The organism is Commensalibacter sp. A3DC, assembly GCF_047307945.1.
Lineage (GTDB): Bacteria > Pseudomonadota > Alphaproteobacteria > Acetobacterales > Acetobacteraceae > Commensalibacter > Commensalibacter melissae.
This window is the reverse complement of record NZ_JAXOQA010000005.1, coordinates 1-52,741: the sequence shown is the minus strand read 5'-3', so window position 1 is coordinate 52,741 and position 52,741 is coordinate 1. Positions and strand designations below refer to the sequence as shown.

Annotated in this window: 43 protein-coding genes, 4 tRNA genes and 1 pseudogene; 43 read left to right on the top strand and 5 right to left on the bottom strand. The window is 38.1% G+C overall.

Annotated elements, in window-relative coordinates; genetic code table 11:
- A pseudogene (locus tag U0839_RS01335) lies at positions 1-334 on the bottom strand (hypothetical protein); the annotation flags it as partial.
- 191 nt (positions 335-525) lie between these two features.
- Between U0839_RS01335 and U0839_RS01330 the strand changes: the two are divergent.
- The 30 genes from U0839_RS01330 (at position 526) to panB (ending at position 33,441) form a co-directional block, all read left to right on the top strand.
- Entirely contained in the window at positions 526-1,959 is a 1,434-nt protein-coding gene (locus U0839_RS01330; RefSeq protein WP_413549904.1) for an NAD(P)H-hydrate dehydratase, read from the top strand.
- Between the two features lie 86 nt (positions 1,960-2,045).
- Positions 2,046-2,130, top strand: a tRNA-Leu gene (locus U0839_RS01325).
- Between the two features lie 131 nt (positions 2,131-2,261).
- Positions 2,262-3,593 (top strand): trigger factor, encoded by a 1,332-nt coding sequence (tig, locus tag U0839_RS01320; RefSeq protein WP_155568023.1) that lies wholly within the window; start codon positions 2,262-2,264, stop codon positions 3,591-3,593.
- A 157-nt stretch (positions 3,594-3,750) separates the two neighbouring features.
- Positions 3,751-4,395 (top strand): ATP-dependent Clp protease proteolytic subunit, encoded by a 645-nt coding sequence (locus U0839_RS01315; RefSeq protein ID WP_110438935.1) that lies wholly within the window; start codon positions 3,751-3,753, stop codon positions 4,393-4,395.
- Positions 4,396-4,512: 117 nt separating this feature from the next.
- Positions 4,513-5,775, top strand: a complete 1,263-nt coding sequence (gene clpX / locus U0839_RS01310; RefSeq protein WP_155565356.1) for an ATP-dependent Clp protease ATP-binding subunit ClpX — start codon at positions 4,513-4,515, stop codon at positions 5,773-5,775.
- Positions 5,776-6,157: 382 nt separating this feature from the next.
- Entirely contained in the window at positions 6,158-8,533 is a 2,376-nt protein-coding gene (gene lon / locus U0839_RS01305) for an endopeptidase La (protein WP_413549907.1), read from the top strand.
- A gap of 166 nt (positions 8,534-8,699) precedes the next feature.
- The gene (locus tag U0839_RS01300; RefSeq protein WP_110438938.1) at positions 8,700-8,987 is read left to right on the top strand and encodes an HU family DNA-binding protein; all 288 of its coding nucleotides are present in this window, start codon (positions 8,700-8,702) and stop codon (positions 8,985-8,987) included.
- Between the two features lie 89 nt (positions 8,988-9,076).
- Positions 9,077-9,152, top strand: a tRNA-Val gene (locus U0839_RS01295).
- 72 nt (positions 9,153-9,224) lie between these two features.
- Positions 9,225-9,302, top strand: a tRNA-Asp gene (locus tag U0839_RS01290).
- A 207-nt stretch (positions 9,303-9,509) separates the two neighbouring features.
- On the top strand, positions 9,510-9,875 hold the full coding sequence (gene ndhC, locus U0839_RS01285) for an NADH-quinone oxidoreductase subunit A (RefSeq protein WP_122123496.1): 366 nt from the start codon (positions 9,510-9,512) through the stop codon (positions 9,873-9,875).
- A gap of 38 nt (positions 9,876-9,913) precedes the next feature.
- Complete coding sequence (locus tag U0839_RS01280; RefSeq protein WP_155565358.1) at positions 9,914-10,489, top strand: NuoB/complex I 20 kDa subunit family protein; 576 nt, start codon at positions 9,914-9,916, stop codon at positions 10,487-10,489.
- A complete protein-coding gene (locus U0839_RS01275; RefSeq protein ID WP_370533589.1) occupies positions 10,482-11,150 on the top strand; it encodes an NADH-quinone oxidoreductase subunit C in 669 nt (222 codons plus the stop codon). Before U0839_RS01280 ends, U0839_RS01275 begins: the two co-directional genes overlap by 8 nt.
- A 24-nt stretch (positions 11,151-11,174) precedes the next feature.
- On the top strand, positions 11,175-12,425 hold the full coding sequence (locus tag U0839_RS01270) for an NADH-quinone oxidoreductase subunit D (RefSeq protein ID WP_155565359.1): 1,251 nt from the start codon (positions 11,175-11,177) through the stop codon (positions 12,423-12,425).
- A gap of 6 nt (positions 12,426-12,431) precedes the next feature.
- A complete protein-coding gene (locus tag U0839_RS01265; protein WP_155565360.1) occupies positions 12,432-13,067 on the top strand; it encodes a complex I 24 kDa subunit family protein in 636 nt (211 codons plus the stop codon).
- Entirely contained in the window at positions 13,061-14,383 is a 1,323-nt protein-coding gene (nuoF, locus tag U0839_RS01260; RefSeq protein ID WP_155565361.1) for an NADH-quinone oxidoreductase subunit NuoF, read from the top strand. The genes U0839_RS01265 and nuoF overlap by 7 nt, the downstream gene beginning before the upstream one ends.
- Positions 14,384-14,392: 9 nt before the next feature.
- Positions 14,393-16,456, top strand: coding sequence for an NADH-quinone oxidoreductase subunit NuoG (nuoG, locus tag U0839_RS01255; RefSeq protein WP_413549902.1), 2,064 nt, complete (start codon positions 14,393-14,395; stop codon positions 16,454-16,456).
- A 4-nt stretch (positions 16,457-16,460) separates the two neighbouring features.
- Positions 16,461-17,486, top strand: coding sequence for an NADH-quinone oxidoreductase subunit NuoH (nuoH, locus tag U0839_RS01250; RefSeq protein ID WP_155565363.1), 1,026 nt, complete (start codon positions 16,461-16,463; stop codon positions 17,484-17,486).
- Positions 17,486-17,974 (top strand): NADH-quinone oxidoreductase subunit NuoI, encoded by a 489-nt coding sequence (gene nuoI, locus U0839_RS01245; RefSeq protein ID WP_110438946.1) that lies wholly within the window; start codon positions 17,486-17,488, stop codon positions 17,972-17,974. The genes nuoH and nuoI overlap by 1 nt, the downstream gene beginning before the upstream one ends.
- A gap of 76 nt (positions 17,975-18,050) precedes the next feature.
- Positions 18,051-18,785, top strand: coding sequence for an NADH-quinone oxidoreductase subunit J (locus U0839_RS01240; protein WP_155565365.1), 735 nt, complete (start codon positions 18,051-18,053; stop codon positions 18,783-18,785).
- Positions 18,782-19,102, top strand: a complete 321-nt coding sequence (nuoK, locus tag U0839_RS01235; protein WP_110438948.1) for an NADH-quinone oxidoreductase subunit NuoK — start codon at positions 18,782-18,784, stop codon at positions 19,100-19,102. The genes U0839_RS01240 and nuoK overlap by 4 nt, the downstream gene beginning before the upstream one ends.
- A 4-nt stretch (positions 19,103-19,106) precedes the next feature.
- Positions 19,107-21,044: an NADH-quinone oxidoreductase subunit L gene (gene nuoL, locus U0839_RS01230; RefSeq protein WP_155565366.1), complete on the top strand. Its 1,938-nt coding sequence runs from the start codon at positions 19,107-19,109 to the stop codon at positions 21,042-21,044.
- A 26-nt stretch (positions 21,045-21,070) separates the two neighbouring features.
- A complete protein-coding gene (nuoN, locus tag U0839_RS01225; RefSeq protein ID WP_155565367.1) occupies positions 21,071-22,495 on the top strand; it encodes an NADH-quinone oxidoreductase subunit NuoN in 1,425 nt (474 codons plus the stop codon).
- An 18-nt stretch (positions 22,496-22,513) separates the two neighbouring features.
- Positions 22,514-23,269 (top strand): biotin--[acetyl-CoA-carboxylase] ligase, encoded by a 756-nt coding sequence (locus tag U0839_RS01220; protein WP_413549899.1) that lies wholly within the window; start codon positions 22,514-22,516, stop codon positions 23,267-23,269.
- A 3-nt stretch (positions 23,270-23,272) separates the two neighbouring features.
- Positions 23,273-24,043, top strand: a complete 771-nt coding sequence (locus U0839_RS01215; protein ID WP_347400742.1) for a type III pantothenate kinase — start codon at positions 23,273-23,275, stop codon at positions 24,041-24,043.
- Between the two features lie 23 nt (positions 24,044-24,066).
- Positions 24,067-25,710 (top strand): ribonuclease J, encoded by a 1,644-nt coding sequence (locus tag U0839_RS01210; RefSeq protein ID WP_155565369.1) that lies wholly within the window; start codon positions 24,067-24,069, stop codon positions 25,708-25,710.
- Between the two features lie 71 nt (positions 25,711-25,781).
- A complete protein-coding gene (gene proS, locus U0839_RS01205) occupies positions 25,782-27,104 on the top strand; it encodes a proline--tRNA ligase (RefSeq protein WP_155565370.1) in 1,323 nt (440 codons plus the stop codon).
- A gap of 7 nt (positions 27,105-27,111) precedes the next feature.
- Positions 27,112-28,371 carry a lipoprotein-releasing ABC transporter permease subunit gene (locus U0839_RS01200; protein WP_413549897.1) on the top strand — a complete coding sequence of 420 codons (1,260 nt, stop codon included), beginning with the start codon at positions 27,112-27,114 and terminating at the stop codon, positions 28,369-28,371.
- On the top strand, positions 28,364-29,053 hold the full coding sequence (locus U0839_RS01195) for an ABC transporter ATP-binding protein (RefSeq protein ID WP_413549896.1): 690 nt from the start codon (positions 28,364-28,366) through the stop codon (positions 29,051-29,053). The genes U0839_RS01200 and U0839_RS01195 overlap by 8 nt, the downstream gene beginning before the upstream one ends.
- Positions 29,054-29,069: 16 nt before the next feature.
- Positions 29,070-32,501, top strand: coding sequence for a DNA polymerase III subunit alpha (dnaE, locus tag U0839_RS01190; protein WP_413549895.1), 3,432 nt, complete (start codon positions 29,070-29,072; stop codon positions 32,499-32,501).
- 127 nt (positions 32,502-32,628) lie between these two features.
- Complete coding sequence (gene panB / locus U0839_RS01185) at positions 32,629-33,441, top strand: 3-methyl-2-oxobutanoate hydroxymethyltransferase (protein WP_155565374.1); 813 nt, start codon at positions 32,629-32,631, stop codon at positions 33,439-33,441.
- A 76-nt stretch (positions 33,442-33,517) separates the two neighbouring features.
- Here panB and htpG read toward each other — a convergent pair whose 3' ends face one another.
- Positions 33,518-35,359: a molecular chaperone HtpG gene (gene htpG / locus U0839_RS01180; RefSeq protein ID WP_413549893.1), complete on the bottom strand. Its 1,842-nt coding sequence runs from the start codon at positions 35,357-35,359 to the stop codon at positions 33,518-33,520.
- A 113-nt stretch (positions 35,360-35,472) separates the two neighbouring features.
- Entirely contained in the window at positions 35,473-36,327 is an 855-nt protein-coding gene (locus U0839_RS01175) for an N-formylglutamate amidohydrolase (RefSeq protein ID WP_155565376.1), read from the bottom strand.
- Positions 36,328-36,448: 121 nt separating this feature from the next.
- On the opposite strand from U0839_RS01175, the gene U0839_RS01170 reads away from it, so the two are divergent.
- The 11 genes from U0839_RS01170 to parC all read left to right on the top strand — a co-directional run bounded on the left by U0839_RS01170 (position 36,449) and on the right by parC (position 47,523).
- A tRNA-Val gene (locus U0839_RS01170) sits at positions 36,449-36,523 on the top strand.
- A 132-nt stretch (positions 36,524-36,655) separates the two neighbouring features.
- Complete coding sequence (locus U0839_RS01165; protein WP_413549891.1) at positions 36,656-37,267, top strand: fumarylacetoacetate hydrolase family protein; 612 nt, start codon at positions 36,656-36,658, stop codon at positions 37,265-37,267.
- Between the two features lie 68 nt (positions 37,268-37,335).
- A complete protein-coding gene (locus tag U0839_RS01160) occupies positions 37,336-38,337 on the top strand; it encodes a lytic transglycosylase domain-containing protein (protein ID WP_155565377.1) in 1,002 nt (333 codons plus the stop codon).
- Between the two features lie 68 nt (positions 38,338-38,405).
- Entirely contained in the window at positions 38,406-39,278 is an 873-nt protein-coding gene (locus U0839_RS01155; protein WP_155565378.1) for an RlpA-like double-psi beta-barrel domain-containing protein, read from the top strand.
- A gap of 8 nt (positions 39,279-39,286) precedes the next feature.
- Positions 39,287-40,525: a D-alanyl-D-alanine carboxypeptidase family protein gene (locus U0839_RS01150; RefSeq protein ID WP_413549888.1), complete on the top strand. Its 1,239-nt coding sequence runs from the start codon at positions 39,287-39,289 to the stop codon at positions 40,523-40,525.
- A gap of 20 nt (positions 40,526-40,545) precedes the next feature.
- Entirely contained in the window at positions 40,546-41,211 is a 666-nt protein-coding gene (gene tmk / locus U0839_RS01145) for a dTMP kinase (RefSeq protein ID WP_155565379.1), read from the top strand.
- Positions 41,192-42,145, top strand: coding sequence for an AAA family ATPase (locus U0839_RS01140; RefSeq protein ID WP_155565380.1), 954 nt, complete (start codon positions 41,192-41,194; stop codon positions 42,143-42,145). The genes tmk and U0839_RS01140 overlap by 20 nt, the downstream gene beginning before the upstream one ends.
- Positions 42,142-43,683: a methionine--tRNA ligase gene (gene metG, locus U0839_RS01135; RefSeq protein WP_155565381.1), complete on the top strand. Its 1,542-nt coding sequence runs from the start codon at positions 42,142-42,144 to the stop codon at positions 43,681-43,683. Before U0839_RS01140 ends, metG begins: the two co-directional genes overlap by 4 nt.
- A complete protein-coding gene (locus U0839_RS01130; protein ID WP_155565382.1) occupies positions 43,683-44,480 on the top strand; it encodes a TatD family hydrolase in 798 nt (265 codons plus the stop codon). Before metG ends, U0839_RS01130 begins: the two co-directional genes overlap by 1 nt.
- Positions 44,481-44,488: 8 nt before the next feature.
- On the top strand, positions 44,489-45,280 hold the full coding sequence (locus tag U0839_RS01125) for an MBL fold metallo-hydrolase (protein ID WP_155565383.1): 792 nt from the start codon (positions 44,489-44,491) through the stop codon (positions 45,278-45,280).
- Positions 45,281-45,318: 38 nt separating this feature from the next.
- Entirely contained in the window at positions 45,319-47,523 is a 2,205-nt protein-coding gene (gene parC / locus U0839_RS01120; RefSeq protein WP_155565384.1) for a DNA topoisomerase IV subunit A, read from the top strand.
- A gap of 72 nt (positions 47,524-47,595) precedes the next feature.
- Here parC and hemB read toward each other — a convergent pair whose 3' ends face one another.
- Together hemB and U0839_RS01110 are read right to left on the bottom strand one after the other, a co-directional pair.
- Positions 47,596-48,588, bottom strand: coding sequence for a porphobilinogen synthase (hemB, locus tag U0839_RS01115; RefSeq protein ID WP_155565385.1), 993 nt, complete (start codon positions 48,586-48,588; stop codon positions 47,596-47,598).
- A gap of 30 nt (positions 48,589-48,618) precedes the next feature.
- A complete protein-coding gene (locus tag U0839_RS01110; protein WP_155565386.1) occupies positions 48,619-50,055 on the bottom strand; it encodes an APC family permease in 1,437 nt (478 codons plus the stop codon).
- A gap of 182 nt (positions 50,056-50,237) precedes the next feature.
- Here U0839_RS01110 and glyA point away from each other — a divergent pair, with 182 nt between their 5' ends.
- The gene (gene glyA, locus U0839_RS01105; RefSeq protein WP_155565387.1) at positions 50,238-51,530 is read left to right on the top strand and encodes a serine hydroxymethyltransferase; all 1,293 of its coding nucleotides are present in this window, start codon (positions 50,238-50,240) and stop codon (positions 51,528-51,530) included.
- Positions 51,531-51,544: 14 nt separating this feature from the next.
- Positions 51,545-52,690 (top strand): glycosyltransferase, encoded by a 1,146-nt coding sequence (locus U0839_RS01100; RefSeq protein ID WP_413549886.1) that lies wholly within the window; start codon positions 51,545-51,547, stop codon positions 52,688-52,690.
- Positions 52,691-52,741: the final 51 nt, after the last annotated feature.

Genomic DNA, 52,741 nt, shown 5'->3' with positions numbered 1-52,741 from the left:
TTTGATAGGCTGACGTAAAACTATATAGATGGAAAATTATCATTAGAATAATGGTAATTATGGCGGCATAACCAGACCAGTTTACAGTTTTGTCAAAATAGTGGTGAATAAAAAGAATCAATTGACAAATCAGGATGGCAAAAGCGTTAAAACCATTAAGTTGATAAATTCTTTTCAGGTTTTGCAATAATACGGAAGATTTGAGTGTTTTATCAAGTAATCCCACTGATGATTGAACACTCAGACAATAAAAAAATATACTTCCGATCCATATGGAAAGAGCAATAGAGTTAATCGAAGTGATAATTCCCCAGTAAAAATTCATATGAGCCATACTAATTTCCTAGATATTGTGGTTTCGATAGATTAAATCCGTCTTATCATTGACGTGATGATTGTTAAAATCATTCATGTCAAATAAAGGCAAAAAAAGCAATTTTTCTTTATAGTTTGCCATATTATAATCATTCGTAGTTATAATTATAAGTGATATACTTAATTCATCACATTGAAAGATATATCATTATGCAATTAAAAAATGAAAAAACTAATTTGCTTCTGATAAATCCAGAAGAAATGAATCAGGTTGACAAGATCGCAATGCAATATTTGCCTGTTTTAACTTTGATGGAAAATGCTGGATTAGCCGTTGCACGGGCAATTATGCAATTTTATAAACCTTGTAAAATACTTGTTTTATGCGGTCCTGGAAATAATGGAGGTGATGGATATGTCGTGGCACACATACTTGCCAATGAGGGATGGCCAGTTAAGGTTGCCTCTTTGAAACCTCCAGAAAAGGGAACTGATGCTTACAAGGCTTTTGTTCAATGGAATGGAGATAAAACTGATTTTAATATTCAATCTGTGAGGGATGCAGATTTAGTTGTGGATGCTGTTTTTGGTGCGGGATTATCTCGTGACATTGATGATCATATAAGTTCAGTGTTGAAAGCTGCAGATCATCTTGTTGCCATAGACATGCCCTCTGGTGTTGATGGCAAGACGGGTATAATTAGAGGTTATGCTCCCCACGCTGAATTGACCGTAACGTTTTGTAGAGCCAAAGCGGGACATTATCTTTTACCTGGACGAGAATATATAGGTAAACTTGTTATTGCAAATATAGGTATACCAGAAAATATATTGTCAGAGCTATCAATAAATACCTGGTTGAACGAACCGGGATTATGGGAACTTCCAATTGCAGACGTTGAAGATTATAAATATCATCGTGGCATTGTAAATGTTGTGGGAGGGGGAACGGTAACAGGAGCCGCTCGTTTATCAGCATTAGCAGCTTCTTCCTGCGGGGCCGGATTGGTGCATATCTTTGCCTTTGGTAGCCGTGATTTATATTTGTTAACTTCACCCTGTTTTATGGTTGATGAGGGTGACTTCACTGATACCTTACAGGATAAACGAAGAAAAGTCTGGGTATGCGGGCCTGGTCTGACAGAAGATGAGGTTAAAATATCCCTAACAAATTTAATCAAGACAAATAAAACGATTGTTGCCGATGCAAGCGCTTTGACAAAAGAAAATTTTGATTTGTTGAAACAATGTGCCGTTATTACACCTCACATAGGTGAATTTAAACGGATATTTGGTGATTTTAAAGATTGCCGGATTGAAGCGGTTAAAAAGGCAGCTAGTATTCTTAATACAGTGGTCATTCTCAAAGGTCCGGATACATTAATAGCTTCTCCCGATGGCAGGGTAGCGGTCAATTGTCATGCAAATGCACGATTGGCGACAGCAGGATCTGGGGATGTACTAACGGGAGTCATCGCGACTTTGCTTGCATGTGGTATGGAGGTATGGGAAGCGTCTTGTGCCGCGGTCTGGATTCATGGAGAGGCAGCTTTTTTACATAACAATTCTTGGCCTGATGCAATGGACTTAATTCACAATCTTGGCAAGGCGAGAGATAATGGTCGATATCACGTGGAAAAATGAAAATAAGAAAAATTGAGTTTTGTTAAAAAAATTGTTGCCCTGCGATAGATAGTGCGTTAAATAGAAAAACTTCAATGCACAGACGTGCGGATGTGGTGAAATTGGTAGACACGCTAGACTTAGAATCTAGTGGCGCAAGTCGTGGGGGTTCAAGTCCCTCCATCCGCACCAAAAACGTATGATGTTAATTCCATATGATTTTTGTGATCTGGCTGTTAAAGTGATATAAATTAATGTTAATTCTGAAACGCTCTATAATATTAGGGTAAAATTTAATTTAGACCGAGAGGATGGCCTGGCTGATGCAGGTTACTGAAACGCTTTCTGAAAGCTTAAAACGCGGCTTCAAAATCATTATTGAAGAAAAACAACTCGCTGAAACGAGAAATCAACGATTAACAAAACTTGGACACGAGATGAATATCCCTGGTTTCAGGCCGGGAAAAGTGCCATTAACGATTGTTGAGCAACGTTATGGAGAATCTGTTCAGAATGAGGTTGTCAATGAGGCGATTTCAAATGCAGTCAGAGATACATTGAGTGAAAGAGGTCTGCGACCTGCCCGTCAACCATCGGTCAATCTCAAAGAGGGTTATAAAAAGGGGGATGATCTGGAATTCACTTTTGAAGTTGAATTGATTCCAGACTTTGAAATTCCAGATCTTAAAGATATTCATTTGACTCGCTTAAAAGCCAAGCCAGATGAAAAATCGCTTAAATCTGCTTTTGACACAATTGCCCAACGGCAACGTGAATTTAAGGCTATTGATGAAAAGCGGCCTGCTAAATCCGGTGATGTTCTGTCTGTTGATTTTGTGGGTAAGGTTGAAGGCGTAGCTTTTGAGGGTGGCACTGCAGAGAATGTTGATGTTGAAATTGGTGGTAAGGGGTTTATTCCGGGATTTGCAGAACAGATTGAAGGAATGACACCAGGAGAGGAAAAAGTAATAACGGTTACTTTCCCTGAAAACTATCAGGCTGCCAATTTGGCTGGCAAGGAGGCAACATTCGATATCAAGGCAAAAACCTTAAAAGAGGCTATTGTTCCTGAAGTGAACGATGAATTTGCAACCAAACTCGGATTTGAAAATTTAGATAAACTAAAAGAAGCTGTTGAAAAGCAAATTGTTGCTGAATATGATCAGATGTCCCGTTTGAGATTGAAACGTGATATTTTGGATGTGTTGGCTGAGAAAGTTAATTTTGAATTGCCTGAAGGACTGGTTGATACAGAATTCAAGCAAATTTGGCAGCGTATTGAAAATGACCGTAAAAATGATCTTCTTGATGAAGAAGACAAGAATAAAGACGAGGAAACTTTAAAGGCAGATTATCGCAAAATTGCAGAAAGACGTGTTCGCCTTGGATTGCTGGTTGTTGAAATTGGAAGAGTCAATTCGATAACAATTAATGAAGATGAACTTGTTCAGGCGATGCGGGCCGAGGCGATGCGTTATCCGGGACAAGAAAAAGAAGTTATGGAATTTTTTCAGAAAAATCCGCAGGCTGTCGAATCTATTCGCGGTCCACTTTACGAGAATAAAGTTCTTGATTATATTACAGAGCTTGCCACGGTAGAGGATAAAGAGGTGAGTCCGGAAGAGCTCTCTAAGATGCCCACTGTTAAGATTTAGGAATTTCATAGATTTTGGTATTGGGAATGTCTGGAAATTTTTCCAGACATTCTTTTTTTTGGAAAATTGAATTCTATCTTATTTTTGTTGTATTTATTTTCTTAAATTGAATAAATATACTATTATTTAATCAAACATAAATTTGGGAAGAAAATTAATGAGAGATTTCAAGTCTCTGGAAATATATGATAATACACTTGTTCCAATGGTTGTTGAACAAACGTCCAGAGGGGAACGTGCTTTTGATATTTATTCTCGTCTGCTTAAGGAAAGAATCATTTTTCTCACGGGTCCTGTATATGATCAAGTTGCATCTTTGATTTCTGCTCAGTTATTATATTTAGAAAGTGTAAATCCAAAAAAAGAAATTTCTTTCTATATCAACAGTCCTGGTGGTGTAGTATCGGCTGGTTTGGCAATTTATGATACGATGCAATATATACGTTGTCCTGTTAGTACTGTCTGCATTGGTCAGGCAGCCTCAATGGGATCATTACTTTTATGTGGAGGTGAACCCAATAATCGATTTGCCTTGCCCAATGCGAGAATCATGGTTCATCAGCCTTCTGGTGGTGCGCAAGGTCAGGCAAGCGATATAGAAATTCAGGCCAAAGAAATATTGGAAATACGTAAAAAGCTTAACGAGATTTATAAATTGCATACCGGAAGAACACTAGAGGAAATTGAACAACGTCTTGAAAGAGACAGTTATATGTCACCTGAAGAGGCTAGGGATTTTGGTATAATTGATAAGGTAGTTCAAAATCGTAATGCAGATTTGTTAAAAGAAAGTGACAAATAGTCATAATATTATTATAAGATTTCTTTAAAAATTATCTTATTTAACTAAATAATTTATATAATGATATTTACTGGTTGGTATTTCTGACCCTGACTTTAATTGGGGGTGAAGGTTAAAATGACTGATAATAAAAAAGATTCAAAAAATGCATTATATTGCTCTTTTTGCGGGAAGTCACAGCATGAGGTGCGTAAATTAATCGCAGGTCCAACCGTATTTATTTGCGATGAATGTGTCGAATTATGTATGGATATTGTGCGTGAAGAGAATAAAACGCAAATAGCAAAAAAACAAGGCAATCTACCCACTCCTAAAGAAATTTGTAAAATTTTGGATGATTATGTTATAGGACAGACAGACGCAAAAAAGGTTTTGTCCGTTGCTGTTCATAATCATTATAAACGGTTAAACCAGATCGATAAAGCTGGTGATGTGGAGATAGCTAAATCCAATATCCTGCTTATTGGACCAACCGGAACCGGTAAAACCTTGTTGGCCCAAACCCTTGCAAGAATTCTGGATGTTCCTTTTACAATGGCAGATGCAACAACCCTGACCGAGGCAGGATATGTTGGTGAAGATGTCGAAAACATATTATTGAAATTGTTACAGGCTGCAGATTATAACGTGGAACGGGTGCAGCGGGGTATCGTTTACATTGATGAAATTGATAAAATTTCACGTAAATCTGATAATCCTTCAATTACAAGGGATGTAAGTGGCGAAGGTGTTCAGCAAGCTCTTCTTAAGATTATGGAAGGTACTGTTGCATCTGTTCCTCCTCAAGGAGGACGGAAACATCCGCAACAGGAATTCCTGCAAGTGGATACTACGAATATTCTCTTTATTTGTGGTGGTGCATTTGCAGGTTTGGATAAAATCATTAGTGATAGGAGTGTAGGGTACACGATTGGATTTGGTGCAGATGTAAATTCACAAGATCATAAAGAAGTTGGGAAATTGTTTCGACAGATGGAACCCGAAGATTTGATGAAATTCGGGTTAATTCCTGAATTTATTGGAAGATTGCCCGTAATCGCTACACTTGATGATCTTGATCAAAAAGCCTTGATGAAGATACTGACTGAGCCAAAAAATGCTCTAGTAAAACAATATCAAAAACTGTTTGAAATGGAGAACGTGCAATTGCAATTTACAGAAGAAGCTATTCAGGAAATTGCTAATAAGGCCATTGAACGACAGACAGGTGCGCGTGGGTTGCGTTCAATTCTGGAAGATATTCTTTTGTCGACAATGTATGAATTGCCAGATCTTAAAGGGGTAAGCAAAGTTGTCATTAATAAAGAGGTGATTAACCATAAAGAGGAACCGGTTTACGTTTATGAGGAGATATCCCCTCATAAAGAACAAACAGCATAAACATTTATTGTTTTATGGAAAAGACTCTTTTAAAAGGGTCTTTTTTATTATTATCAAAAAAGGTTGAGAAATATCTTATTTTTGATGTAATTTTTTTTTATATTAATTTATTATCTGTAATAAATCTTAATATTTAGGATTATTTTTTACTCATAAAGGTTCAGGATAATTAATTCTGTTTATTACTTTAAAAAAAATTAATACACTGCATATATAATATTAAGATTGTAATCTTATAGAATGTGCCATCCTGGGCATTCTTACAGGATCGTCCATATAAGGAGGTCATAAATTTATGACAGAAAAGAAAATTGAATCCGAAATCTCTGAAGAAAAAGAGAAGGATGCCAATAAAGACCAAGAAATAAGACAGCCCAATATTATGGCTGTTCTACCGTTAAGGGATATTGTTGTATTTCCATATATGATTGTACCTTTATTTGTAGGGCGAGAAAAATCGGTCTGCGCTTTAGAGGAAGTTACGAAAAATCATTCAAAAATATTGCTTGTTTCCCAAAAAGATGCTTCAGTTGAAGATCCTACGGAAAAGGATGTTTATTCATTTGGAACAATTGCAACTATTTTACAGTTGTTAAAATTACCTGATGGAACAGTCAAGGTATTGGTAGAGGGTATTCAACGTGCCAAGGTCAAGAAATTTATTGATCATGAAGCTTTTTTTGAGGCAGAGGTTGAGCTTATTGAAGAAACGGAGAATGATGACAAGGAGATTAATGTCTTAAAAAGAACAATGACTAATCAGTTTGAGCAATATGTTAAACTGAACAAGTCAATCGCGCCTGAAGTTCTGGTAGCTGTCAATCAAATTGAAAATTCTTCCAAGGCTATAGATACAATTACAAGCCATCTCAATCTTAAAGTTTCTGAAAAACAGGAAATACTTGAAACGGTTGATTTGAAAAAACGCTTGGAAAAACTTCTTGAACATTTGGAAACAGAAGTTGGAGTATTGCAAGTTGAAAAGCGTATACGAAACCGTGTTAAAAAACAGATGGAGAAGACACAGCGCGAATATTATTTGAATGAGCAGTTAAAGGCTATTCAAAAAGAATTGGGCGAGGGTGAAGACGGTAAAGATGAGTTGACAGAACTAGAAGACAAGATAAAAAAACTTCGCTTAACCAAGGAAGCTCGTGACAAGGCATTATCTGATCTTAAAAAATTACGCGGGATGAGTCCGATGTCTGCAGAGGCAACCGTTGTGCGTAATTATTTAGACTGGATTGTAGGTCTGCCTTGGAAAAAACGTTCCAAAATTTCCAAGAATCTAAAAAAAGCGGAGGAAATTTTAAACCACGATCATTATGGACTGGAAAAGGTAAAGGAAAGAATTCTTGAATATCTTGCTGTTCAAATCCGCTCTTCCAAACTTAAAGGTCCAATTTTATGCCTTGTTGGACCGCCAGGTGTTGGTAAAACATCCCTTGCCCGTTCTATAGCCAAGGCAACGGGACGTGAATATGTTCGCATGTCCTTGGGGGGTGTACGTGATGAAGCCGAGATTCGTGGGCATCGTCGAACATATATTGGTGCAATGCCCGGTAAAATTATTCAGGGAATGAAAAAGGCTGGGACTTCTAATCCTTTATTCTTACTGGATGAAATTGATAAACTTGGAGCAGACTGGCGCGGAGATCCAGCTTCCGCTCTTTTGGAAGTTCTTGATCCTGAACAGAATTCCACGTTTGTAGATCATTATCTAGAAGTCGATTATGATCTTTCTGATGTAATGTTCATTACAACGGCAAATAGTTTCAATATGCCACAACCTTTATTGGATCGTATGGAAATTATCCGCATTGCCGGTTACACAGAAGATGAGAAGGTTCAGATCGCCCGTCAGCATTTGATCAAGAAGGAGGGGGAATCTCACAGTCTTAAACCTACAGAATGGTCGATTGATGATGAGGTATTGCGTGAACTTGTCCGCACATATACCCGTGAGGCAGGTGTACGTAATCTTGAACGAGAGATAGCGAAAATTGCTCGTAAAATTGTCAAGAAGATCGTTTCTGGAGAATGTGACCATGTAAAGATCATGTTGGATAATCTGGAGGATTATGTCGGGGTTAAACGGTATTTTTATGGTGAAAGTGAAGAACGCGATATTATAGGTGTCGTAACTGGACTTGCGTGGACAGAAGTAGGTGGTGACATTCTTCATATAGAAAGTGTCATGGTTCCAGGCAAGGGGCATATAAAGATAACCGGGAAGCTTGGCGAGGTAATGCAGGAAAGCGTATCTGCAGCCTTATCTTATGTAAAAAGTCGAGCTTTACAATTTGGAATACATCCTGACTTGTTTGAAAAGCATGATATACATGTTCATGTTCCTGAGGGTGCAACCCCAAAGGATGGACCATCTGCTGGTGTTGCGATGGCAACCAGTATTGTCAGCATTATGACAGGTATTCCTGTTCGTAAGGATATAGCCATGACAGGGGAAATCACTTTGCGGGGCAGGGTTTTACCTATAGGCGGTCTTAAGGAAAAATTGCTTGCTGCATTGCGTGCAGGAGTTAAGAAAGTTTTCATTCCTCAAGAAAATGAAAGGGATTTGGTGGAAATACCCGATAATGTCAAATCAAATCTGACAATTGTTCCGGTTAAAATGGTAGATGATGTTATTCATCAAGCATTGATTAAACCCTACGAATCTATTGAGCTAGAGGAAACCTCTACACCAGTAATTGCGAAAAAAAGTAATGTTTCATCAAAAAAACAGCTGGCACATTAAATAATGTGGTGATATTGCAACCAAAAATAGAATAAATGTATTAAAATAACTATTGAAGTCCTTGAACGGTTGACGTTCTTGAAAAGTGCTTCAATAGTTTAAGATATGGATGTAATATCCATTAGCAGTTAAATTTAGTCTGTGATTATTATAGAAAGAAAAAAGAATGGAAAAACCTCTAAATAAACAAGAACTTGTTGCCGCTGTTGCTGAAAAAACAGAATTGTCAAAAGCCAAATCAGGTGAGGTTATCGATGCAGTATTGAGTACTATTGAAGAAACACTTGCAAAAAAACAAGAGGTTCGCCTTGTAGGTTTTGGCAGTTTCGTCACTGCTCATCGTAAAGCAGCCAAAGGGCGTAACCCACGTACAGGTGAAGAAATCAAGATTCCAGCATCTACTTCAGTACGTTTTAAACCTGGTAAATTGTTAAAAGAAGCTGTTAGTAAATAATTTTAAAAAAAAGTTCATTTTTTTTGAAAAAATGACTGGACAACACAACGGCTTCAGTGTTAAGAAGTCGTTGTTCCGGTAAACGGAGCGGGCGATTAGCTCAGTTGGTAGAGCATCTCGTTTACACCGAGAGGGTCGGCAGTTCGAGCCTGTCATCGCCCACCATAAATTAATGTTTTATTAAATATTAATATTGACAAAATATTAAAGAGCTTTTAGAAAAGCTTCATATAATGCGCGGGTGTAGCTCAGTTTGGTTAGAGCGCCGGCCTGTCACGCCGGAGGTCGCGGGTTCGAGCCCCGTCACTCGCGCCATTTAGTTTATAGTATAATGGCCCAATAATAGAAAATCACTAAAATTTTCATCAAAATACTTTGTTCCATCAAATTTATTAAAATAATCAATAAAAATCAATATATTTAATATTAACAGTGTAATTCTTTTTTTTCTTTGATATAAAGAATTGAGTTCATTTTTGATAAATGATTTAATTTTCTATAAAAAATTAAAGAGTATTAGCCATGCAGGCAATTTTAAACAGTTATTTACCCGTGTTAATATTTGGGATTATTTCTTTAATAATTGCGGTTGCAATGTTGGGTGCGGCATTATTTTGTGCAAAACAAAAACCATATGCTGAAAAGATAACGCCTTATGAGTGCGGATTTCCGGCATTTGAAAATGCACGTCATATGTTCGACGTGCGCTATTATTTGGTGGGAATATTATTCACGATATTTGATCTGGAAATGGTGTTTCTGTTTCCATGGGCTTTGACCCTGTCTAAAACTGGCATGTTCGGTTTTTTCTCTATGGTTGTATTTCTTTTAGTCCTGACCATAGGTTTCGCGTATGAATGGTGCAAAGGTGCACTGGAATGGGATTAAGTAAAAATAAGTCCATTGTCGGTTAAAACGAGTAGATAATGAATATAAAAATAACAAATAAATCTGATCCTGATCAGATTTACTGGAATCAAGAAACGTTACCTCCTGGATCTGAACAGGATGCAGTTATTAAAGGAATAACGGGGGCAATTTCAAATAAAGGTTTTGTTGTTGCCAAGCTTGACCAATTAATCAATTGGGGAAGAACTGGCAGTCTTTGGCCAATGACTTTTGGATTGGCTTGTTGTGCTGTTGAAATGATTCATGCCTATATGCCACGTTATGACTTGGATCGTATGGGGGTTGTACCAATGGGATCGCCCAGACAGGCAGATGTCATGCTTGTGGCTGGTACGGTAACGAATAAAATGGCACCTGCTTTACGTCGATTATATGACCAGATGTCAGAACCAAGATGGGTTCTTTCAATGGGATCCTGCGCAAATGGTGGGGGATATTATCATTATTCCTATTCAGTCGTAAGGGGATGTGATCGTATTGTCCCTGTAGATGTTTATGTACCCGGGTGTCCGCCAACCGCTGAGGCATTGATTTATGGTATTATGTTGTTGAAAAAGAAAATCAAGCGTACAGGGACAATTCTTCGTGGTTAATTTTACAGAAAATTCAAAAAAAAGAATTTTAAATCAAAAAGCAAATTTGCAGGCGATTGGCATGATGCTCATGTTTTCGTCAAATGGCGTTGTCAAGGCTGAGTTTGATCACGATGAACTAATCATATTGGTTAAACTCAACTGTTTGCTTGATGTGTTAATTCTGCTTAAAAATCATCCCATTTGCAAATTCGAACAATTGATGGATTTGTGTGGTGTTGATTATCCCTACCGTCAAAAAAGATTTGATGTTGTCTATAATCTTTTATCTGTAACATTGAATCAGCGTATTCGTATCATTGTTCATACAGATGAAAAAGAACCGGTTCCCTCCGTTCATCATTTATGGAAAAATGCAACGTGGTGGGAACGTGAATGTTATGACATGTTTGGTGTATTATTTTCCGGACAGCCTGATTTGAGGCGCATTTTGACGGATTATGGATTTGATGGACATCCTTTGCGAAAGGATTTCCCTGTTACAGGATATGTAGAAGTTAGATATGATGCTGATCAAAATAAAGTAATTTATGAACCGGTCCATTTGACACAGGAGATGCGGGACTTTGATTTTGATTCACCCTGGGAAGGTATTGTAACACTTCCTGGTGACGAAAAGATTCATGAGAAGCGTCAAAATATTAAACCGTATTCTATATAGGATTAAACGGTAAAAGGATATTTGATGAGTGAAATTATACAAGAAGGGGTAACCGATAAAACATCACAGGTGAAATCTGAAATTTCTCAGAATATATCTCATGTTTTATCAGGTGATACGCACACGATTAATTTTGGACCACAACATCCTTCTGCTCATGGTGTGTTGCGTGTTGTGATGGAATTAGAGGGTGAGGTTGTTAAAAGGGCAACTCCTCATATTGGTTTATTACATCGTGGAACAGAAAAATTACTGGAGCACAAGGCTTATCATAAGGGACTGCCTTATTTTGATCGTTTGGATTATGCCTCTCCAATGAGCGAGGAACATGCCTATGTTCTTGCTACAGAAAAATTGTTGGGGATTGATGTTCCCGATCGTGCAAAATGGATAAGAGTTCTGTTTGCTGAAATAACCCGTATATTAAATCATTTACTGAACGTGACTGCCATGGGTCTCGATTGTGGGGCGATGACACCTGCATTGTGGGCTTATGAAGAGCGCGAAAAATTAATGGAATTTTATGAAGGTGTATCTGGCGCCCGCTTTCATGCGAATTATTTTAGGCATGGGGGTGTGGCTAAGGATATGCCCGCAGGTATGGAAGAGAAAATTGGAAAATGGGTTAGAGATTTTCCAAAATTAATTGATGATATTGAAGGATTGTTAACAGAAAACCGTATCTGGAAACAGCGAACTGTTGGAATTGGAATCTGTACAACTGAAGATGCATTGTCATGGGGATTTTCTGGTCCATGTTTGCGAGCATCGGGAGTTGCATGGGATTTGCGGCGATCCCAACCCTATGATAATTATGATAAAGTTGATTTTAAAATTCCTGTTGCTCGGCAAGGGGATTGTTATGATCGGTATTTGATTCGTGTTGTTGAAATGCGCGAGAGCGCCAAAATAATTGAGCAATGCCTAAGCAAGATAAAACCTGGTCCAATTAAGACTGAAGATAATAAAATCTCACCTCCAAAACGTAAAGATATGAAACATTCAATGGAGGCATTGATTCATCATTTCAAACTTTATAGTGAAGGATTTCATGTTCCTGCAGGCACAACCTATACTGCTGTTGAAAGTCCAAAAGGTGAATTTGGGGTATATCTTGTGGCGGATGGCGGAAGCAAACCTTATCGTTGTAAAATACGTCCGACAGGTTTTTCGCATCTTCAAGCATTGGATGAATTATCCCATCGATATATGTTGGCTGACATGGTTGCAATTATTGGTTCGTTGGATTTGGTTTTTGGTGAAGTGGATAGATAGGGTGTAATGTCAGAAAGTAAAATGAATATTGAGCCATCTGACTTCACTTTTGATAAAGAAAGTGAAATGCAGATAGAGAAGGTGCTTGCAAAATATCCGGCAGGGAGAAAAGCAAGTGCTGTTATACCTTTATTATATATCGTTCAAGATCAGATGAAACGTTTGACCAAAAGTGCTTGGGTGCCAAAGGCGGCTATGGCTGCTGTTGCAAAACGTCTGGAAATTGCGCCTGTGAGGGTATTTGAAATTGCCACATTTTATACAATGTTTAACCTCGAACCCATAGGGCAATATCATTTGCAAGTTTGTGGAACAACACCATGCTGGTTGAGGGGATCGGATGAAGTGGTTGAAGCCTGTAAAAAAGCGACAGGAATCAGGGAATTTGGTCAAACCAGTGAAGATGGATTGTTCACGCTTTCCGAGGTTGAATGTTTGGGTGCCTGTGCAAATGCGCCTATTCTACAGGTTGATCATGATTATTATGAAGACATGAATGGTCCAAAAACCATTGAGTTAATTAATGCATTGAGAAGAGGGGAAAAACCGCCTCCAGGATCTGCATTAAATCGTTTTAATTCGGCTCCTTTGCGTCAAGATCATTCCTTATCAGATAATTCAAAGGCCAAAAAACGATGCTAGAATCTAAAGACCGTATTTATGTCAATTTGCATGGTCAGGATGACTGGAAATTGGCAGGTGCTCGTAAACGGGGTGATTGGGATAATACCAAGGCTATTTTAGCTTTGGGACGTGAAAAAATCGTCAAAGAGGTAATTGATTCAGGATTAAGGGGACGTGGTGGCGCAGGTTTCTCTACAGGTCTAAAATGGTCGTTTATGCCCAAAGGGGATGGTCCCTTACCTCATTATCTGGTAATTAATGGGGATGAATCAGAGCCTGGCACTTGCAAGGACAGGGAAGTTTTACGTCATGAGCCTCATAAAATTGTTGAAGGTGCATTGCTTGCCTCTTTTGCGATAGGCGCGCATGTTGCCTACATATATATTCGTGGTGAATATTACAATGAAGCCAACAGACTGCAAGTTGCCATTGACGAGGCATATGAAGCGGGATTGATCGGTAAAAATGCCTGTGGTAGTGGTTGGGATTTTGATTTTTATATTCATCGCGGTGCAGGCGCATATATTTGCGGTGAGGAAACAGCCCAGCTTGAAAGTCTTGAAGGCAAAAAGGGGCAGCCGCGTCTGAAGCCACCTTTCCCAGCGGGTAAGGGATTATATGGTTGTCCGACCACGATCAATAATGTTGAAAGCATTTCGGTAACCCCTACAATAATGCGTAGAGGAGCCGTTTGGTTTTCAAGTATAGGGCGTAAAAACAATACTGGTCCAAAATTAATGGCGATTTCGGGTCATATTCAAACCCCCTGTGTATTTGAAGAGGCATTGGGATTGCCCTTGAAGGAAATTATTGAACGTCATGGCGGGGGTGTACGTGGTGGATGGGATAACCTTTTAGCTGTTATTCCGGGTGGCACGTCAATGCCTATGCTGAACAAGGAAGTGTGTGATACCGTTATAATGGATTTTGACGGTATGCGTGAAGTTGGGTCCGGGTTGGGAACGGCTGGCATAGTTGTGATGGATAAGTCAACGGATCTTATTAGGGCGATTACACGTATTTCTCAGTTTTATAAACATGAAAGCTGTGGTCAGTGCACGCCATGTCGGGAAGGATCCAATTGGGTGCTGAAGGTCATGAAGAGAATGACAGAGGGACGTGCAGAAATAGAAGAAATTGATATGTTGATGGATGTAACTAAACAGATTGAAAACACAACAATCTGTGCAATGGGTATGTCTGTTGCCTGGCCCGTGCAAGCATTAATTCGTAATTTTCGTCCAATGATGGAACAAAGAATTATGGATTATAAGAAAACCCATAGTGGTGCTGTTCAGGTCCAGGTGCCTGTTGGAACGCCGGTATTGGGATAGGAAGGAATTATGGTAAAAGTTATCGTTGATGGTATTCCTGTGGATGTTCCCAATGGTTCTTCAGTATTACAGGCCTGTGAGGCAGCAGGAAAGGAAATCCCTCGTTTTTGTTATCATGAAAAACTTTCTGTGGCTGGAAACTGCAGAATGTGTATGGTTGAGATAACCGGTTCTCGTAAACCTCTGGTTTCATCATGCTCACAGCCAGTAATGAATGGAATGCAGGTTTTGACCGACACAGAAATGGTCAGGGCAGCGCGTCGCAGTACGATGGAACTGTTATTAATCAATCATCCCCTGGATTGTCCTATTTGCGACCAGGGTGGTGAATGTGATTTACAGGACCAGGCAGTAGGTTATGGACGTGAATGTTCACGATTCAGGGACGAAAAAAGGGCAGTTACTGATAAGTATCTCGGACCGTTGGTTCGCACTGTCATGACACGCTGCATTCAATGTACACGTTGTATTCGTTTTATGAATGAAATCGCTGGTACGGCAGAACTTGGCGGAATCAACCGGGGTACCAATCTTGAAATCACCCCTTTTCTTGAAGAGGGTATCAATACAGAACTTTCAGGAAATCTTATTGATGTTTGCCCTGTTGGAGCTTTAACGGCCAAACCAACCGCGTTCCGTTACCGTTCGTGGGAACTGAAAAATACTGATTCAATTGATGTGATGGATTCTGTGGGAACGAATATAACTTTACAAGTGCGAGGAAGTGAGGTTTTGAGAATTCTCCCCCGTCAAAATGATGATGTTAATGAAAGTTGGCTTGCTGATAAGGGTCGTTTCTCTCTGGATGGTTTGAAACGGCGACGTCTGGATCGACCATGGATAAAAAAAGAAGGCAAACTTGTCGAAACTTCATGGGATGAGGTAATCCAGGTTGTTTCCCAAAAATTAAAATCTACCAAAAAAGAGCGTATAGGCGTCATTGCAGGCGATTTATGTGATGCAGAAAGCATGTTTGCATTAAAAAATTTGATGAACGATCTTGGGGTCAGCAATTTAGATTGTCGTCAAGATGGGGCATATTACGATACCTCTTATCGTGGACATTATGTTTTCAATAGTACGATTGCAGGAATTGAGCAGGCCGATGCTTTATTGATGATAGGTGCTTTTCCACGTCAAGAGGCACCTGTTTTGAATGCCCGTATTCGTAAAAGATGGTTGTCTCTTACCGAACAATTCCCAATTGCATTTATAGGTGAACTTATTGATGATCCTACGTATAAAATTGAGAATTTAGGAGAGGATCCAACTTTAATTGATTCATTGTTACGAAATGAGCTTGCCTTTAACGAAATTTTGAATAATGCGAAACGCCCAATGATTATTATTGGACACGGGGCATTGGTTCGTGAAGATGCAAAATTAATATTTGAAAAAACCTTGGCTTTAACTCATAAAATTGGCGCCGTAACTGAAAATTGGAATGGATTCAATGTCCTTCATCATGCAGCCGCTCGTGTTGCGGGTCTGGATATGGAATTTTATCCTAAATCGGATTCACAAGATGCACGCTCGATGGTTACGGGTGGCACGGATCTTTTGTGGTTGCTTGATGCAGATGAAATTGATCTTTCAAAATTGGCTGCCGATTGCTTTGTGATTTATCAGGGACATCATGGAGATCAGTCTGCCAAACGTGCTGATATTATTTTACCTGGAGCCGCTTATACAGAAAAATCAGGTACTTATGTTAATACGGAAGGCAGAATTCAGCAGGGTAACAGGGCGATTTTACCTCCTGGAAATGCCAGGGAAGATTGGAAAATTATTTCAGAAATTGCCCAATCAATGAATATTGATCTTCCTTATTCCAATTTATATGAGTTAAGAACTTGCCTGGCACAGTCCTATCCTGTATTTAAGGAAAAGGGAGTAGTTAGAAACCAGATGTGTTCTTCCATAAATATTTCAGAAAAAAACATTGAAAAACAATCTTTTAGGGCGATTATTTCAGATTATTTCTTAACGAATTCAATCAGTAGAGCCAGCCTCACAATGCATGAATGTTCAAAAACACGTGGTGCCAATTCATCGGCAAAAGCTGCGGAGTGATATCATGGAACATTTCTTTATTCATACATTACTCGGATCAGTTATCCTGATTATATTAAAAACACTGGCACTATTGGTTCCAGTGCTTGTCGGTGTCGCTTATCTGACTTGGTTGGAACGTAAAGTTTTGGCTGCAATTATGCTTCGTAAAGGTCCGAATGTTGTTGGTCCTTTCGGTTTGCTGCAACCCTTTGCCGATGCGGTTAAAATGATTTTTAAGGAAACGATCATTCCTGCCAAGGCAAATAGGGTCTTGTTTTTTGTCGCGCCAATTCTAGTCTTTACATTGTCCCTATTCGCATGGGCGGTAATTCCCGTGAATGATGGTTGGGCTGTTGCAAATCTTAATATTGGTATCCTTTACCTATTGGCGATTTCCTCCTTGGGTGTTTACGGAACTTTGTTGGCCGGCTGGGCTTCGAATTCGAAATACTCTTTATTGGGGGCCATGCGTGCCACGGCACAGATGATATCATATGAAGTCTCAATTGGACTTGTTATCGTTTCCGTACTGTTGCTTGTTGGTAGTGCAAATATGAACGATATTGTCCTGGCACAAAAACATGTCTGGTTTTTCCTGCCAATGTTTCCCATGTTCATTATTTTCTTTATTTCATGTTTAGCTGAAACCAATCGTCCACCTTTTGATTTTTCAGTTGGTGAAAGTGAACTGGTGGCAGGTTTTTTTGTGGAATATTCCTCAATGGCCTTCGGATTATTTTTTCTGGCTGAATATGGCAACATGATTTTGATGTCTGCAATTACCAGCATCATATTTTTAGGTGGATGGTTGCCACCCTTTGATTGTGTGCCGTTTACCTGGATACCTGCACCTTTCTGGATGATAATTAAAGTTTTATTTTGTCTATTCTGTTTTATATGGGTAAGAAGCGCGTTTCCAAGATACCGTTATGATCAGTTAATGCGATTAGGCTGGAAAATATTCTTACCCTTTTCATTAATATGGGTTGTGCTTACCGCTGCGTTTGTAATGGTAACCGGCGTAGGGATATATGGAGGAGCTGGTTAATGGGTTTTATTGATAGAACCGCACGGTCTTTTTTATTATCAGAATTGTTGACTGGACTGGGAATAACACTACGTTATTTCTTCAAACCGAAGGCAACAATCAATTATCCTTATGAAAAAAGTCCTCTCTCACCACGGTTTAGAGGGGAGCATGCCTTGCGTCGTTATGCCAATGGAGAAGAGCGTTGCATTGCGTGCAAATTGTGTGAGGCAACGTGTCCGGCTGAAGCAATTACCATTGAGGCTGAAGAGCGGAATGATGGTTCGAGAAGAACTACCCGGTATGATATAGATATGACAAAATGCATCTATTGCGGGTTATGTCAGGAAGCATGTCCTGTTGACGCGATTGTTCAAGGACCCAATTACGAATTCGCCACTGAAACTCGGGAAGAGTTGATGTACGACAAAAGCAAATTATTGTCTAATGGGGATCAATGGGAAAGTGCCTTGGCATTAAGACTGGAGCAGGATGCTCCATATCGGTGAGGCAGGAAACATTTAAAATGAATAAATTAATTTATATATCGGGTCTTATAAAGATCTTTGATCAGGAATTAGGATAATGACACCGATTATTCTTTTCTATATTTTCGCAATAATTTTGCTACTATCAGCATCGATGGTTGTTTTTGTTCGAAATTCAGTTCATGCAGCCCTATTTCTAATTCTTGCATTCTGTAATGCCGCTGGATTGTTTATGCTGGCCGGTGCCGAATTTTTGGCTATACTTTTGATAGCCATATATGCTGGTGCAGTCATGGTTCTGTTTATGTTTATTGTAATGACAATGCAAATAGAGCTGGTCCAGTTAAAGGAAGGAATGCAACGTTACATGCCTGTGGGTTGTATCATTGCTTTTATTCTTGTCGTTGAATTTATTATGATTGCCATCCATTGGCATGTTGATCCTGAATTGATAAGCAGGGGTCAAAATTCTGCGTTGCATGATATTTCGAATACCAAAGCATTGGGGGATATTTTATATACGCATTATGTTTTGTTATTCCAGATTTGTGGATTAATCCTGCTTGTTGCAATGATCGGTGCAATTGTCTTGACCCTGCATAAAAATCCTAAAAACCGTAGACAGAACATTATGCGCCAACATATGCGCGAACCAAGCCAAACTCTGGAAATTCGTGATGTGCCCTTGAATAAAAGCATTCAGGATATTGGCGGTTTCCTTCGTCCCAAAGAGACTTATTATGGTGTTGCACAAGAGGATTCCTTCGGTCCAAAACCTGGTGATAAAACCGATATTACTGAAAAAAGACAACAAAGGGAGCAAATGAAATGAATATTTTAAATTCTGTGGGGCTTGCTCCCTATATGATTGTCAGTGGTATTTTATTTTCAATTGGTCTGTTTGGTATTTTTGCTAATCGGAAGAATTTAATTGTTATATTGATGTCTATTGAATTGATGCTTTTATCTGCAAATCTTAATTTAATTGCATTCTCTTCTTTATATAGCAATTTAACAGGGCAGATTATGGTTATGTTTAGCCTTACAGTCGCCGCTGCAGAATCTGCCATCGGACTTGCCATTATTATGGTATTTTATCGTAATCGTCGGTCGGTGGAAGTGCAAGATACGATGATGATGAAGGGGTAAAGAAATGACATCATCATTATTTATTACAGCTGTTATCTCACCCTTGGCTGGTTTTTTATGCGCAGGGTTAATGGGGCGGATAATCGGTGATTCATTTGCGAAGTTTATTTCTATTCTTGGAATGTCCATATCGGTTACATGTGCATGGCTTGTAACTTGGCAATTTTTTGCCAATCATATGGATAGTCAAGTTGTTCATTTCATGGAGTGGATCAATGCCGGTAATTTTCATATTAACTGGTATTTGAAACTGGACAGTTTGTCTGTTGCCATGTTGACGATGGTATCAAGCATATCCTTGTTAATCCATATCTATAGTATGGGATATATGTCGCATGACACGATGCCAACTTATCGTTTTTTTGCATATTTATCTTTATTTACATTCAGTATGATTGCCTTGATTACCTCTAATAATCTGGTTCAATTGTTTTTTGGCTGGGAAGGGGTAGGTTTATGCAGTTATTTACTTATTGGATACTGGTATATGCGTCCAGCAGCTATATCAGCCGCAATCAAGGCTTTTGTTGTAAATCGTATTGCGGATCTATTTTTTCTCGTAGGCATTAGTTTGCTTTTTATCACGACCGGTTCGGTTTTTTATAATGAAATATTTCAAAAATTACCTGATTTAGTTCAACTGCATTATCATTTATTGGGTTTTGATTTCCAGATATATGAATTTATTGCATTCCTGCTATTTGTCGGGGCCATGGGAAAATCTGCCCAATTGTTTTTTCATGTATGGTTACCGGATGCAATGGAAGGACCAACGCCAGTTTCCGCACTTATTCATGCCGCAACTATGGTGACAGCAGGTGTATTCTTGATGGCAAGAATGTCACCCCTGGTTGAATTGGCTCCACATGTTAAGATATTCATTATTGTTATAGGATCATTAACAGCATTATTTGCCGGTTCTGTTGCTTTGGTACAATCAGATATTAAGAAATCCATTGCTTATTCAACTTGTTCTCAGCTTGGATATATGTTTGTCGCAGTTGGTGTGGGAACCTATCAAATTGCAGTATTCCATTTAACGACACACGCTTTTTTCAAGGCATTGTTGTTTCTTGGTGCGGGATCAGTGATTATCGCGCTTCATGATGAACAGGATATGTTCAAGATGGGTGGATTGTATAAAAAATTACCTTTGACTTGCATATTGATGTGGATAGGCTGTCTAGCATTGGGTGGAATATATCCATTTGCAGGTTACTGGTCAAAAGATGCCATTCTGGAAGCTGTTTGGGCAACCCAATCTTCCTTGGGATATGCGGCTTGGGTTGTATTGTTATTAACTGCGTTTCTTACAAGCCTATATAGCTGGCGGATGTTGTTTCTTGTGTTCCATGGAAAACCAAAACATAAGGAAAATTATGATCATGCAAAAGAATCTCCTTTCTCTATGACTTTACCCATGATTATACTTGGTGTTTCATCAATTATTGGAGGCATTATCCTATATCCTTATTATATAGGTTCTCAACAAATTATATTTTGGGGAGGTTCAATTGTTAATGTTTCAGATAATTTGCATATGATTATTGAGCAACATACACCTGCAATTATTGCATTAATGCCACTTATACTTGGTATACTGGGTATTTTAATCGCTTATTTATGTTATATAGTTAATCCGAATATCCCTATATCATTAGCTCAGTCAATGAAGGGGTTTTACCGTTTTCTATTAAATGCATGGTATTTTGATAAACTTTACGATGTAATAATTATCCGTCCTTATGCAGCTTTGTCTAAGGCATTATGGAAAATTGGTGAAAAAGATATTATCCAGGAATTTCCTGTCATATTGGCGCAATTTACAAATCGTTCTGCCAAAGGGATATCCTGGATTCAAAATGGTTCTTTTGCTTTATATGCTTTTACCATGGCAATTGGGTTGGTGGTTATCGTCGCCACTTTCCTGATCTATCAATGATATTAAGTTAAGTCAGGATAAATCCGATGAATTGGACGCTTGCTATTCCAGAAATTGTATTAACAATTGGTGGTCTTATTATATTGTTATTCGGGGCGCTGCAAAAAAAGGAAAATTCCTTTTTTCCCTCTGCCATTTTTTCCACGGCAATATTTATTGCCGCGGGATTTTTAACGTTAACCAATGCAAATGGGTTGGCATATTACGGGTTATTTGTAAATGATGAATTTTCCCGTTACATGAAATTGCTGGTTCTTATTGCAGGTTTATTAACAATTATTTTGTCCTTGGATTTTAATAAAAAAAATAAAACAACATATTTTGAATTTATAGCGTTGATCATTTTTTCCACGGTCGGTGCAATGGTTATGGTCTCCTCCAATAATCTTATGAGCCTGTATCTTGGACTGGAGTTATCTTCGTTATCTTTATATATTTTATGTGCAATTGATCGTAACAATCCGTTATCAGCTGAATCTGGGATAAAATATTTCATTTTGGGATCAGTCGCGTCTGCAATTTTACTTTATGGTATTTCAATGCTTTATGGCGCAGCTGGAAATATGGAATATAACAATGTTCATAAAGTCATCGTAGCGGCAAATTATAATAATATGGGATTTGTCGTTGGACTGGTTTTTGTTTTAATCGGAATATGCTTTAAAATTTCTGCAGTACCTTTTCATATGTGGACACCGGATGTTTACCAAGGTGCTCCAACGCCTGTTGCAACCTTTCTTTCGACGTCGCCAAAATTTGCAGCTTTTGCATTATTTTTACGGTTAATGACGGGACCTTTTGGAACCCTATCCTATCAATGGCAGTTTTTGATTGAAGTTATATCATTGTTATCCATAATTATTGGAAGTATTGGTGCTATATCTCAATTAAATATTAAAAGAATGATGGCTTATTCTTCAGTTGCACATATGGGATATGCAATGGTTGGATTAGCCGCAGGAAATTCAAATGGCGTTTTGGGAACGATCATTTACTTGACAACTTATCTTTTCATGAATGTCGGAACTTTTGCTGTGATTACATCTATGACTCGAAAAGGTAAGGTTGTAGAAAACATTAATGATTTGGCCGGACTTGGTAAAAGTGATCCGGGCATAGCGGTTGCTATGGCAATTTTCATGTTTAGTATGGCAGGTGTTCCGCCACTTGCAGGATTCTTTGGTAAATTTATGGTTTTTTGGGCAGCTATTCAGGTACATTTATATGTACTTGCAACAGTTGGAATTGTTGCCAGCGTTTTAAGTGCTTTTTTCTATCTTAGGATTGTTAAGATCATTTTCATGGACAGATCTCATGGACAACTTGATCATCGTTCATTATCAATTTCTTTTATGTCCTTTGGTATGAGCGCGTTAACGGTAATTTTTATCATATTTATGGGTCCAATGATGCATGTTGGACGCATTGCAGCTAAATCTTTGTTTAATTAATCATTCAAGTGTCTAGACGTGGAAAAAAGAAGGTTCTGGAAATTTGAACATTATTCCACGTTATCGTCTACCAATGATCACTGCATTGAGATTGCCAGATTAGGAAATAAAACCGATCTGGCTGTTTTGGCTGACTCTCAGTCGTCACCACGGGGAAGCCGTGGGCGCAAATGGATCGAGCCTCAGGGTAATTTAGCTTTTTCTTTATTATATTGGCCAAGATCATCGAATATAAAATTGAATTGGATTCCGTTTGTTGCAGCATTATCTCTTTATGATGCTGTAAGATTTTACAGCAAAGTCGATCATGAATTATTTATTAAATGGCCTAATGATCTATTGTATAAAAACAGGAAAATTGGTGGAATTCTAATTGAAAGCAATATTTCCAAGACCAGTCAATTAGAATGGTTGGTTATGGGTTTTGGTGTCAATATCAATAGTTATCCTGATTTGAATAGAAAATTGGGTTGTTTAAAAGATTTTGTAACTAAACCACCCTTAGCAAAAGAGTTATCAAAGAAAATTATATATTATTTTGATTACTGGATAAATTTTTTAACAAATGATCAAGAAAAAATTATACGTGAGGCATGGATAAAGAAATCAATACCTTTAAATTCAAAATTAACTGTAAATTTACAGCAAAATAGTTGGGAAGGAATTTATTGTGGTATTGATGAACATGGGTTACTATTATTACAAACTGTAAAGGAAATGCGAAGTTTCTCTACGGGTGAAGTTTTTTGGTTAGATAATTCTCAGGATTGTTAAAGCGTGTTAATGGTCATTGATGCGGGCAACACCAATGTTGTATTTGCTATACATAATGGTGAAAAATGGGTGGGTTCATGGCGAATGAGTACAATTCCCAACCATACATCAGATGAATACGCCGCGACATTACTTATTTTACTGCAAGCATGTGGGATAAAAACTGATCAGATTGACAACATTATCATTGGTACTGTTGTTCCCCCGATTTTATATCAATTGAGATTATTGTGTCGACAATGGTTTGGCGTCGAACCTCTTATCGCTTCATCTGATCTGGATTGGGGATTCAAAATTTTAATTGATAACCCTCATGAAGTGGGTGTTGATCGTTTGCTAAATGGCCTAGCAGCTCATACTCTATTTGGGGGTCCTTTAATTGTTGTGGATCTAGGGACAGCCACAACATTTGATGTTATTGATGAAAAAGGAAATTATTGCGGAGGAATTATTTCACCCGGTCTCACTTTATCTTTGGAATCTCTACATAAAGCCGCAGCTCGATTACCAAAGATCGGTATAACGAAACCCATTTCCGTAATAGGTAAAGAAACAGTTAACGCAATGCGATCAGGTATATATTGGGGATATATAGGTCTTATTGAGGGTATCATAAAAAGGATTGGAGCCGAAGCTAATTGTTCCTATCGCGTTATAGGAACAGGCGGATTGGCATCCTTATTGGCAGAAGGTACCGATATTTTTGAAAAAATTAGTCTGGAATTAACGTTAGAAGGATTAAGATTGCTTGCAAATCGTAATAAAACATCATAGTAAAAATAATAAAAAGGATAAACATGAATGAAACTGCAAACGATTTTGCCTTTCTTCCCTTAGGAGGAACAGGTGAAATTGGTATGAATTTTAATTTATATCGTCTTAATGGGTCATGGCTTGCATTTGATTGTGGCATTGGTTTTAGTGGTAACGACATGCCGGAAGCCGATATTCTGGTGCCTGATCCTGAGTTCATTATTCGATATAAAGATAGTTTGTTAGGATTGGTTATCACTCACGCACATGAAGATCATATCGGTGCGATAACATATCTTTGGGAAGCATTGGAGTGTCCAATCTATGCAACGTCGTTTGCCGCTTCAATTATTAGAAGAAAATTGAGAGAGGCTAACTTACTAAATGATGTCACAATTCATCTGATTGATATTGGAGCCCGTATCAGAATTGGGGAATTTGATCTGGAATTTATACCTGTAACGCATTCTATACCTGAAGCGCAAAGTGTTGTAATTCGCACTCCTTATGGAACAGTATTACATACAGGTGACTGGAAATTCGATCCTGATCCTGTAATAGGTCATCCAACAAATCTTTCAAAATTTGCCGAGATAGGTGATGAAGGTGTTTTGGCAATGATTTGTGATAGTACGAATGCGATTGTCAGACGTGCGCCTGAATCAGAGGGTGCCGTCAGAAAAAGCATGGTTGATCTTATTGCCAATATCAGGGGAAGAGTTGCAGTAACTTGTTTCGCAAGTAATGTCTCAAGGATCGAGACGATTGCTTATGCAGCAAAACAGGCAAATCGCCCTGTGGTAATTATTGGCCGCTCTTTGCAGAATATTGAAATTGCAGCACGTGAAAATGGATATTTTCGTGATATTCCTCCGTTTTATACGGAACAGAATATGAATGAAATTGATCAGGAAAATGTTGTATTCATTATTACGGGAAGTCAAGGTGAGGAAAGATCAGCCTTAACCCGTATTTCCTATGATACACATCAACATATATCTTTTGGTGTTGGAGATACTGTTATTTACAGCAGTCGTACAATTCCCGGTAATGAATTGGCAATCATGCGTGTACAGGATAATCTGGTGCGTCGTGGGGTCAGGGTAATAACATCCGTAGATCATTTGGTTCATGTTTCAGGACATGCCAGTCATGATGAAGTTACAGAATTATATAAACTGGTAAAACCAAAATACGGCATTCCTGTTCATGGTGAGTGGGTTCATTTGAATGCACAGGCGGAAATTGCAAAATCTTGTAACTCTGAACCTATCCTGCTGGAGGATGGAGATATCATTCAATTGGCACCAGGACCAACCAAAATTGTAAATAGTGTACCTTATGGCCGCTTGACAGTTGATGGAAACAGGCTTTTATCCATAGATGGGAACGTATTGGCGGCACGTCGACGCATGCTTTATAACGGTGTTATTGTTGCAAGTTTTGCAGTGGATGATGAGGGTATGTTGTTGAGTGATCCAAATATAAGCGCGCCCGGTTTACTGGATCAGTATGATGATTGTGATCTGATTATTGATAATTTTGCCGATGCAATTGAACAATTGCCAAGAATAGTTCGGTTGAATGACGAAGAATTAATTGACAAATCGAAATCAATACTAAGACGTATTCTGGGGCGTAAGCTTGGTAAAAAACCGCTTATCGAGGTTCACGTCATACGGTTGTGATATTCTGTTGATATTGAGTAATATTGATCGATTGTAATGTTTCATAAAAATATGGTTTTAATAGGATAAATATGCGTCTATCGTCCAGTTTTCTTCCAACTTTAAAAGAAGATCCAGCTGAAGCTCAAATTATCTCTCATCGTCTCATGTTAAGAACAGGGATGGTTCGGCAAATGTCTTCTGGCATTTATGCATGGCTGCCCTTGGGCTTGAGAGTTCTTGACAATATATCGAGAATTGTGAGGGAAGAACAAAATGCTATCAATGCACAGGAAGTTTTGATGCCAACTTTGCAATCGGCGGATTTATGGAAACGTTCTGGGCGTTATGATGCTTATGGACCGGAAATGCTTCGTATTGTTGATCGTCACAAACGTGATCTTTTATATGGTCCCACGAATGAAGAAATGATAACCGATATATTTGGACAATTTATAAAGTCCTATAAAGAGCTTCCACAGCTTTTATACCAGATTCAGTGGAAATTCAGGGATGAAATTCGTCCACGTTTCGGCGTGATGCGCGGGCGGGAATTCTATATGAAAGATGGATACAGTTTTGATCTTAATTATGAAGATGCTGTTGTAACCTATCATAAAATGATGCTTTCTTATCTCAGGACATTTCAAAGAATTGGTGTAAAAGCAATTCCAATGTTGGCTGATACAGGTCCGATAGGCGGGGACTTAAGCCATGAATTTATTATTCTGGCACCTACGGGTGAAAGCGGGATCTATTTTGATTCTGATTTCACGGAACAGAACTGGCTTGAAATGCCGGTTGATATAAATGATAAGGAATCCTTGGCCGCTTTCTTCCAACGTATGACACGATTTTATGCCGCCACTGATGAAAAACATGATCAGAATGAATGGCAAAAAGTTCCAGAATCCAGACGCTGTGAAGGGCGTGGAATTGAGGTAGGTCAAATCTTCTATTTTGGTACAAAATATACAGAAGCAATGAATGTTTCTGTGATAGGACCTGATAGTTACAAAATAAATCCTCATATGGGTTCTTACGGTATTGGGGTTTCCCGTCTTGTCGGGGCAATAATTGAATCATCACATGATGATCAGGGGATAATATGGCCAGATGCTATTGCTCCTTTCAAAGCCGTGATTATTAATTTGGGATTGAAGAATCAAGCTTGTAAGGATGCTTGTGAAGCATTGTATAAAATGGATCAAGAACAGTTTTTATATGATGATCGTGATGAACGGGCTGGAGTGAAATTTGCAGATGCTGATTTGATGGGGCACCCTTGGCAAATTATTATCGGTCCAAGAGGGATAGGTAATAATGTTGTCGAAATTAAACGTCGTGAAACCGGCGAAAGAACGGAAGTATCTATAGAACAGGTGATGAATTATATTTCCTCTTATCAAAGGTAATGTATTTATGTTTGGCTCTTTTGAAAGAATGGTTGCAAAACGATATCTTCGTGCTAGAAAAGGCGAGCGTTTTGTTTCAATAATAGCTATTTTTTCATTAATAGGAATAGCCTTGGGTGTTGGAACATTAATAGTCGTCATGGCTGTCATGAATGGTTTCAAGGCTGATTTATTAGGACGTATACTAGGCTTGAATGGAGATTTGAGTGTATACAGTCAATCTTATGATGGGCCAACCTCTTTAAGGGGATATAATAATTTATCCAACAGAATTGAACAAATGCCCCATATTACATCTGCCATTCCCTTTATTGAAGGACAAGTGTTGATAAGTGCTGGAAATTTCAACTCTGGTGGAATGGTTAGGGGAATGGCAGCTTCTGGTTTGAAAAAACTTAAAGTCATTAGCAAAACTCTCGATCCAACAGTTTTGAAACAATTTCAAGGCGATGATGTCATCATTATTGGTGAAACTCTTGCTGAGCAAGCAAATCTGGGAGTTGGTTCAAGGTTAACTTTAATTTCACCTAAAGGGTCCGCAACAGTAATGGGTAATATTCCCAGAATCAAATCCTATAGAATTATTGGTATTTTTGATTCTGGTATGCATGAATATAATTCCAGTTATGTTTTTTTACCGATGCGGGCAGCACAGAAATATTTTCAGCTTGATGATGAGGTAACAGGAATCCAGATATTCTCGAATGATTCAACCCATATTCAAGCTGTTACGCATCAACTTGAGAATTCGTTTAGAAATGATAATCTGAAATTTGTTGATTGGACTCAGAGCAACAATGCTTTTTTTGGAGCAGTGCAAGTTGAACAGAATGTGATGTTTCTTATTCTGGCGTTAATTATCTTGGTTGCTGCTTTTAATGTCATATCCTCTTTGATTATGATGGTCAAGGATAAAACACGTGATATTGCCATACTTAGAACCATGGGGGCATCACGTGGTGCGATAATGCGGATATTCCTGATGTGCGGGGCATCTGTTGGGGTAACAGGAACACTGATAGGAACTGTATTGGGAATTTTATTTTGTAAAAATATAGAACATATACGTCAGGGTTTGCAAAAAATCACGGGAACAAATCTATTTAATCCTGAGGTTTATTATCTTGAACATTTGCCGGCTAAGTTAGATTGGTCAGATGTGATACAGGTTATGTCAATGGCTCTGTTCCTTTCTTTACTGGCGACATTATACCCATCTTGGAAAGCAGCAAAAACGGATCCAGTTGAGGCATTGAGAAATGAATAATCAAGTTGTCCTCCAGTTAGATAAAATTTCACATGCCTATAAAAGTGGTGATGAGAACCTTCAAATTTTGCACAATGCTGATTTTACGCTCAATCATGGTGAAATTGTTGCCCTGATTGCTCCTTCTGGTACGGGTAAATCAACCTTGTTGCATATTGCTGGATTGCTTGAAAAACCCCAAAAGGGCGAAATTATTATTCAAGGTCGAAAATCTTCCAGATTGAATGATCGGGAAAGAACGCAATTAAGATTAAATTCAATAGGATTTGTTTATCAGTTTCATCATTTGCTTGCTGAATTTACTGCCTTGGAAAATGTTTTGATACCACAATTGATAGCAAGGGGATCTAAAACGAAAGCGGTAAATATAGGTAGGGACTGGTTAAAGAAATTTGGTCTTGGTCATCGTGTCGATCATTACCCAGGAAAGTTGTCTGGTGGAGAGAAACAGCGGGTTGCAATTGCACGGGCTTTGGTAAATTCACCAAAAATTCTATTGGCGGATGAACCAACGGGAAATTTAGATGGAAAGAATTCCGAGCATGTTTTTAATTTGCTGTTACAGGTTGTACGTAGTGAAGGTTTGACAGCTTTGATCGTTACTCATAATCATTGCCTAGCCACCAAAATGGATCGGGTTGTTACCTTGCATGAGGGCAAAATAATTCCTTGTCATTTATAATAAGGTATAATAATAGATGTCTCTTGCCTCTTTTATCCATCTTCGTAGCCATTCTGCATATTCACTAAGTCAGGGGGCTATTCGCATACCTCAAATGGTTAAGCTGGCCAAGACAATGAACATGCCAGCTATCGCAATTACGGATACAGGAAATTTGTTTGGGGCATTAGAATTTTCAAAAACCTGTGTTGAAGCAGGCATACAGCCGATTATTGGATCTCAGATCGGTATTCCCGTTTTAGGTGAGCAACCGCGTCATATTACAAATTGGCCAATTGTTTTGTTGGCTCAAAATGATATTGGATTGTTGAATTTACAATTTCTTTCATCAGAAGGTTTTCTAAATGGAGATCCATCGGATCCCTTTGTCAATGTAGATACAATATGTGAACATTCAGAGGGTTTGATTCTTTTGACTGGTGGAACACGGGGGCCTATATTTCAATTATTATCTGAGGGTCAGGAAAAGCATGCATCCATGTTGCTTGAACAGTTTGCAAAAGCTTTTCCAGGGCGTTTGGCTGTTGAATTGCAACGTCATAATCTGGCTGAGGAAAAATCGGTTGAGCCAGGTTTAATCGATCTGGCAGACCGGTATGGCTTACCCCTTGTAGCAACAAATGAATGTTTTTTTCCGACTCCTGAATTGTACGAGGCGCACGATGCGCTAATTTGCATTGCGCAGGGATGTACTGTTGATATACAGGATCGTTGGAGAGTTACACCTGAACACTGGTTCAAGCCTCCGGAAATGATGTGTAATCTGTTTTCAGATCTTCCTGAAGCATGCAGTAACACGATTGAAATCGCAAAACGGTGTGCAGTGAAAATAGAAACAAGAAAACCGATGCTGCCACATAGTAGAAAAATCAAGGCGGGGACAACGGCCGAGGATACGCTTGAACATATGGCAAAATCAGGTCTGGAAAAACGTTTGATATCCATTTGCGATCTTACACAAGATCATCGCCAGAAATATGTAGATCGTCTTGATTACGAAATAAATATTATCAAGAATATGGGCTTTTCAGGTTATTTTCTTATAGTTGCTGATTTTATTCAGTGGGCCAAGGAACATGATATTCCTGTCGGACCGGGAAGGGGATCTGGGGCAGGATCCTTGGTGGCCTGGGCATTGACGATTACTGATTTGGATCCTTTGCGCTTTAATTTGCTGTTTGAGCGCTTTTTGAATCCTGAACGTGTTTCAATGCCGGATTTTGATATCGATTTTTGTCAAGACCGGCGAGATGAAGTCATTGAATATGTAAGACAAGCCTATGGAACCAACCAGGTGGCACAGATTATAACTTTTGGAAAATTGGCTGCGCGTGCTGCTGTTCGTGATGTTGGTCGTGTTCTTGGATTTCCTTTCGGAATGGTCAATAAGGTTGCTGAACTCATACCAAACAATCCCGCCCATCCAGTTACCTTGAAACAGGCCATTGAAACTGAACCTAGATTACAGGAAATGCAGGCAACAGATGAAAATATACATCGTCTTTTACAAGTGGCTTTGCAGTTGGAGGGATTATACCGACATGCAGGTACGCATGCAGCGGGTGTGGTCATAGGGGACCGTCCGCTGGTTGAACTTGTGCCGCTTTATCGTGATCCGAAAAGTGATATGCTTGTTACGCAATATAATATGAAATTTGTCGAACAGGTTGGGTTGGTTAAATTTGACTTTTTAGGATTAACCACCCTGACGATTTTGCAGCGAGCCGTTAAAATGCTGGAAAAGTTGGGACAACATATTGATCTTTCGAAAATTCCACTTGATGATACCCTGACTTACGAAATGTTGAGTCGAGGTGAATCCGGAGGAGTTTTTCAATTTGAAGGCGCTGGGATGCGTGATGTTTTGCGTCAAATGCAGCCCAGTCGTATAGAGGATCTGATTGCCGCTGTCGCTTTGTACCGACCAGGCCCGATGGCCAATATTCCCGATTATTGTCGACGTAAGCATGGAGAGGAATGGCAATCACCGCATGAAAAAATAAGGGATATTCTTGAAGAGACTTATGGCATCATGGTCTATCAAGAACAGGTCATGCAAATTGCCCAGAGATTGGCTAATTACAGTCTTGGAGGGGCGGATCTCTTACGTCGAGCAATGGGTAAGAAAATTCGTTCCGAAATGGATAAGCAGCGTGAGATTTTTACTGAAGGTGCAACTAAAAATGGTATTGATCGGCAAAAAGCGATAGAGATATTTGATTTGATGGCGCGGTTTGCTGATTATGGGTTCAATAAATCCCACGCTGCTGCTTATGCTCTGGTTTCTTATCAGACAGCATGGATGAAAGCGAATTATCCAGTGGCTTTTTTTGCCGCGTGTATGTCACTGGCACGAGAAAAGACGGATAAGTTAGCCATCCTTCGACAAGAGGCCAAAAGAATTGGCATTTCTGTCTTGCCTCCTGATATCAACAAATCCGGTGCTGATTTTGAAATTGAGAAACAACCTGATGGCAGTTTGGCTATACGCTATGCATTAGCTGCAGTTAAAAGAGCGGGTTTTAGCGCCATGGAAGCCTTGGTTCACGATCGGGATGGTCGAGATTTCAAAAATCTTGCAGATTTTGCCGAACGCATTGATTATCAGAATTTAAATAAGGGCCAACTTGAAAATCTTGCCAAGGCGGGTGTTTTTGATTCAGTCGAAAATAACAGACATAAGGTTTTTGCATCAGCCGAAGTGATTTTACGGAGAGCCCATGCACGAAAAGAGGAAAAAGCAAGTGGCCAAATTGGATTATTTCAAAATGCCACGGCACAAATAGCAGAACCGTTAAAAATTAACAGTGTGGCTGAATGGCCCGAAATTGAACGGTTAACTTTGGAAGCTGAGGCAATAGGCTATCATATGACAGCCCATCCACTAGATTCGTTTAGGGCTTTACTGATCAAATTGAGAATACAACCGATAAATAATCTCGAAACAATTGCTCGTTCCGGAGAGGGAAGAATTAAACTTGCTGGCTGTATATTAAATTGTAAGGAACGTCCTACCCGTAAAGGGACCAAAATGGCTTGGGTTGGATTATCGGATAAAACTGGAGCCTGTGAGATAACTTTTTTTTCTGAAAGTTTGAACTGTTTCCGTGATTTGCTTGTAATTGGTAAAATGGTTATCGTAACGGTTGATTTAAGGTTGGATGCAGAAAATTTGCGTATAACAGCAAATCACGTGGAAGATCTTGAAACAGCGATATCCGGTTTGGTCAAGGAACTCAAAATATGGATTGATGACGTCCAAGCTGTAGAAACAATTTCAAAATTGTTGGAAAATACGCAGAAAGGCAATGGTAAAATCATTTTAATTCCCAATCTTGTTCAGCAACAAGAGGTGGAAATTTTATTACCAGGATACTATAATGTATCACCCGTTCTCGCACAGCATATCAAAGTGATCAATGGCGTTGAAAAAGTAGATCAATTATAAAAATAAAAAATTATAATAAAGTTTTTTGAAATAATTTGTTAACCGAGCTGGTTAAAACATCATAAATAATAAATAGTCATTATTATCTTACAATAGGTTTAATCAGTTATAAATCATAGAGATTTGAATGATAGAGAATAAGATCAAAAGAATTACTGTTCCCCAGATATTGGCGAAAAAAAATAAGGAACCAATTGTTTCCTTGACCGCCTATACTGCTTCAGTTGCACAAATTGTGGATCCTCATGTTGATTTGTTACTCGTGGGTGATTCACTCGGGATGGTCATTTACGGATTTGACACGACTTTGGCCGTGACGATTGAAATGATGATCGAACATGGCAAGGCTGTTATGCGTGGATCAAAAAAGGCGTGTGTGATGATTGATTTACCTTTCGCCTCCTATCAGGAAAATCCCCGTCAAGCCTTTAGGAACGCAGCACGCATATTGCAGGAAACGGGTGCAGCAGCAGTTAAACTGGAAGGTGGGGAGGAAATGGCCGAAACCGTTGAATTTCTTGTCAAAAGAGGTATACCTGTTTGTGGACATGTTGGATTGATGCCGCAGGCTGTTCAAACCATGGGTGGGTTTAAAATTGCAGGAAGAAACACCAAACAAATTGAAAAAGTCATGCGAGATAGTAATGCTATTGCCAAAGCGGGTGCTTTTGCAATTGTTTTGGAGGGAGTGGTTGAATCAGTGGCAAAAACAATTACTGAACAATTATCAATTCCTACAATTGGAATAGGTGCTTCTCCAGCCTGTGATGGTCAAGTCTTGGTATGTGATGATATTTTTGGTGTTTTTCAAGGATTTAAACCAAAATTTGTTAAACGGTATGCCCAAATTGGTCAAACAATGGAAGAGGCAGTCAAATCATATGCCATGGAAGTCAGATCCAGAACGTTTCCAAGCGCTGAATTCTGTTTTGAAAAATAGACCAAATATTTCTTGTTTAAGGTTTTGAAAAAGGCGAGCATTCATTGATGCATCGCCATTTTTGATATATCTAGGATTATGCTAATGCGGCTGCAATACGTTTTGCAAATAATGTTGGATCAGATGGCATTTCCCCATCCTGTATTTTTGCAAGATCAAGCAGTATAAATGCAGCTTCATCTATATTCTCGCCTGAATTTACCTTCTTGATTAAAGATTTGATTAAATTATGATTTGGATTAATTTCCAGAACAGGTGGGGCTGAAGGAATTGAGCGATCGTTACGACGCATTAAACGTTGCATCTGTAAATCGGGACCGTCTTCTTTTGCAGCCAAAATTACAGGACTGTCAACAAGGCGTGTCGTCATGCGAGCATCCGTAATTTTGTCTTTCAAACTTTCCATCAAAGTTTTTAAAAGTTTTTCTTCTTCCTCGCTGTTTGATCTTTCTTCTTTTCCCATAAGTTTATCGAGATCTTTCTTGGCACGGGTAATGCTGCGTAAAGGTTTTTCCTCAAATTTTCCAAACCGATCAGGCCAGAAAGCATCCACAGGATCAGTGAATAATAGGACCTCGATTCCTTGTGCCTTGAAACCTTCAAGATGAGGTGAGGTTTTTAAGACTTCAAGGGAATCTCCAGCCAAGAAATAGATGGCCTCCTGATTTTCTTTCATACGTTCCACATAGTCGGAAAGACTTGTCAAACCATCAACGGTAGATGAATAGAATCTTGAGATTTTGGCAATTGTATCATTGTTTTCATTGGGTTCCCAAAGTCCTTCTTTAAGAATTGCCCCGAAAAGTTCCCAAAACTTTGTATATTTTTCTTTATCTTCCGAAAGTTTTTTTAATTCACTTATCACACGGTTAACAAGGTTCTTACGAATACGTGCAAGAACGGGTGTGTTTTGTAGCATTTCCCTGGATACATTTAGGGGAAGATCTTCAGTATCCACAATCCCCTGAATGAAACGTAACCAAGGTGGAAGCATGTCCGCTTCATCAGTAATAAACATACGGCGTACATGCAATCGTACCTTGCTTTTTCTTTCTTGATCAACTGGTGCGAATGGAGAAACCATTCCGGGAATAAATAACAAAGAAGTGAATTCAATCACGCCTTCAGCATGCCATAAAAGCGTAGCCAGTGGTTTGTCAAATAAATGGGTTACATGACGATAGAATTCATCTAGTTGTTCATCGGAAATATCGCCACGTGGTTTTGTCCAGATTGCTTGACCTTCATTGGCGGATGTTTCTTTGTCATCCTGTTTAATCGTAATGGGCCAGGCAATATGATCTGCCCATTTACGGATAATATTCTCCAGTCGCATGCTTTCCAAATATTCTTCAGCATCTTTTTTAATATGAAGAATAACATCTGTACCAGGTGTATTTCTTGTTGAGGAAGCGATACTATACTTGCCTTTACCTTCAGAGTTCCATGCCCAGGCTTCATCCGATCCGGCACGTCGTGAAATCACCTCTACTTTATCCGCCACCATGAAGGCTGAATAAAATCCAACACCAAATTGACCGATGAGGTTAACACGATCTTCGGGTTTGGCATCCTTGAGCTGTTTTTCAAACGCTCTTGTTCCTGATTTTGCAATGGTTCCGAGATTTTGGATCATCTCATCCTTACTCATACCGAGACCATCATCACTGATCGTTAATAAATTTTCCTTTTTATCAACGGTTAAAATTATTTGGGGTTTATCGGGCAAGGCAACTGTTTGATTGGTAAGCGATTCAAAACGTCTTCTATCCAATGCATCTGCAGAGTTGGCAATTAATTCTCTTAAAAAAATTTCTCTCTCTGAATAAAGTGCATGAACAACCAGATCCATAAGGCGTTCAACTTCTGCACTAAAATTGTGTTGTTCTTCAGCATGCGTAGATGTTGCATCACTCATTTTCACTTGTAAGCCTTTATCATATTTATGGGTTAAAATTAAATTTGAATTAATTATATAACAAAATAAACTGGAAATTAACGAAGACAATTAATAATTTTTTTTGGTAACAATTAAATTTTTAAAAATTCTTTCCATTGACTGGTAATCATAATCAGAAATTCAGTCATAATTTTTTGAATTCTAAAAAAATTTTCATTGAGTTGGAAACATTCTTCATTCAAATACAATTTTTTATTTATTTCAATTTGTAAAACATGAATATTTTTAAAAGGATTTCCATAATGACTGGTAATATACCCTCCTGCATAAGGTATATTTTTTTTCACTGTTAAGCCTTTTGATTGAAAATATCTAGCAGTCTGGTTTATTAACAGCGGGCAACAGCTTTTTGAAAAATTGTCCCCTAATATTATATCTGCAAAGGCAGGGGTTTGGATGCGTGGGGATGGCATTGAATGTACATCGAGGATGATGCCTCCATTGAAACGGTTTTTAAAGTTATGAATAAAATTTTTAATTTGTTGATGATAGGAAAACCAATAATTTTGAACTAGTTTTTCAATATGGGTAAATGAAAGATAATATTTGAAAATAACTTTTCCTGAATTGCTGATTTTATGAACTGTTCCAATTCCGTTTTTTACCCGAGCGGATTCTGTATCACACCATGGGGGAAGTTGTTCTTTGAACATTTTTGGATCAAGTTCCCATGCCCATCGATTGAGATCACAGAAAATACGGGATAATTCTGCATTTAACAAACTTCCACCATAATTAGATACATGATGAAAAAGTTCATGGACAAAACTGTCTTCACTCTTGCGTAATTCATCCAAGGGTAATCTTGTTAGTTCAAGCAAATTCTTTGGATAGAATTGTCCAGAATGAGGTGAGCTGACTAAAAACGGTAAAACATTATTATCAGGTTTTTGTAAATGATATATTTTTGTTTTATGAATTGGCACTAAATAACCTTGCTAACGGAAAAAAAAGAATGATTATATTAAAATATTTTATTTTTTTGCATTTGACCACTTGCGCTTTTAAACTAAGATGTGTATCAAGCAGTTTATCAAACGTTAAGATGGGCGCATAGCTCAGCGGGAGAGCACTACCTTGACATGGTAGGGGTCACAGGTTCAATCCCTGTTGCGCCCACCATCTTATCTTAACCGTGAAAAAAAACTAATCATAATTCAAAAAATATTGTCTTTCGTTTGTACATATAATCATCATAATTTACCTGTATAATTAAAAAAATACCTAAAATTCCCTGTTTGTGTATTGGATGAAATGATGATTAATAATATTTATTGTGTTGGCAGAAATTTTGCTGAACATGCAAAAGAATTGGGAAATCAAATCGAATCTGTCCCCGTAATTTTTAGTAAACCCAACACCTCCTTGGTTGAGGGAGATACAATTATCCTACCTGATTTTTCACAGGATATTCATTATGAAACTGAAATTGTATTAAAGATTTCCCAGGATGGCTTTAAAATTTCGGAGAACAAAGCCGAGAATTATTATGATGAAATCGCTCTTGGCCTTGATTTGACGGCTAGAGACCTGCAAACAGCATTGAAAGAGAAAAAATTACCCTGGTTTTTGGCAAAGGGTTTTAAAGATTCCTGTTACCTTTCCTCTTTTGTAAAAAAGGAACTGTTATCTTTTCCTATTTGCTTTTCAATGAAATTAAATGGAGAAGAGCGTCAGAGAGGAAATAGCAATAACATGATATTTAATTTCAGCAAGATTATATCCTATATTAGCCAGTTTGTTCCATTAAAAAAATCAGATGTGATTTTCACTGGTACGCCAAAGGGTATAGGTAAACTGAAATCTGGGGATCAAATATCACTCTTTTTGCAGGAAAATGAAATTGCTATAGTGAAAGTGAAATAATTACATGATTTTAATTAAAATTATTTGGTAAGCCAATATATTTTAATCGACATAAAAGGGTAATAGCGATGAGGCGAAGACAATTTTTGGCAAATTCTATTGGCACAGCAGTTATGGCAGTTGGAAGTGGAAAATTTGTTTTTTCGAATATCCCCGCTTTTGCGAGATCATCATCCGAATATAAATCCTTTCTTTTCAATATATATCAACAGGCTGTTCAGCTAGGATTGAATGCCTCTATTATGAGGCATGCTTTGAATTATTCTTTACCGAATAAAAAAGTGATTGAACTTGATCATAAACAGCCAGAATTTGTCATGACATGGCAACAATATTATAAAAAAGTCATAACAGTAGAAAAAATAGAACAAGGTCGCAATAAATTTCAGGAACTTCAAACGTTTTTGACCGCTCTTTGGCAGAGTTATGAAGTTGATCCTTCTATACTTGTTGGAATATGGGGCATAGAATCCTTTTATGGCAAATTTCTCGGAAAATTTAATGTTATTGATGCTTTGGCAACTTTGGCTTATGAAGGTAGAAGAGCTAAATTTTTCAAAATTGAGCTCATGAATGCATTAAGAATTCTTAATCATAGAAATATCAATCCCGAAAATATGATGGGCAGTTATGCTGGTGCAATGGGCCAGCCCCAATTTATGCCAAGTGCATATTTACGGTATGCGGTTGATTTTTCAGGAAACGGTCATCCAAATATTTGGACAAATGAAAAAGATGTACTGGCTTCAATTGCCAATTATCTGAGGAAAAATGGTTGGCATGGATCTGAACCTTGGGGACAAAAAATTTTATTGCCAAATGATTTCAATGGTTCATATATCGGACATCATGTTTCAAAAACACTTGATGAGTGGAAATCAATAGGCGTTAAGCGATCAGATGGTTCGGATTTTTCCCGTCTGGATATTTATGGCAGTATTTTGAAACCGGATGAGAAAAATAATAATGGTTTTATGATTTATCATAATTTTAATGTAATACGCCGCTACAACCCTTCGGATTATTATGCACTGGCAGTCGGATTGCTGGGAGATGCGATGGTTGCATAAAATGATTGTTTTTTTGTAATATAAATATAAAATAACAAAATATTAATTTTGTGAATTTGAATTATATCGTGAAAAAATATTTATTTTCTCTATTGTTGATAAGTATAGCCTGTTGTACCAAGGAAGAAAAACCGTTGCAACCAGCTCAGATTCACTACGTGGTTGGTCAACCTTATCAGGTTGGGGAACAATGGTATTATCCAGAGGAAAATTTTGCCTATCATGCAACAGGTTTGGCAGTTATATCCAAAAATCAGAAAAATAAAGTGACTGCTGATGGGGAATATTATGATCCGCAACGTATGACGGGTGCACATCCCACATTGCAATTACCAAGTATTATAAAAGTTCGCAATGTTGACAATGGTAGGGAAATTTCAATTCGTTTGAATGATCGTCCATCATCTTATCCTTCAAGATTGTTGGAATTGACGCCAAAAGCTGGTGAATTATTGGGAATTTCAAACGGTCAAACAGCGAAAATCGAAATTGTTGAGGAAGAAAATCAAAGCCAAAATCTTGCTTTTGAAATGCCCAATGGTCCGCAAACGGAAATGAAAGTTAACACTGCGCCTTTGGATACAATCATGGTTGAAAATCTGAATGGCAAATCAAGCGAAAATAATGCGAAAAAAAAATCAGATCCCACTTTCCAAAAAGCATTAAATTCTTCATTAATATTAAAAGATTTGCCCGTCACTTTTACGCAGGGTCAAATTACAGGAGGGCAAATATGGATTGATTGTGGCTCTTTCACCTTGCGAATTTATGCTAATAAATTGGCGGCACGTATTGGTGGGAGAGTGACCTATAGTTTTGAAGGAGGGCGCAGAATATTGCATGTTCGTTCTGGTCCCTATCAATCAGTCGAAAGTGCAGATCAAAATCTTGATTATTTGTTAAAATCTGGCATTAAGGGTGCCAAAATTATAGTTGAATAGGAACAAGCGTGCATACTCGTAGATCAATATTGACTGGAATTAGTAGCGTAGCTGCATCTCTGGCTCTGATAGATTCAAATTCAGCAAGTGCCCGAAGAGCCATTCGTAAGGCGGCAAGCAGGAAATTCTCGTCAGCAACTCAAGAGGCGATTTCGAATGGTCCACCAGCCGTAACACCAATAGGTCCTTTTGACACGTTGGCACAATACGCCTTTATCATGGATTATAATACAGGTACCGTTTTGATGGATAAATTGGCAGACCAACCTATGCATCCGTCGTCTTTGACAAAAATCATGACCTGTTATATTGTTTTTGCCATGCTGCGAACCGGGCGTTTAAAGCTTGATCAGTTGCTTCCCGTAAGTGAGAAAGCCTGGAAAATGCAGGGATCAAAAATGTTTGTTCCCTTAAATGGACAAGTTTCTGTCCAGGATTTGATCCAGGGTGTTGTTATACAATCCGGGAATGATGCCTGTATTGTACTTGCCGAAGGAATTGCCGGATCTGAACAGCAGTTTGTATCCATGATGAATGAAATGGCGCCCAAGATGGGATTGCGGAATTCTCATTTTATGAACTGTACCGGATGGCCGGATAGCAATCATCTGATGTCTGCCCGTGATATTGCTCTGATAGCCTATCATCTTATTCATGATTATCCCGAATACTATCATTTTTTTTCCGAAAAAGAATTCACTTTCAATAAAATCACCCAGGGCAATCGAAATGTTTTGGTAGACAAAGGGCTTGCGGACGGTTTGAAAACAGGACATACAGATGCTGGCGGTTATGGATTATGTGCCAGTTCTGAACGGAATGGTCGTCGGGTCATAATGGTGGTCAACGGATTAACCTCGATGAATATGCGGGCCCATGAGAGTGAACGTTTGATAGAATGGTCTTTCAATCAATTTGAAAATGTTAAGTTATTCAATAAAGGGGATATTGTTGAACAGGCACCAGTTTGGATGGGAGCACAAGAAACAGTTCCACTGGTTGCAGGTGAAAATCTTGTTTTAACCTTGCCTGTCGGGATGCGTGATAAATTGAAGGTAACCCTTGATTATAATGCCCCTTTGTCCGCACCTGTTATGAAAGGACAAAATGTTGAGGCCTCTCTGTCCGTAAAAAATGGTGGAATTACTGTACAAGTTCCCATAATAGCTGGTGAGACTGTTGAAAAAGCTAATATTATTTCACGTATGATGAAAAATGTAAGCTATCGTTTAACGAATAAAAATTAATCAACATTATTTTATTATTTATGTCAGGATATTTTATTACTTTTGAGGGCGGTGAAGGTGCTGGAAAATCTACACAAGCTCAATTATTGAAAGAAAAGCTGCAAAAAGATAATATTGATGTTCTCTTAACCCGTGAGCCAGGTGGAACAACGGGTGCCGAGGCCATTAGGAAATTATTGTTATTTGGGAATTGCGATTTTTCGCTTAAAGCTGAAATCCTGGCTCATTTTACCGCAAGGTGCGATCATGTAGATCAGGTCATAAAGCCAGCGCTGCAACAGGGTAAAATAGTGCTGTGTGATCGTTTTATTGATTCAACACTGGCATATCAAGGTTATGGATTAGGTAAGGAAAATCCGGATATATTGGATTATATTCAAAAATTATCCAATTTGATAGATTTAATTCCCGATTTAACTTTGGTATTCGATGCCCCTTATGAAACGCTTATTGAACGTTGTCTAAAACGTCAAACAAAAATTGATGCTTATGAACAACTCGGGTATGATTTTCATTATCGTGTTCTGAATGGTTTTCAACTGATAGCTAAAAATAATAAAAATCGATGTAAAGTTATCAAAGCTCATAAATTATTGCATGAGGTAACTCGGGAAGTTTACAATCTCGTCACTCATAAACTATCTGAATCAAGATATATTAAAAACAATGACAGCAAAACTAGATGACTCTTTATGGGGACATGAAAAGGAGTATGATTGTTTCAAACAAGCCATTTTCCAGAATAAGCTTCATCATGCATGGTTGATATGTGGTGAGGTCGGGGTAGGCAAAAAAACTTTTGTCAATCATGTCATTCGTTTGATTCTTGGTAGCTCTGAAAAAGTGTTGGCTAAGATAAAGGCGGGTAGTCATCCTGATTTATTAACGGTTAGTCGAAGAATAGATGAAAAGAAAAACCGTCTTCGTTCGGAAATTTTGATGGATGATATAAAAGCGGTTGGAACGTTTTTACGATTGACTTCTGCCAATGACGGGTGGCGCATTGTCATTATCGAAGAGGCGGATTTGATGAATCAGAATGCGGCCAATAGCTTATTAAAAATTTTGGAAGAGCCTCCAGATGCTGCTTTAATTTTTTTGATCACTGCACATCCAAACCGTTTGTTGCCAACGATTTCAAGTCGTTGTCGTAAATTAATGCTTCATCCCTTATCAAATACTGTTTTATTAGAAGCCTTGATTAAATTAGCCCCCGAATATTCTGAGGCAGAATATCAAAAAATAATTACCCTGTCTCAGGGATCGATTGGTAAAGCATTATCATTATTGAATTCTGACGCCTCAAATTTGCAAAATATTGTTGATGCCTTTTTCGAGAAGCCTTTCAAAGGAAGTGAGCTGAATGAAAAAGTTAAGTATATTTTACAAAAAGAAGATGGATTTTCTGTTTTTTTTAGCTTATTGACAGATAAATTCAATATGCTGATCGGTGAGGCTATAAAATCAAGGCAGGAACGATTTGGCAATCCATCTCGAACAGTAATGGAATGGATTGATATTTGGCAAAAAATTTTAAAATGGCATAAAGATACAGAATCTTTTAATTTGGATAAAAGACAAACCCTAATTTCCGATTTCGAACTAGTAAGTGAATTATGAAAAACCATTATATGATAACCACCCCGATTTATTATGTAAACGGGTTACCCCATATTGGTCATGCCTATACCTCAATCGCTGCGGATGTTTTGGCCCGATTCAAACGATTGGATGGATATGATGTATTCTTTTTGACGGGTACTGACGAGCATGGACAAAAGGTAGAGCAGGCTGCCCACAATAATGAACAGACATCGGAAGTATTTGTAAATGAAATTTCTGCAAAATTCAGAAATATGGCTGATCAGTTAAACATATCATATAATGATTTTATACGAACGACCGAGGAACGTCATAAAAGAAGCTGCCAGACTTTATGGAAAAAAATCGCTGATGCTGGTCACATTTATCTTGGCGCTTATGAAGGGTGGTATTCACTCAGGGATGAGTGTTATTATAGTGAAGATGAACTAACTACTACAGCAGATGGACAAAAGATTGCGCCCACAGGGGCACAGGTCAAATGGTTAAAAGAACCATCCTATTTTTTTAGATTGTCTGCCTGGCAAGACAAGTTGTTGGAATTTTATGAATTGCATCCAGAATTTATCGGTCCAGAAAGTCGTAAGAATGAACTGTTAAGTTTTGTAAAATCTGGTTTACGTGATTTATCCATCAGTCGTACGAGTTTCAAGTGGGGTATTCCAGTTCCAGGCGATAAGGATCATGTCATGTATGTATGGTTCGATGCGTTGACAAATTATATTTCCGCATTGGGCTATCCTGATACGGAATTATCAGATCGGTGGCGTTTTTGGCCAGCAGATTTGCATTTGGTGGGGAAGGAAATTGCACGTTTCCATGCGTTGTATTGGCCAGCTTTTTTAATGGCGGCGGGTTTGGAAGTTCCCAGACGAATATTTTCGCATGGATGGTGGACAGTGGAAGGTGAAAAAATGAGTAAATCAGTAGGAAATGTTGTTGAGCCTATTGAATTGATCAATGAGTTCGGACTGGATCCTGTCCGATTTTTTCTTTTGCGTGAAGTTCCTTTCGGTGGAGACGGAGACTATAGCAGACAATCCCTGATCAATCGCATGAATAATGAATTGGCCAATGATCTGGGTAATCTTGCACAGAGAACTTTGACTCAGATTACCAGAAATTGTGACGGAATTTTACCAGATACTGGAAAAAGATTGGATGTGGATATACAGTTGATAGCAAAAGCTAAACTGTTGCCGATTTTATTAAGGGAACAAATGGACCGTCAGGCTTTTAATGAATCTTTAGAGGATATTTGGAAGGTTATACGCGCTTCAAATGCATATATCGATCATCAGGCGCCATGGAAATTGAAAAAAACTGATTTCGAGCGTATGAAGACTGTTTTAAGAACCATGGTTGATGTGTTGCGCGAAATTGCCACTTGTTTACAGCCATTCATGCCTAATAGTATGGATAAATTATTGACCCAGCTTGGGGTTGGTAAAAATGAACGTAATTTTTCAGATCTTGAAAAAGAAATTCATTCAGGAATAAAATTACCCTTACCTTCTCCTATTTTTCCTCGTTATACGGAAGCTGAACAAATCTGATGCATCTGGTTGATTCACACTGCCATCTTGATTTTTTTGATGATGATGAAAAAAAAGCCATTATTGATCGTGCAACACATGCAGGTTTGGGTGAAGTTGTAACAATAGGAACGCGTTTATCAGATGCGCGGCAGCAAATAGGAATAACCGATTATACAACTGATCATTTGAGTGTATGGTGCACGATTGGAACTCATCCTGAATATGTGATGGATGAACCTTTTTGTTCTGTTGACAGAATTGTTGAATTAACCAATCATCCCAAAGTTATAGGTATAGGTGAAACCGGACTTGATTATTTTTACGGTAAACAAGAGGCTTTTGAACGACAGAAAGAATCTTTTGAAAATCATATCCGTGCCTCGCAACAAACTGGATTGCCTGTATGTATTCATGCCCGGGATGCAGATGATGATATTGCCAAAATCTTAAAGAGAGAGACAGAAAAAGGGGGACGATTTCCATTTTTAATTCATTGTTTTACATCTAGTATGAAACTGGCCGAAACAGTTCTAGATTTGGGTGGATATATTAGTATTTCAGGTATAATCACTTTTAAAAAAGCCCAGGATTTACGCGATATCGTTCTCCATTTACCTCAAGATAGAATTCTTGTTGAAACTGATTCTCCTTATCTGGCTCCCGTACCATTTCGGGGCAAACGAAATGAACCCGCATATGTTTATCAAACAGCAGAATTTATGGCCAAATTGTTGGCGGTCGATTTTGAAACGTTTAAAAAACAAACAACAGATAATTTTCATCGTCTTTTTAAAAAGGCGTCTTTTAAAAGGTAAATTGTTTAATGAAAATTACTATTCTGGGATGCGGAGGTTCGGGTGGTGTCCCATTGGTAGGAGGTGATGATGGTCAGGGGAATTGGGGAATATGTGATCCCCTGGAACAAAAGAATCAACGAACTCGATCCTCTATCGTTATTGAGTTGAATAATGGCAAAAGAATTCTAATTGATTCAGGTCCTGATATACGAACTCAGTTATTGAGAGAAAAAATTGGCAGGGTTGACGCTGTCATTTATTCTCATGCACATGCAGATCATATTGCTGGTCTGGATGAATTGCGTTCAATCAACAGAGTTTTGGGTAAAGCCTTACCAATATATGCAACGAAAGATACATTATCTGAATTGAAATCAAGATTTGCCTACGCATTTAAGCCATGGAAAACCCAACCATATTTTTTTCGTCCAGTTTTGGATGTTCATCAGATTGATTATTATGATAATTTCATGATTGAAAATCAATCTATTCAAACATGTGAACAGGTACATGGTTTTTGTAAATCCATGGGCATACGATGTGGTGATGTGGCATATTGTACCGATGTGGTTCGGATTCCGGAACAAGGGTTGAAAATTTTATCCAATCTTGATCTGTTTATTGTGGGATGTTTTCAACGGAATGAACATCCTGCCCATGCATGGATTGGCAAGGTTCTGGAATGGAAAAAAATTATCAAGCCTAAAAGAACGATTTTAACGCATATGGGACCTGATATGGATTGGAATTGGCTAAAGGCAAATCTGCCGCCGGACATCGAAGTTGCCTATGATGGACTAATTCTCTATTCTGCATAATCATACAAATAAAAAATTAAAACATACAAGAGTATAATATGACTGCTGCATCTGACGGTTTAATCAAGGACGCTCCCTTTGCAAGGGCATTAAGTGAACGCTATCTGGCCTATGCCCTGTCAACAATAATGTCGCGTTCATTACCAGATGTAAGGGATGGATTGAAACCTGTTCATCGTCGTTTGATATATGCCATGCGTCAATTGAAACTTGATCCAAAATCAGGATTCAAGAAATGCGCCCGTATTGTTGGGGATGTTATTGGTAAATATCATCCCCATGGGGATGCCGCTGTCTATGAAGCGCTCGTTCGTCTCGCACAGGATTTCGCTGTACGGTATCCCTTGATTGAGGGACAGGGGAATTTTGGATCCATTGATGGTGATAATGCTGCGGCTATGCGTTATACAGAATCCCGTATGACAAGAATTGCCCAGTTTTTATTGCAAGGTATCGATGAAGATTGTGTTGATTTTCGTGATACCTATGATGGAGAGGAAAAAGAACCCGTTGTTTTACCAGGTGCATTCCCAAATCTTTTGGCAAACGGTGCAAGCGGAATTGCTGTTGGAATGGCAACAAACATTCCCCCACATAATGTGGGTGAAATTTATCAGGCCGCTATGACCCTTATTAAAAATCCTGAAGCCTCTACACAGGATTTGTTGCATTTTGTAAAAGGTCCAGATTTTCCAACAGGTGGGAAAATTGTTGAAAATCAAAATGTTATTCAACAAACTTACGAAACTGGTCGAGGCTCATTAAGGCTCAGGGCAAAATGGGAAATTGAACATGGTCGATTTGGAACTTGGGTTATCGTTGTTAAGGAAATACCCTATCAAGTGCAGAAATCCAAATTGATTGAACAGATAGCCACTTTGATGGAACAGAAGAGGCTTCCATTATTGGCAGATATAAGAGATGAAAGTACTGATGAAATACGGCTTATATTAGAGCCCAAAGTTAAAACGGTGCAGCCTGAAATTTTAATGGAATCCATGTTTAAACTGACTGTCTTGGAAAACCGGTTTGCTTACAACATGAATGTGCTTGATCGCAATGCCGTTCCTAAATTGATGGGATTGAAAGCCATTTTGAAATCATGGTTGGATCATCGTTATGAAGTTCTCAAACGTCGAAGTCAATATCGGTTAAATGTTATTGAACAGCGATTGGAAATTCTGGAGGGTTTATTAGCGGTATATCTAAATCTTGATGAAGTTATTCGTATAATTCGAGATGAAGATGAAGTAAAAACTGTTTTGATGCAAACTTTCAATCTGTCGGATGTTCAGGCTGAAGCCATTCTCAATATCCGTTTGAGAAGTTTGAGACGATTGGAAGAAAATGCAATAAAAAATGAATATGCACAACTCACAAATGAAAAATCTAATTTAAAAACGTTGCTGGCAAGTGAATCTCTTTGCTGGAAAGAAATCAACAAAGAATTGAAAGAGGGTTTGAAAACGTTTGGTCAGTCCGATGATGGTTTGAGAAAAACGGAAATTTCTGAAGCGCCTAAAACAATAGATGTTATGGATATTCTGGAAGAGGTGGAACGTGAACCTCTGACAATTATTTTATCCTCCAAAGGTTGGATACGTGCTTTGAAAGGACATAATCTTGACAGTGATAAGCTGAAATTCAAAGAAGGGGATCATTTATTTAAAATATTGGAATGTCATAGTAATGATCGAATTTGCATTATCGGTAGTGAAGGTAAATCATTTAATATAAAGGCATTAGATTTACCAAGAGGCCGAGGTGATGGTCAACCCATACGTCTTCTTGCTGACATAGCAAATGATGCTGAGGTTATTGAATTTTTTATTTTAGATGAAAAAAAGAAATATGTTCTTGTTTCAACCTCAGCAAAGGGATTTGTCATTTCTGGGGAAAATCTAGTTACTGAACGGAAAACGGGTAAACAAGTTCTAACTTTAAAGGATAATGAAAAAACATTCGCTTGTCTTGAAGGTAATGGAAATTATATTGCCATTGCGAATTCATCCAGTAAATTTCTGATATTTCCCCTAGAACAAATTCCTGAATTAAAAAAGGGTAGTGGTGTTCTATTACAGAAATTGGGTAAAGGAAAACTGAAACTGGTTATAGTTTTTGATTCTAAGATTGGTTTTACAATGCCTAGTCAAACAAAAGTCAGAAATTTTGAAATATTGGAAAATTATATAGGTAATCGTGCATCTGTTGGACATAAATCTCCTAATTGGTTGAGAATTTAGTCTTATTCTAGTCCAAAGGATATTTATGAAATAATTAATTAATTTTTTAAAATATCCCTTTATATATGAAAATTATAACTGTTTTAATAATTTTGCCGCTTCTGGAGCAAAATAAGTCATAATTGCATTTGCTCCAGCTCTCTTGAAACAGAGAAGTGTTTCGAAAATAGCCTGATTATTATCAAGATAACCACGGTTAATCGCGTTTTTCAACATGGCATATTCACCAGAAACCTGGTAACTGACAATTGGGATATTGAATCTATCTCTTACCATTCGGATTATGTCCAAATAGGGCAATCCCGGTTTGATGATAACTGAATCAGCACCTTCTTGAATATCGAGTTCGACTTCAGAAAGAGCCTCTCGACTATTGGCAGGATCCATCTGATAAGTTTTTTTATCGCCTTTTAAAAGTTTTCCTGATTCCAGCGCATCTCTGAAAGGTCCATAATAAACACTGGCATATTTTGCGGCATATGACATGATTCGTGTATTAACAAAATTATCATTGTCCAATGCCTTTCGGATTGCCGCGACCCTACCATCCATCATGTCAGAAGGCGCGATAAAATCCATACCTGCTCGGGCTTGATTAATCGATTGCCTGACTAGTATCTCTATGGTTTCATCATTGGCAACATAACCATTTTTTATTATTCCGTCATGGCCATGGCTGGTATAAGGATCAAGAGCTACATCTCCGATTAATAACATTTCTGGAAATCTTTTTTTAAGTTCTCTTGATGCACGGCAAATTAGATTATTGGGATTATAGGCTTCCTTTCCCTCTGGATCACGTTTATCGTTGGTGGTTACAGGAAATAATGCAAGCGCGGGGATATCCAGATTTGCAGCAGGTTCTATATATGCAGCCAGACGATCAACAGTAACCCGTTTAATTCCAGGCATTGAAGAAACTTCTGTTTCAATATTGTTGCCCTCAATAATAAAAATTGGCCAAATCAAATCATCTTTACTCAATTTATTTTCAGCAACCAGACGACGCGTTGCAGAATCAATTCGATTGCGTCGCATACGAGTCAGAGGAAAGCTTCCAATCATGGTATCAATCCTTAATTAATTATGAAATTTCTATTGTAATTTACTGTGTTTATGACCATAAAGCCAATAAATAATTATACCTATGAACATCCATCCCCCAATGGTTAACCATGTTATATTGCTTAGGGAATACATCAGCACACAACAAACCAAAGTGCCAAATATCGGTATGATATCGCCACCTGGCACCTTAAAACGCCGGGGGAAATCTTTATGGGTTCGACGTAAAATCATTACTGATATACATACGAAAAAAAAGGCGGATAATGCACCTATAGAGCACATTTCACTTAAAATTGAAATAGGAATAAAGGCAGATAGAATACAGATAAAAACCATAAAAAACATGTGTGATAGATGAGGAGTTTTATGGTCGGGATGAATAACGGAAAAGAATTTGGGAATCAAACCGTCTTTAGAAAGGGTAAAAAAGATACGAGTTTGACCTACAAGAAGTAATACAAGAACAGGAAAATAACCAATGATGATACTGAATTTGATTACGGGCTGTAACCATTTATAAGGGGTGTGATCAATGGCTGTTGCCACAGGTGCGCCATTACCAAGCAATTGATGAAAATTGACAAGCCCAACAATAACAAAGGCAAACGTGACATAAATGAGTGCTGTAATTGTAATGATTATTAAAATAGCTTTCGGGATATCCCTTGATGGATTTTTAACTTCCTGTGCAGTAGAAGCTACGCTATCAAAACCTATGTAGGCAAAAAAGATCATGCCGGCAGCTTGAAAAATTCCTGAAATGCCAAAATGACCAAATTGACCTGTATTTTCTGGGATAAAAGGCTTGAAATTGTCAAAATCAACATAGGAAAATCCAAAAGCGATAACAGCAAATACAACAAACAACTTGATCAAAACAATCATATTGTTCATTCGAAAGGATTGTTTAATCCCTTGTATCAGATAAAGAGACAGAAATATGATGACAAATGTGGATGGAAGGTTCAATATCCCAGAAATATTCTGGCCGTTTATATTTATTTTCTCTAGTGGTGAAGCGAAAAATTGATAGGGTAGGTGTAAGTGAAAACTTATCAGAATTGACTTTAAATATTGTGACCAACTTACCGCTACCGCTGCTGCTCCGACAGAATATTCAAGCACCAAATTCCATCCAACAATCCAGGCTATAAATTCTCCCATAGCGATATAGATATAACTGTAAGAACTGCCCGATTCTGTAATCATTCCAGCAAGTTCACTGTAACATAATCCTATGAATGAACATGCCAATGCTCCTATTAGGAAAGAAAGAAGTACGGCGGGACCAGCATGTTCTGATGCAGCAATACCTGTAACCGTAAAGAGTCCGGTTCCAACAATTCCACCAACGCCAAAAAAAATCAGACTAGGCATGCCGATTACGCGTGCCAAACCGTTTTCATACTGGTTATTTTCTATGGATTTTTTTCTAAATAGTGATTTTCTCTTGGATAGATCCATAGAATAGCCCTTTTTTAAAATTTATCACAATATTGTGTAAAGTTCTTAAAATAAATCATATTTTTTTGGAATTTATTTTTTCAGTAATAGCGTATTATCTTACATATTTAATTGCAGAAAATCACAAAATTGAATATTTATTAGAGAGTCTCTTAAATATGTAGTTTTCTAGGAATCCATGAATGTCCGAAAATAAATTATATCATCAATTTTTTCAATCTGATGTTTCTCAAACAGATCCTGAGGTTTACGCAGCTTTACAAAGCGAACTTACCCGTCAACAGGACGGTATTGAGTTAATAGCAAGTGAAAATATTGTTTCCAAGGCAGTTTTAGAGGCTCAGGGTAGCGTATTGACGAATAAATATGCTGAAGGATATCCCGGACGTCGTTATTATGGCGGATGTGGTGAAGTTGATAAGGTGGAAGTTCTGGCAATTGAACGTGTCAAGAAAATTTTCAACGCGCAATTTGCCAATGTTCAACCACATTCCGGTGCGAATGCCAATCTGGCTGCATTTATGGCTACTGTCAAACCTGGTGAAAAAGTATTGGGAATGAATTTGGCAGCGGGTGGACATTTAACCCATGGTGCGGCACCTAATTTTTCTGGAAAATGGTTCCATGCATTGCACTATGGAATTCGAAAAGAGGATGGCTTGATTGATTATGACGAGCTCGAGGCGACTGCGAGAAATGAAAAACCACGTTTGATTATTGCAGGTGGATCTGCATATCCCAGAATTATTGATTTCGCCCGTTTCAGAAAAATTGCCGATGAAGTTGGTGCTTTTCTGATGGTTGACATGGCTCATTTTGCCGGATTGGTTGCAGCAGGCCTTTTCCCAAACCCAATGGATTACGCTGATATTGTCACCAGTACAACGCATAAAACTTTACGTGGACCTCGTGGAGGAATTGTTTTAACAAATAGTCCCGATTTGGCTAAAAAAATCAATTCAGCAGTATTTCCCGGATTACAGGGTGGTCCATTGATGCATGTCATCGCTGCAAAAGCGGTGGCCTTTGCTGAAGCAATGCGTCCGGAATTCAAGACCTATCAAAAAGCGGTGGCAAACAATGCCCGTGTATTGGCAGACACCTTGATTGAATGTGGATTTGATATTGTTACAAATGGTACGGACAGCCATTTGTTACTTGTTGATTTACGTCCCAAGAAAGTAACGGGAAAACAGGCGGAAGAAAGTTTGGAAAGAGCGGGAATAACCGCAAATAAAAATGCGGTTCCTTTTGATCCGGAAAAACCGGCCATTACTTCCGGTATTCGTCTAGGTAGTCCAGCAGGGACAACTAGAGGGTTTGGTGAAGCAGAATTTCGTGAAATTGGTCTCTTGATAAATGAAGTTCTATCCCCATTGGCAAATGCCAAAGATAATGATAACAGTTTTGCGGAAAAAGCTGTTCGCGATAAAGTCATGGCTTTATGTAAACGCTTTCCCATATATAAACAGTAATTATTTCAAGGGTATTGCAGATTCAGCCATTTCATAAATTATGGCGTTTATTGCCCCCATATCAGCGAAGATTTTATCTAAGCAAAGTGGGGGGGATATTAGCACCTTCTATATCATCAGAACCCTTTTGTGACCAAAGCGTAATTATAATTGGTGAGTTTTCAAAAGCTTCTGGTTTGGGTGAAGGTGCGCGTATAATGTATAATGCACTTAAAAACGAAAATGTAACCGTTCAGAAAATCGATATCGACCCCTATGGTTTTTCTTATACAAAATATAAGGAAGCGCGTAGAATTTTATCAGTTTATCCATACGCATCATTGATTTTTCATATCAATGCCCCACAATTGGCATTTGCATTATTGAATTTACCTCGTTTTTTATTGAAAAACAGAAAAATAATAGGTTATTGGGCATGGGAGCTTGAAATTTTGCCAAAAGAATGGGAGGTGGGTTTCAGATTTGTTCATGAAATATGGGTACCCTCTCGTTTTGTCGCAAAAGCCGTTAAACATTGGGCTAATAAATATCAAAAAAAGATTACGGTTGTTCCTCATCCTATTGCAGCATATCCTGTAGCAATTGCGTCAGGTCTAACTCGTGAAAGTCTTGGTTTACCCCAAGCAACTTTAAATATATTAACATCTTTTAATCTTTCTTCATCTTTTGTTAGAAAAAATCCTATAGCCGCAATCAGGGCTTTTAGAAAAGCGTGTGAAACAATAGCTCATGATAAAATTAGCCTTATTCTCAAGGTTTCCTATATTAATGATTTCCGTCAGGATTTTAATGAATTAAAGAAAGCAATAGATGGACAAAAAAATATCATTCTTTATACTAATTTATTGACAACAGAGGAAAATAGGGCGCTTATATTTCATTCTGATATTATTTTGTCACTTCATCGCAGTGAAGGTTTTGGGTTGGTGCCAGCAGAAGCTATGCAATACGGAAAAGCTGTTATTTCCACTAATTGGTCTGCAACTAGTGAGTATATTGATGAAAACTGTGGTGTTCCTGTTAATTACAAACTGATACCTGTAAAAGACCCACGAAAAGTATATGAATTGCCGAATGCCTTGTGGGCTGAACCTGATATTGAATTCGCCGCTGAAAAAATTAATGAATTGTTTTACAATGAAAACTATCGTAATAATTAGGTGTTTTATCTAAAAATAAAATTAAAACGATATTTAATTCAAAATTTTTAA

Excerpts from the sequence above, each read along its gene's own strand:
- U0839_RS01330 (WP_413549904.1), top strand. The coding sequence starts at position 526 with ATGCAATTAAAAAATGAAAAAACTAATTTGCTTCTGATAAATCCAGAA.
- tig (WP_155568023.1), top strand. The coding sequence starts at position 2,262 with ATGCAGGTTACTGAAACGCTTTCTGAAAGCTTAAAACGCGGCTTCAAA.
- U0839_RS01315 (WP_110438935.1), top strand. The coding sequence starts at position 3,751 with ATGAGAGATTTCAAGTCTCTGGAAATATATGATAATACACTTGTTCCA.
- clpX (WP_155565356.1), top strand. The coding sequence starts at position 4,513 with ATGACTGATAATAAAAAAGATTCAAAAAATGCATTATATTGCTCTTTT.
- lon (WP_413549907.1), top strand. The coding sequence starts at position 6,158 with ATGGCTGTTCTACCGTTAAGGGATATTGTTGTATTTCCATATATGATT.
- U0839_RS01300 (WP_110438938.1), top strand. The coding sequence starts at position 8,700 with ATGGAAAAACCTCTAAATAAACAAGAACTTGTTGCCGCTGTTGCTGAA.
- ndhC (WP_122123496.1), top strand. The coding sequence starts at position 9,510 with ATGCAGGCAATTTTAAACAGTTATTTACCCGTGTTAATATTTGGGATT.
- U0839_RS01280 (WP_155565358.1), top strand. The coding sequence starts at position 9,914 with ATGAATATAAAAATAACAAATAAATCTGATCCTGATCAGATTTACTGG.
- U0839_RS01270 (WP_155565359.1), top strand. The coding sequence starts at position 11,175 with ATGAGTGAAATTATACAAGAAGGGGTAACCGATAAAACATCACAGGTG.
- U0839_RS01265 (WP_155565360.1), top strand. The coding sequence starts at position 12,432 with ATGTCAGAAAGTAAAATGAATATTGAGCCATCTGACTTCACTTTTGAT.
- nuoF (WP_155565361.1), top strand. The coding sequence starts at position 13,061 with ATGCTAGAATCTAAAGACCGTATTTATGTCAATTTGCATGGTCAGGAT.
- nuoG (WP_413549902.1), top strand. The coding sequence starts at position 14,393 with ATGGTAAAAGTTATCGTTGATGGTATTCCTGTGGATGTTCCCAATGGT.
- nuoH (WP_155565363.1), top strand. The coding sequence starts at position 16,461 with ATGGAACATTTCTTTATTCATACATTACTCGGATCAGTTATCCTGATT.
- nuoI (WP_110438946.1), top strand. The coding sequence starts at position 17,486 with ATGGGTTTTATTGATAGAACCGCACGGTCTTTTTTATTATCAGAATTG.
- U0839_RS01240 (WP_155565365.1), top strand. The coding sequence starts at position 18,051 with ATGACACCGATTATTCTTTTCTATATTTTCGCAATAATTTTGCTACTA.
- nuoK (WP_110438948.1), top strand. The coding sequence starts at position 18,782 with ATGAATATTTTAAATTCTGTGGGGCTTGCTCCCTATATGATTGTCAGT.
- nuoL (WP_155565366.1), top strand. The coding sequence starts at position 19,107 with ATGACATCATCATTATTTATTACAGCTGTTATCTCACCCTTGGCTGGT.
- nuoN (WP_155565367.1), top strand. The coding sequence starts at position 21,071 with ATGAATTGGACGCTTGCTATTCCAGAAATTGTATTAACAATTGGTGGT.
- U0839_RS01210 (WP_155565369.1), top strand. The coding sequence starts at position 24,067 with ATGAATGAAACTGCAAACGATTTTGCCTTTCTTCCCTTAGGAGGAACA.
- proS (WP_155565370.1), top strand. The coding sequence starts at position 25,782 with ATGCGTCTATCGTCCAGTTTTCTTCCAACTTTAAAAGAAGATCCAGCT.
- U0839_RS01200 (WP_413549897.1), top strand. The coding sequence starts at position 27,112 with ATGTTTGGCTCTTTTGAAAGAATGGTTGCAAAACGATATCTTCGTGCT.
- U0839_RS01195 (WP_413549896.1), top strand. The coding sequence starts at position 28,364 with ATGAATAATCAAGTTGTCCTCCAGTTAGATAAAATTTCACATGCCTAT.
- dnaE (WP_413549895.1), top strand. The coding sequence starts at position 29,070 with ATGTCTCTTGCCTCTTTTATCCATCTTCGTAGCCATTCTGCATATTCA.
- panB (WP_155565374.1), top strand. The coding sequence starts at position 32,629 with ATGATAGAGAATAAGATCAAAAGAATTACTGTTCCCCAGATATTGGCG.
- htpG (WP_413549893.1), bottom strand. The coding sequence starts at position 35,359 with ATGAGTGATGCAACATCTACGCATGCTGAAGAACAACACAATTTTAGT.
- U0839_RS01165 (WP_413549891.1), top strand. The coding sequence starts at position 36,656 with ATGATGATTAATAATATTTATTGTGTTGGCAGAAATTTTGCTGAACAT.
- U0839_RS01160 (WP_155565377.1), top strand. The coding sequence starts at position 37,336 with ATGAGGCGAAGACAATTTTTGGCAAATTCTATTGGCACAGCAGTTATG.
- tmk (WP_155565379.1), top strand. The coding sequence starts at position 40,546 with ATGTCAGGATATTTTATTACTTTTGAGGGCGGTGAAGGTGCTGGAAAA.
- U0839_RS01140 (WP_155565380.1), top strand. The coding sequence starts at position 41,192 with ATGACAGCAAAACTAGATGACTCTTTATGGGGACATGAAAAGGAGTAT.
- metG (WP_155565381.1), top strand. The coding sequence starts at position 42,142 with ATGAAAAACCATTATATGATAACCACCCCGATTTATTATGTAAACGGG.
- U0839_RS01130 (WP_155565382.1), top strand. The coding sequence starts at position 43,683 with ATGCATCTGGTTGATTCACACTGCCATCTTGATTTTTTTGATGATGAT.
- U0839_RS01125 (WP_155565383.1), top strand. The coding sequence starts at position 44,489 with ATGAAAATTACTATTCTGGGATGCGGAGGTTCGGGTGGTGTCCCATTG.
- parC (WP_155565384.1), top strand. The coding sequence starts at position 45,319 with ATGACTGCTGCATCTGACGGTTTAATCAAGGACGCTCCCTTTGCAAGG.
- hemB (WP_155565385.1), bottom strand. The coding sequence starts at position 48,588 with ATGATTGGAAGCTTTCCTCTGACTCGTATGCGACGCAATCGAATTGAT.
- U0839_RS01110 (WP_155565386.1), bottom strand. The coding sequence starts at position 50,055 with ATGGATCTATCCAAGAGAAAATCACTATTTAGAAAAAAATCCATAGAA.
- glyA (WP_155565387.1), top strand. The coding sequence starts at position 50,238 with ATGTCCGAAAATAAATTATATCATCAATTTTTTCAATCTGATGTTTCT.